Source organism: Microbacterium sp. LS_15, from assembly GCF_041954735.1.
Classification (GTDB): domain Bacteria; phylum Actinomycetota; class Actinomycetes; order Actinomycetales; family Microbacteriaceae; genus Microbacterium.
Map to the genome: position 1 here is coordinate 1 of NZ_JAVAYD010000006.1, position 56,446 is coordinate 56,446.

At 70.1% G+C, this 56,446-nt stretch carries 53 protein-coding genes and 1 pseudogene (1 of these 54 cut by a window edge); 28 read left to right on the forward strand and 26 right to left on the reverse strand.

The genetic code is table 11. The features are described 5' to 3' along the window. Positions 1–134 precede the first annotated feature (134 nt). The 7 genes from RAC69_RS09295 to RAC69_RS09325 are packed head-to-tail and all read left to right on the forward strand — an operon-like array spanning position 135 to position 6,381. Positions 135–1,100, forward strand: coding sequence for an AAA family ATPase (locus RAC69_RS09295; protein ID WP_341936182.1), 966 nt, complete (start codon positions 135–137; stop codon positions 1,098–1,100). Positions 1,101–1,107: 7 nt separating this feature from the next. Further along, positions 1,108–1,995 carry a DUF58 domain-containing protein gene (locus tag RAC69_RS09300; protein ID WP_341936041.1) on the forward strand — a complete coding sequence of 296 codons (888 nt, stop codon included), beginning with the start codon at positions 1,108–1,110 and terminating at the stop codon, positions 1,993–1,995. After that, positions 1,982–2,473 carry a hypothetical protein gene (locus tag RAC69_RS09305; protein ID WP_341936042.1) on the forward strand — a complete coding sequence of 164 codons (492 nt, stop codon included), beginning with the start codon at positions 1,982–1,984 and terminating at the stop codon, positions 2,471–2,473. The genes RAC69_RS09300 and RAC69_RS09305 overlap by 14 nt, the downstream gene beginning before the upstream one ends. Continuing rightward, positions 2,464–3,450 (forward strand): VWA domain-containing protein, encoded by a 987-nt coding sequence (locus tag RAC69_RS09310; RefSeq protein WP_375086575.1) that lies wholly within the window; start codon positions 2,464–2,466, stop codon positions 3,448–3,450. The genes RAC69_RS09305 and RAC69_RS09310 overlap by 10 nt, the downstream gene beginning before the upstream one ends. Beyond that, entirely contained in the window at positions 3,447–4,511 is a 1,065-nt protein-coding gene (locus RAC69_RS09315; protein WP_375086576.1) for a VWA domain-containing protein, read from the forward strand. The genes RAC69_RS09310 and RAC69_RS09315 overlap by 4 nt, the downstream gene beginning before the upstream one ends. Continuing rightward, positions 4,508–5,269: a hypothetical protein gene (locus RAC69_RS09320; RefSeq protein ID WP_375086577.1), complete on the forward strand. Its 762-nt coding sequence runs from the start codon at positions 4,508–4,510 to the stop codon at positions 5,267–5,269. The genes RAC69_RS09315 and RAC69_RS09320 overlap by 4 nt, the downstream gene beginning before the upstream one ends. Further along, entirely contained in the window at positions 5,263–6,381 is a 1,119-nt protein-coding gene (locus RAC69_RS09325) for a hypothetical protein (RefSeq protein ID WP_375086578.1), read from the forward strand. The genes RAC69_RS09320 and RAC69_RS09325 overlap by 7 nt, the downstream gene beginning before the upstream one ends. Before the next feature lie 16 nt (positions 6,382–6,397). Here the strand turns inward: RAC69_RS09325 and RAC69_RS09330 are convergent, their stop codons facing one another. The 5 genes from RAC69_RS09330 to RAC69_RS09350 form a co-directional block, all read right to left on the reverse strand. Then, entirely contained in the window at positions 6,398–7,393 is a 996-nt protein-coding gene (locus tag RAC69_RS09330) for a LysR family transcriptional regulator (RefSeq protein ID WP_375086579.1), read from the reverse strand. A gap of 94 nt (positions 7,394–7,487) precedes the next feature. Continuing rightward, positions 7,488–8,456 (reverse strand): alpha/beta hydrolase, encoded by a 969-nt coding sequence (locus RAC69_RS09335; RefSeq protein WP_375086580.1) that lies wholly within the window; start codon positions 8,454–8,456, stop codon positions 7,488–7,490. Positions 8,457–8,587: 131 nt separating this feature from the next. Then, entirely contained in the window at positions 8,588–9,295 is a 708-nt protein-coding gene (locus RAC69_RS09340) for a ZIP family metal transporter (RefSeq protein WP_375086581.1), read from the reverse strand. A gap of 100 nt (positions 9,296–9,395) precedes the next feature. Further along, positions 9,396–10,178 (reverse strand): NAD(P)H-dependent oxidoreductase, encoded by a 783-nt coding sequence (locus RAC69_RS09345; RefSeq protein WP_375086582.1) that lies wholly within the window; start codon positions 10,176–10,178, stop codon positions 9,396–9,398. Between the two features lie 23 nt (positions 10,179–10,201). Next, the gene (locus tag RAC69_RS09350; RefSeq protein WP_375086583.1) at positions 10,202–11,572 is read right to left on the reverse strand and encodes an MFS transporter; all 1,371 of its coding nucleotides are present in this window, start codon (positions 11,570–11,572) and stop codon (positions 10,202–10,204) included. A 98-nt stretch (positions 11,573–11,670) separates the two neighbouring features. On the opposite strand from RAC69_RS09350, the gene RAC69_RS09355 reads away from it, so the two are divergent. The 6 genes from RAC69_RS09355 to RAC69_RS09380 all read left to right on the forward strand — a co-directional run bounded on the left by RAC69_RS09355 (position 11,671) and on the right by RAC69_RS09380 (position 19,715). Continuing rightward, on the forward strand, positions 11,671–12,042 hold the full coding sequence (locus RAC69_RS09355; protein ID WP_375086584.1) for a winged helix-turn-helix transcriptional regulator: 372 nt from the start codon (positions 11,671–11,673) through the stop codon (positions 12,040–12,042). Positions 12,043–12,110: 68 nt separating this feature from the next. Continuing rightward, entirely contained in the window at positions 12,111–13,544 is a 1,434-nt protein-coding gene (gene argG / locus RAC69_RS09360; RefSeq protein ID WP_341936056.1) for an argininosuccinate synthase, read from the forward strand. 121 nt (positions 13,545–13,665) lie between these two features. Then, on the forward strand, positions 13,666–14,289 hold the full coding sequence (locus tag RAC69_RS09365; RefSeq protein WP_375086585.1) for a TetR/AcrR family transcriptional regulator: 624 nt from the start codon (positions 13,666–13,668) through the stop codon (positions 14,287–14,289). Then, entirely contained in the window at positions 14,286–15,062 is a 777-nt protein-coding gene (locus RAC69_RS09370; RefSeq protein ID WP_375086586.1) for a hypothetical protein, read from the forward strand. Before RAC69_RS09365 ends, RAC69_RS09370 begins: the two co-directional genes overlap by 4 nt. Further along, positions 15,059–16,894, forward strand: a complete 1,836-nt coding sequence (locus RAC69_RS09375; protein WP_375086587.1) for a YhgE/Pip family protein — start codon at positions 15,059–15,061, stop codon at positions 16,892–16,894. Before RAC69_RS09370 ends, RAC69_RS09375 begins: the two co-directional genes overlap by 4 nt. 172 nt (positions 16,895–17,066) lie before the next feature. Continuing rightward, the gene (locus RAC69_RS09380; RefSeq protein WP_375086588.1) at positions 17,067–19,715 is read left to right on the forward strand and encodes a penicillin acylase family protein; all 2,649 of its coding nucleotides are present in this window, start codon (positions 17,067–17,069) and stop codon (positions 19,713–19,715) included. A gap of 9 nt (positions 19,716–19,724) precedes the next feature. Here RAC69_RS09380 and RAC69_RS09385 read toward each other — a convergent pair whose 3' ends face one another. Beyond that, positions 19,725–21,065 (reverse strand): MFS transporter, encoded by a 1,341-nt coding sequence (locus tag RAC69_RS09385; RefSeq protein ID WP_375086589.1) that lies wholly within the window; start codon positions 21,063–21,065, stop codon positions 19,725–19,727. An 81-nt stretch (positions 21,066–21,146) separates the two neighbouring features. On the opposite strand from RAC69_RS09385, the gene RAC69_RS09390 reads away from it, so the two are divergent. Then, a complete protein-coding gene (locus tag RAC69_RS09390) occupies positions 21,147–21,908 on the forward strand; it encodes an alpha/beta fold hydrolase (protein WP_375086590.1) in 762 nt (253 codons plus the stop codon). A 140-nt stretch (positions 21,909–22,048) separates the two neighbouring features. On the opposite strand, the gene mnhG is transcribed toward RAC69_RS09390, so the two are convergent. The 13 genes and pseudogenes from mnhG to RAC69_RS09455 all read right to left on the reverse strand — a co-directional run bounded on the left by mnhG (position 22,049) and on the right by RAC69_RS09455 (position 36,137). Then, on the reverse strand, positions 22,049–22,438 hold the full coding sequence (mnhG, locus tag RAC69_RS09395) for a monovalent cation/H(+) antiporter subunit G (RefSeq protein ID WP_375086591.1): 390 nt from the start codon (positions 22,436–22,438) through the stop codon (positions 22,049–22,051). Further along, positions 22,435–22,704, reverse strand: a complete 270-nt coding sequence (locus tag RAC69_RS09400; protein WP_341936064.1) for a monovalent cation/H+ antiporter complex subunit F — start codon at positions 22,702–22,704, stop codon at positions 22,435–22,437. Before RAC69_RS09400 ends, mnhG begins: the two co-directional genes overlap by 4 nt. Beyond that, complete coding sequence (locus RAC69_RS09405; RefSeq protein ID WP_375086592.1) at positions 22,701–23,279, reverse strand: Na+/H+ antiporter subunit E; 579 nt, start codon at positions 23,277–23,279, stop codon at positions 22,701–22,703. Before RAC69_RS09405 ends, RAC69_RS09400 begins: the two co-directional genes overlap by 4 nt. Then, entirely contained in the window at positions 23,276–24,829 is a 1,554-nt protein-coding gene (locus RAC69_RS09410) for a Na+/H+ antiporter subunit D (protein ID WP_341936066.1), read from the reverse strand. The genes RAC69_RS09405 and RAC69_RS09410 overlap by 4 nt, the downstream gene beginning before the upstream one ends. 260 nt (positions 24,830–25,089) lie before the next feature. Beyond that, a pseudogene (locus RAC69_RS09415) lies at positions 25,090–25,614 on the reverse strand (Na(+)/H(+) antiporter subunit C); the annotation flags it as partial. Further along, complete coding sequence (locus RAC69_RS09420) at positions 25,614–28,556, reverse strand: Na+/H+ antiporter subunit A (RefSeq protein ID WP_375086593.1); 2,943 nt, start codon at positions 28,554–28,556, stop codon at positions 25,614–25,616. The pseudogene RAC69_RS09415 and the gene RAC69_RS09420, both read right to left, overlap by 1 nt. A 72-nt stretch (positions 28,557–28,628) precedes the next feature. Further along, positions 28,629–29,369, reverse strand: coding sequence for a GntR family transcriptional regulator (locus RAC69_RS09425; RefSeq protein ID WP_375086594.1), 741 nt, complete (start codon positions 29,367–29,369; stop codon positions 28,629–28,631). Between the two features lie 5 nt (positions 29,370–29,374). After that, positions 29,375–30,430: an aldo/keto reductase gene (locus tag RAC69_RS09430; RefSeq protein ID WP_375086595.1), complete on the reverse strand. Its 1,056-nt coding sequence runs from the start codon at positions 30,428–30,430 to the stop codon at positions 29,375–29,377. Further along, entirely contained in the window at positions 30,427–31,566 is a 1,140-nt protein-coding gene (locus RAC69_RS09435) for a mandelate racemase/muconate lactonizing enzyme family protein (protein ID WP_375086596.1), read from the reverse strand. The genes RAC69_RS09430 and RAC69_RS09435 overlap by 4 nt, the downstream gene beginning before the upstream one ends. Then, positions 31,566–32,450 (reverse strand): carbohydrate ABC transporter permease, encoded by an 885-nt coding sequence (locus RAC69_RS09440; protein ID WP_375086597.1) that lies wholly within the window; start codon positions 32,448–32,450, stop codon positions 31,566–31,568. The genes RAC69_RS09435 and RAC69_RS09440 overlap by 1 nt, the downstream gene beginning before the upstream one ends. Next, a complete protein-coding gene (locus RAC69_RS09445) occupies positions 32,443–33,405 on the reverse strand; it encodes a carbohydrate ABC transporter permease (protein ID WP_375086598.1) in 963 nt (320 codons plus the stop codon). Before RAC69_RS09445 ends, RAC69_RS09440 begins: the two co-directional genes overlap by 8 nt. A 13-nt stretch (positions 33,406–33,418) precedes the next feature. After that, complete coding sequence (locus RAC69_RS09450; protein ID WP_375086599.1) at positions 33,419–34,675, reverse strand: ABC transporter substrate-binding protein; 1,257 nt, start codon at positions 34,673–34,675, stop codon at positions 33,419–33,421. 112 nt (positions 34,676–34,787) lie between these two features. Beyond that, a complete protein-coding gene (locus tag RAC69_RS09455) occupies positions 34,788–36,137 on the reverse strand; it encodes an alpha-L-fucosidase (RefSeq protein WP_375086600.1) in 1,350 nt (449 codons plus the stop codon). Positions 36,138–36,219: 82 nt separating this feature from the next. On the opposite strand from RAC69_RS09455, the gene RAC69_RS09460 reads away from it, so the two are divergent. The 3 genes from RAC69_RS09460 to RAC69_RS09470 are packed head-to-tail and all read left to right on the forward strand — an operon-like array spanning position 36,220 to position 39,446. Beyond that, positions 36,220–37,548: an alpha-L-fucosidase gene (locus tag RAC69_RS09460; RefSeq protein ID WP_375086601.1), complete on the forward strand. Its 1,329-nt coding sequence runs from the start codon at positions 36,220–36,222 to the stop codon at positions 37,546–37,548. Positions 37,549–37,565: 17 nt separating this feature from the next. Further along, positions 37,566–37,895 (forward strand): L-rhamnose mutarotase, encoded by a 330-nt coding sequence (locus tag RAC69_RS09465; RefSeq protein WP_375086602.1) that lies wholly within the window; start codon positions 37,566–37,568, stop codon positions 37,893–37,895. A gap of 45 nt (positions 37,896–37,940) precedes the next feature. Then, entirely contained in the window at positions 37,941–39,446 is a 1,506-nt protein-coding gene (locus tag RAC69_RS09470; protein ID WP_375086603.1) for a hypothetical protein, read from the forward strand. Positions 39,447–39,473: 27 nt separating this feature from the next. Here RAC69_RS09470 and RAC69_RS09475 read toward each other — a convergent pair whose 3' ends face one another. Continuing rightward, positions 39,474–40,535, reverse strand: a complete 1,062-nt coding sequence (locus tag RAC69_RS09475) for a LacI family DNA-binding transcriptional regulator (RefSeq protein WP_375086604.1) — start codon at positions 40,533–40,535, stop codon at positions 39,474–39,476. Positions 40,536–40,595: 60 nt separating this feature from the next. Between RAC69_RS09475 and RAC69_RS09480 the strand changes: the two genes are divergently transcribed. The 3 genes from RAC69_RS09480 (at position 40,596) to RAC69_RS09490 (ending at position 43,413) form a co-directional block, all read left to right on the forward strand. Then, a complete protein-coding gene (locus RAC69_RS09480; protein WP_375086605.1) occupies positions 40,596–41,831 on the forward strand; it encodes an MFS transporter in 1,236 nt (411 codons plus the stop codon). 34 nt (positions 41,832–41,865) lie between these two features. Next, positions 41,866–42,561, forward strand: coding sequence for an endonuclease NucS (nucS, locus tag RAC69_RS09485; protein ID WP_375086606.1), 696 nt, complete (start codon positions 41,866–41,868; stop codon positions 42,559–42,561). Between the two features lie 186 nt (positions 42,562–42,747). Continuing rightward, entirely contained in the window at positions 42,748–43,413 is a 666-nt protein-coding gene (locus tag RAC69_RS09490; RefSeq protein WP_375086607.1) for an HAD hydrolase-like protein, read from the forward strand. Positions 43,414–43,504: 91 nt separating this feature from the next. On the opposite strand, the gene RAC69_RS09495 is transcribed toward RAC69_RS09490, so the two are convergent. Next, positions 43,505–43,711, reverse strand: a complete 207-nt coding sequence (locus tag RAC69_RS09495; RefSeq protein WP_067356903.1) for a cold-shock protein — start codon at positions 43,709–43,711, stop codon at positions 43,505–43,507. A gap of 555 nt (positions 43,712–44,266) precedes the next feature. Between RAC69_RS09495 and RAC69_RS09500 the strand changes: the two genes are divergently transcribed. Further along, entirely contained in the window at positions 44,267–45,085 is an 819-nt protein-coding gene (locus RAC69_RS09500; protein WP_375086608.1) for a shikimate 5-dehydrogenase, read from the forward strand. Between the two features lie 6 nt (positions 45,086–45,091). Here RAC69_RS09500 and RAC69_RS09505 read toward each other — a convergent pair whose 3' ends face one another. After that, the gene (locus RAC69_RS09505; RefSeq protein ID WP_375086609.1) at positions 45,092–46,282 is read right to left on the reverse strand and encodes an MFS transporter; all 1,191 of its coding nucleotides are present in this window, start codon (positions 46,280–46,282) and stop codon (positions 45,092–45,094) included. 129 nt (positions 46,283–46,411) lie between these two features. On the opposite strand from RAC69_RS09505, the gene RAC69_RS09510 reads away from it, so the two are divergent. Both RAC69_RS09510 and RAC69_RS09515 read left to right on the forward strand, forming a co-directional pair. Beyond that, complete coding sequence (locus RAC69_RS09510; protein ID WP_375086610.1) at positions 46,412–46,861, forward strand: MarR family winged helix-turn-helix transcriptional regulator; 450 nt, start codon at positions 46,412–46,414, stop codon at positions 46,859–46,861. A 10-nt stretch (positions 46,862–46,871) separates the two neighbouring features. Further along, positions 46,872–47,567, forward strand: coding sequence for an aspartate/glutamate racemase family protein (locus RAC69_RS09515; protein WP_375086611.1), 696 nt, complete (start codon positions 46,872–46,874; stop codon positions 47,565–47,567). Positions 47,568–47,577: 10 nt separating this feature from the next. Here RAC69_RS09515 and RAC69_RS09520 read toward each other — a convergent pair whose 3' ends face one another. The 3 genes from RAC69_RS09520 to RAC69_RS09530 all read right to left on the reverse strand — a co-directional run bounded on the left by RAC69_RS09520 (position 47,578) and on the right by RAC69_RS09530 (position 49,936). Next, positions 47,578–47,706, reverse strand: coding sequence for a hypothetical protein (locus tag RAC69_RS09520; protein WP_375086612.1), 129 nt, complete (start codon positions 47,704–47,706; stop codon positions 47,578–47,580). Continuing rightward, on the reverse strand, positions 47,703–48,890 hold the full coding sequence (locus RAC69_RS09525; protein ID WP_375086613.1) for an FAD-dependent oxidoreductase: 1,188 nt from the start codon (positions 48,888–48,890) through the stop codon (positions 47,703–47,705). The genes RAC69_RS09520 and RAC69_RS09525 overlap by 4 nt, the downstream gene beginning before the upstream one ends. Before the next feature lie 98 nt (positions 48,891–48,988). After that, positions 48,989–49,936 (reverse strand): LacI family DNA-binding transcriptional regulator, encoded by a 948-nt coding sequence (locus RAC69_RS09530; RefSeq protein ID WP_375086614.1) that lies wholly within the window; start codon positions 49,934–49,936, stop codon positions 48,989–48,991. 172 nt (positions 49,937–50,108) lie between these two features. Here RAC69_RS09530 and RAC69_RS09535 point away from each other — a divergent pair, with 172 nt between their 5' ends. From RAC69_RS09535 to RAC69_RS09555, 5 genes are all read left to right on the forward strand, one after another. After that, on the forward strand, positions 50,109–51,623 hold the full coding sequence (locus RAC69_RS09535; protein WP_375086615.1) for a mannitol dehydrogenase family protein: 1,515 nt from the start codon (positions 50,109–50,111) through the stop codon (positions 51,621–51,623). Then, complete coding sequence (locus RAC69_RS09540; RefSeq protein WP_375086616.1) at positions 51,620–52,624, forward strand: L-idonate 5-dehydrogenase; 1,005 nt, start codon at positions 51,620–51,622, stop codon at positions 52,622–52,624. The genes RAC69_RS09535 and RAC69_RS09540 overlap by 4 nt, the downstream gene beginning before the upstream one ends. Positions 52,625–52,681: 57 nt before the next feature. Next, positions 52,682–54,073 (forward strand): MFS transporter, encoded by a 1,392-nt coding sequence (locus RAC69_RS09545; protein ID WP_375086617.1) that lies wholly within the window; start codon positions 52,682–52,684, stop codon positions 54,071–54,073. Between the two features lie 82 nt (positions 54,074–54,155). After that, on the forward strand, positions 54,156–55,382 hold the full coding sequence (gene manD / locus RAC69_RS09550) for a D-mannonate dehydratase ManD (RefSeq protein ID WP_375086618.1): 1,227 nt from the start codon (positions 54,156–54,158) through the stop codon (positions 55,380–55,382). Between the two features lie 143 nt (positions 55,383–55,525). Then, positions 55,526–56,284, forward strand: coding sequence for a Pr6Pr family membrane protein (locus tag RAC69_RS09555; RefSeq protein ID WP_375086619.1), 759 nt, complete (start codon positions 55,526–55,528; stop codon positions 56,282–56,284). Positions 56,285–56,359: 75 nt separating this feature from the next. Here the strand turns inward: RAC69_RS09555 and arr are convergent, their stop codons facing one another. Beyond that, a protein-coding gene (arr, locus tag RAC69_RS09560) for an NAD(+)--rifampin ADP-ribosyltransferase (RefSeq protein ID WP_375086620.1) crosses the window boundary here: on the reverse strand, positions 56,360–56,446 show its 3' portion. The gene runs 324 nt beyond the window's last position; the window shows 87 of its 411 coding nt (coding positions 325–411); its start codon lies off the right edge, out of view; its stop codon occupies positions 56,360–56,362.

Sequence of the window (56,446 nt, forward strand, 5' to 3'; positions counted from 1 at the left end):
ATACGAGACAGCCCGCACCCCCTGCGCCTCCGGCTCCGCCCGCGGCCACGCGCGCCGAGGCGAGCGCTGCTCAGCCCGCTCCTCCCGCTTCGCCCTCGGCGTCGAAGCGATCCGAAGCGCCGACCGACGCCGAGCTGCGCCGCGCGAGCGCCGTGCTGAAGACCGTGTCCGACGCGTACTCGGCGAAGATGGTCGGCCAGGAGCGCCTGCGTACGAGTCTGCTCATCTCGCTCATCGCCGGAGGGCACATCCTGCTCGAGAGCGTGCCGGGTCTCGCGAAGACCACCGCCGCGAGCACCCTGGCCGACACCGTGAAGGCGCAGTTCAAGCGCATCCAGTGCACGCCCGACCTGCTGCCCAGCGACATCACCGGCAATCAGATCTATGACGCCGCGACCGGCTCGTTCCGCACCGTGCTCGGTCCGGTGCACGCGAACTTCGTGCTGCTCGACGAGATCAACCGTTCGAGCGCGAAGACCCAGAGCGCGATGCTCGAGGCGATGCAGGAGCACCAGACGACGATCGGCGGCGAGATCCACCCGCTGCCGAAGCCGTTCCTCGTCATCGCGACGCAGAACCCCATCGAGCAGGAGGGCACCTACGAGCTGCCCGAGGCGCAGATGGACCGCTTCCTGCTCAAGGAGATCGTCGAGTACCCGAGCCCGGCCGACGAGTTCGAGATCCTCGGGCGCATCGACTCCGGCGTGCTCGATCCCGAGCGCCACGTGGAGAGCGCGATCACCCTCGACGACGTGCACATGCTGCAGGACGTCGCCTCGCGCATCTACGTCGACCCGGCGATCCGCAACTACATCGTGTCGATCGCCTACGTCACGCGGAACCCCGCGCCGTACATCGGCGAAGAGCGCGCCCGCTACATCAAGTACGGAGCCAGCCCGCGCGCGAGCATCGCGTTCCTGCAGGCGGCGCGCGCGCTGGCCCTGATCAACGGTCGCGGTCACGTGCTGCCGGAGGACATCCGCTCGCTGCGTCACCTCGTGCTGCGCCACCGTGTGCTGCTGACGTTCGAGGCCGACGCCGAGGGCATCCGCAGCGAGGAGATCATCGACCAGATCTTCGGCGCCGTCCCCACTCCCTGACGCCCCCATGCCCAGCCTGATCACGCAGGTGAAGAGCAAGCTCTTCATCCACTCGTCGCGCAAGTCGCTGCACGCGCTCGACGGCGCGTACGCGTCGCTGCTGCACGGGCGCAGCCTCGACTTCGAAGACCTGCGCAAGTACGAGTACGGCGATCAGGTGCGCGACATCGACTGGCGCGCGACGGCCCGGCTGGGTACCCCGCTCGTGAAGCGCCACCGCGCGCAGCGCATGCACACGGTGATGTTCGTGGTCGACACCGGACGGTCGATGGCGGCGCTCGCCCGCGACGAGCGCTCGAAGAAGGACCTGGCGATCCTCGCGACGGGTGTGCTCGGCATCCTCGCACTGCGCCACGGCGACGACTTCACCCTCGTCTCCGGCGACGCCGACGGCGTGCGCCGACGGGCGCCGGGACGCAGCGAGGGCGCTCTCGAGCACGCGCTGCGCACGGTCGATCGCGCGATCGACGACAGCACGGCTCCCAGCGATCGCGACGCCCTCCTGTCGTACGTCACGCGCACGATCTCGCGGCGCATGATCGTCGTCGTCATCACCGACGAGGCGCCGGTCACCACCGAGACGGAGCGGATGCTGCGCCGGCTGCGGGTGCAGCACGACGTCCTGTGGCTGACCCTGCGCGACGCCGAACCGGTGCTCGACCACACCACGGGAACCGTCCGCAGCGACGTCGACAGCATGTGGGAGGTGCCCGACTTCGTGCAGGGCGACCTCGACATCGTGCGCGAGCTCACCGCGCAGACCGAGGCGGATGCTGTGCGGCTCGCCGAGATCCTCAAGCGCATGGAGATCAGTCACGGAGTGCTCGCCGATCAGGACGACGCCGTCTCGCAGCTGCTGCAGCTGCTGAACCGGAGGTCGCATGCCCGGCTCTGACGAGCTCTACCCTCCCGCGCAGTACGGCTGGGGATGGATGCTGCTCGCGATCGGCATCCTGCTGCTGCTCATCGCCGGCGCCTGGCTGGTGATCGTCCTGACGCGTCCGCGGCGCGACCTGACGCTCGTCCGTGACGGGCAGGGCGCCACACTGCAGACGGTCGACGTGCTGTCGCAGCTGCGGGTCGAGTACCTGGACGCGATCCAGCACATCGAGGACGACTACCGGGCGCGCACCCTCTCCGCACGCAACGCGAACTTCGAGCTCAGCCGGGTCGTCCGCACCTTCGTGAACGAGTACAGCGGACTGGAGGCGCCGGTGCTCGCGCTCGACGACCTCGTGGCGCGCGGCGTGCACCCGGCCCTCATCGACGCGATGGGCCGCCACTACTACCCCAGCATCTTCCGCCAGGGTCCCGCGATCGATCCGCTCGCGGGTGCCGAGGCCGCCAGGACGGTGGTGCGCACATGGCACTAGCCAACGGGTGGGTGATCCTCGCCGTCGTGGGCGCCGCGATCGTCGCGATCGTGATCGGGGTTCTCCTCGGTCTGCGCGGGGGCGCGAAGACCGACGCGCACGAGCGCGCGAGGGTCGCGCGCGCCGAGCGCCTGCGTGCCCTGCCGACGTTCCGTCAGGCGTTGAACCGACGCGTGCTGGCGCTCTCCGGCATCCTGCTGCTGGGGGTCATCTCCGTCGTCTCGGCGGGTGTCGTCGCCGCGCGGCCGATGTCGTCCCAGACGATCCAACCCGTGAACACGAGCCGCGACATCATGCTGTGCCTCGACGTGTCTGGGTCGATGAGCGAGGTCGATGTCGAGGTGCTCAGCGTCTTCGAGGAGCTGCTCGAGGACTTCGAGGGCGAGCGCATCGGGCTCACGATCTTCAACAGCTCCCCGGTGCAGATCTTCCCCCTCACCGACGACTACCCGTTCATCCGCGAGCACCTGCAGAGCATCCGCGAGAGCTTCGACTACCTCGACGAGGTGCCGGAGCACTGGGTGGGCACGCTCAACGGCAACGGCGCCTCGCTCATCGGCGACGGCCTCGCCGCCTGTGCGATGGCCTTCGACCACCCCGACGACGAACGGTCCCGCTCGATCATCTTCGCCACCGACAACGAGATCAACGGCGCCTCGATCGTCACTCTCGACGAGGCGTCCGCGTATGCGAAGTCCGTGGGCGTGCGGGTGTTCGCGCTCAACCCGGTGGAGGGGAAGGACGCCGACGTCAGCGCCGAGCTCACCCGCGCCGCCGAGGCGACCGGCGGACAGGCCTACGGCCTGCGCGACACCACCACCGTGTCGGACATCGTGGCGCAGGTGCAGGAGCAGGAGGCAACCGAGCTGAAGGGTCAGGCTCAGGTCGTCTGGACCGACACCCCGAACCTCTGGATCGTGGTGCTGCTCGTCTCGATGCTGTCGTTCATCGTCGTGCTCTGGAGGGTGAAGCTGTGATCCTCCAGCCCGTCCTCAACGTCTTCCTCCTCCTGCTGCTGTTCGCTCCGGTGGCGGCGATCGGGGTGCTCGCACTCGTCAAGGCCCCCGGCCGCGACCGCGGGCTGTGGGTCATGCGCCTCGTCATGCTCGTGGCCCTCTTCACGATGCTCCTGCGCCCCGGCATCCCCGGAGGGGCGACGCAGACCCTCGCGACCGACACCGACATCGTGCTCGTCGTCGACACGACCGCGAGCATCGTCGCCGAGGACTGGGGCGACGGCCAGCCCCGACTCGACGGGGTGCGCGCCGACGTGCAGTCGATCGTCGACGAGTACCCCGGAGCCCGGTTCGCGCTCATCACTTTCGACGCCTCGGCCGACCTGCGCCTGCCGCTGACCACGGACACCACCGCGCTGATCTCGTCGCTCGACGTGCTGCGCCCCGAGGTGACGAGCCAGTCGCGCGGCAGCTCTATCGGCATCGCGAACCAGCTGCTGGCCGACACGCTCGCGAACGCCGCCGAATCGCAGCCCGACCGCTCGCGCATGGTCTTCTACTTCGGCGACGGCGAGCAGACGGCGACCTCGACGCCCGAGCCTTTCGACGCCAGCGCGCAGTACACGGATGGCGGGGCCGTGCTCGGCTACGGCACCGCCGAGGGCGGGCCCATGCGCCTCACCACCGGCGGCGTCGACGGGGCGAGCGGCGAGTACATCCAGTACGAAGGCGCGAACGCCCTGTCGACCCTCGACGAGCAGAACCTCCAGACGATCGCCGGCCAGCTGGGCATCCCCTACCAGCACCGCACGGAGGATGCCGGGATCGCCCTGCCCGAGGCGCCGTCGACCACGACGAACTACTCCGAGTCGGGCGAGGTCGGCAACGTGATCGAGCTGTACTGGATCGCCGCTCTCGTCATCGCCGCCCTGCTCGCCGTCGAGCTCGCCCGGGCCAGCATGCTCGTCGCCCGCCTCCGCCACCTCCGCGCCCCGAGCGCCGGGTCGTCGAGCGAGCGGAGCCCCCGCGGGTCGTCGAGCGAGCGGAGCGAGACGACACGCACCGACGGAGGTGACGCATGACGGCCGTGACCGCACCTGACGACGTCCGTGCCGACGCGGCATCCGCTCTTCTCGCGTCGAACCGGCGTCGCCGCCGCATCCGCAGGTGGATCGCGATCTGCTCGCTGCCGCTGACGCTCGTCGCGCTGCTCTTCGTCGGCAAGCTGCTGAGCATGTACGCGTTCGCGCACCAGTCGATCAGCGCGTACGTGGCCGACGACTACGCCGGCTCGGAGGCGTCGGCTCACGGCCAGGAGTTCCTGAACTGGTTCGAGCCGTACAAGGCGCCCTTCAACGTGGGAACGGCGCTGGCCGGTGCCGAGCAGCTGCCCGAGGCGCGCGCGAAGCTCGAGGAGGCACTCGACCTCGCGACCGGACTCGAGGTGTGCGGTGTGCGCATCAACCTCGCGATCGTGATCGAGCGGATGGGCGATGCCGCCCGCGCCGACGGCGACGGGGCGGGCGCCGCGCAGCTGTACGCCGAGGCGCTGACGGTCACGACCGAGATGCCCGCCGAATGCGACAGCGAGGAGGCGCAGCAGCAGTCGTCCGATCCGAACCGCGACATGCAGCAGAGCAAGGACGACCTCGAGGACCGGCTCAAGCAGAAGCAGCAGGAACAGCAGCCCGAGGAGCAGGAGCAGCCGCAGGAGGAGGAGCCGCAGCCCTCCGAGGACAAGCTCGAGGAGCTCAAGGACAAGCTCGAACAGGGCACTCAGGAGCGGGATCAGCAGCAGGGCGACGACGGCGGCGGCTCGGGGACGGACAAGCCATGGTGATGGACTATAAGAAGCAGCGCGCCCGCTACGTCGCCGGCACCGAGGGTGCGCCGCCCGTGCCCCCACCCGGCGGCTACCGCAACGCGCGGCGTCCCTCGTCGTCGACGGTCGTGCAGCAGCCGGCCGTCCCCGGTGCTCTCGCGACGGCGGCCGCCGAGCCGGAGGCGAAGAAGCCCGCGAACGCCCTCGGCTGGATCGCGCTGATCACCGGCATCCTGTTCGCGGTGATCCTGCTCGTCACGCTCGCGGCCGGCGGCACGGACGTGCTCTACGGAGTCACGATGCTCGCCCTGCAGCTCGTCGTCGTCGCGGTCATCGTCGGCGCCCTGTTCACCGGCCGGGGCCGCACGCTCGGAGCTGTCGCCCTCGCGATCACCCTCGTGGTCAACGTCGCCACCGTCGGCGGGCTCGGAGCGCTGCAGACCTCGGCGTCGGGCAGCTACGACGGCATGAAATCCGACGAGCAGAAGCACGAGGAGGCCTACCCGGGCATCAAGGGCACCGACTCGCAGGACGTACTGGCGCAGCAGTCGTTGGAACAGGTGCAGGCCGAGGCGGAGACCCTGTTCGCCGACATCCGCTCGCGGCTCACGGCCGAGTACGGGTTCGAATGGGTGCAGGTCGGCGATGAGGACTTCCGCCCCGAGCGCAACGGCTACGGCGGCGAATCGATGCTCGTCGAGTACACGTCGGCGAGCTGGGCGACGACACAGCCCGTGCACGACTATTCGCTCAAGCTCGATGTGATGTCGACGATCGACGACGTCATCGCCGAGCACGGCATGTCGTACCTGTACTCGTTCAACGGGGAGTCGTCAGGCCTCGACCCCACGATGATCGCGAAGCTGTACGGCAGTGACGATCCGCGCGAACAGCACACGTGGGAGTACTACGCCGAGAACTACCCCGACCCGATCCGGTTCTACGCGAACATCTACGACCTCTCCAACGACCCGACCGGCGACTTCCGCACGGCGCGGGAGGCGCAGAACGCCCGCACCGGCGAACCGCTCGAAGGACTCCAGCTGACCGTGCTCGCGAGCGCGCTGCTCAGCGACGCCGACCGCGCCGAGTTCGAGAAGAAGCTGCAGGAGTACCCCGGCTTCGAGTGACCCCGCGGCCCGACGGTCAGTCGGCGAGTGTGTGCAGCATCCGCGCCAGCGCGTACCGCGTATGGCCGCGCGGGGTGCGGAGGTCGTATCCGAGGACATCGATCAACGACGCGAGTCTTTCCTGGATGCTGGAGTGGTGCCGCCCGAGCCGGGCGGCGGCGCCCCGGACGCTGCGCTCCTCGGCGAGCGCGTCGAGGAGTTCGAGGGTGCGCGCGTCGAGGCCCCGCAGCGCCGCCGCATCCGGGTGAAAGGCAGCCGCGTCGGCGGCGTGAGCGACGATCAACGCGGCACCCAGGTCGGCCGCGTGCACTGCGGGCTCCGCGTCGGAGGAGAGCCGCACGGCGATGAGCGCCGCCGCCCATGATTCAGGGAGATCGACGCCCGACACCGCCGTCCCCACACCGAGGCGCGAGGCGGAATCGTTCGCCCACGCCGCCAGCGGATCCGACGCCGCGTCGAGAAGCGTCGCACGCGTGAGACCGTGCCGGGTCGCGACCACGGACGACGGATGCCGAGCGAGCGGTGCGGGATCGGGCGGCGACGCCACGACCCGCAGCGCGGCATCCGTCATCCGGAGTCGCAGCAGTGCGGCCGCCCTCTCATCGACGCTCGCATACGAGCTGATCGCGAGTTCGACGGCGCTCTCGGCGCCGACCGACCGGCGAGCGCGGACGATGCCCAGCGCGAGGGCGAGCCGCTCGAGGATCATCGCGTCGTTGGTGTGGGGGTCGCCGTCGCGCTCGATCCAGGCGACAGCATCCTGTCCGCTCTCCCGGCGCATCCACGACTCGTCGGGATCCCGCGGATCGATGCGCTCGCCGCCCGCGGCGACGCGCACGATCTGCGCACCGTCGCGCAGTCCGACCGTCGCGCCGCTCAGCACGGCCGCCCCGCGGAGCATGCTCTCGACGCCGACCGACCGGGCGACCAGCGCGTCGAAGTACGCCACGACCTTGAGGCTCTCGCTCGCGTCGGGGTCGAGGGCGGTCAGCCGCCCCAGCAGATCTTGCATATCGGCTCCATCGCCCGGGGTTCCAGATTAGGACCTCGGCCATACGCGGACCGAAAGGAGCGGCCTCCGACCCGCACCGAGCGGCGCAGCTGCCTCAGCCGAGGAGCCGCGTGACCCAGTCGTCGCGGGCGGCGAGCATCGCCTGCGCGACGGCGGAGTGCGGCGCGAACATGTCGAAGCCGTGGAAGCCGCCGGCCCACACGTGCAGCTCGGCCTGCACTCCCGACGCCCAGAGCGTCGTCGCGTACGCCACATCCTCATCGCGGAACACCTCTGCACTGCCGCAGTCGATGAACGCGGGCGGCAGACCAGAGAGATCCGTGGCCCGTGCGGGGGCGGCGTAGATCGACACGTCGTCGGTGCCCCTGCGGTCTCCGAGCAGCGCCGTCCATCCGGTGATGTTCGACCCGCGATCCCACACGCCGATGCCGTCGATCTGGCGGGTGGAGACGCTCTCGTCGCGGTCGTCGAGCATCGGGTAGATGAGCAGCTGGCCGACGAGCGCCGGTCCTCGCCGATCGCGGGCGAGCAGAGCCGTGCCCGCGGCGAGCCCTCCTCCCGCGCTCCCGCCGCCGATGAGCAGGCGGCTCGTGTCGATGCCGAGCTCGTCGGCGTGCTCTGCGGTCCACTGCAGCGCGGCGTAGCAGTCCTCGACCGGGTACGGATCGGGGAACTCGGGCGCCAGCCGGTACTCCACCGTCACGATCACTCCGTTGAAGCGCTCGGCCCAGTCGAGGAAGCCGACGACTCCCAGCCACCTGTTGCCGATGATCATGCCGCCGCCGTGCGTATGGAAGAAGCCCGGTCCTGTCCCCGTGCGTCCGTCCTTCTCGATCACCGTCACGACGATGTCGTCGCCGTCGTGGCCCGGGATGGTCTCGTCGCGCCACACGAAGCCGCGCTCGGCGAGCACCTGCCTGATCTCGTCGTCGTTCCCCACGGGGGACTGCCGCATCAGCGGGATCATCTCCGCCGTGAGCGTGGGCGGCAGCTGGTCGGCGACGAGCGCGAGCGCGGCCTCCAGCTCGGGGTCGAAGGGCGGTCGGGCGAGTGTGTCGGTCATCGGAACTCCTTTGTCCTCTGTGTCCATGGTCGCGTCGTGGCGGCCTTCGGCTCAGCATCCCCCCGCCCCTTCCGCCCCGGAACCCGCCGGGTGCGGCCGATCGAGGGCGCGCGGACCGCCGGATGGCGGGGTCAGGACGAGAGCGCGAGTCCCGCGGCGAGCGCGAAGCCGAGCACGGTCGCGAGCCCGGTGGACTCCTTGGCCTTCGACTGCGCCTCGGGGACCATCGAGTCGACGAGCATGACCAGGAGCGCTCCCGCGGCGAAACCCCCGGCCGCGGAGCGGAAGGTCTCGTCGGTGACGCTCGCCAGCGCGAAGCCTGCCACGGTGGCCGCGGCGCAGACGACGGCGACACCACCCCACAGAGCGAGGACGCGCGATCGCTTCATGCCGCCCTCGAGCAGATCGGCGGCCGAGCCGATCGACTCCGGCAGGTTCGAGACGAGGATGGCGACGACGAGCGCGACGCTCACCGGTTCGCCCGACGCCAGACCGATGCCGAGCACGAGCTGCTCGGGGACGCCGTCGAGCAGCGCCCCCACGGCGAGCTGCCCGCCTCCCGCTCCGTCCTTCTTCTTCGCTGCCCGCGCGTCGAGGATGCGATCGGCGATGTAGTAGCTGAGCGCCCCGAGAGCGACGCCGATGACCAGCGGGATGGGACCAGCGATGTCGAGCCCCTCCTCCCAGAGCTCGAACGCGATCGACGCCATCAGTGCCCCGGCGCCGAAGCCCAGCACGATGCCCAGCCACCGGGGCGGCCACGCGCGCAGCAGCGCGAGCACCGCGCCGACGAACAACGGGGATGCCGCGACCACGCCCCACAGCACTGCCTGACCCATGCCGACCACTCTCCCACCGCGGGGACCGGCACGTGCAGGGGGTTGAGCGCGATCCGTGGTCGGGAGTATGTCCCGATCTCGGCGACAGCGACCGCGGAACTCAGCGGATGCGGTGGATGTCGAGGTCTGTGCGCCCAGGCAGGAGGTCGGCGCGCAGTGCCCGCGTGCCCCGGTAGTCGCCGTCCTTCAGCCGTCGGAACGGACGGCTCGGCGCCTCGTCGGCGACGCGGTCCAGACGCGCGAGCAGCCGCGCTGTCTCGCGGTCGACGTCACTCGCCTCGAGTCCGTCGGCGTCGTGCACCACGTGCAGGTCGAGTGGCTCGATGCCGGTGTACCAGAGCGTGCCGTGCGTGAGCGGGAACAGCAGCTGGTCGATGTCGCCGCTGATGCCGCGACTGCCGATCGAGCGGTCGTCCTCGCCCGCGGTGACGATCACGAGCGCCCGCCGTCCCGTCAGCAGCCCGTCGCCGTAGCGGAGCGGCAGACCGGTCTCCGGGTCGTTCGGACCGTACGCGAAACCGTTCGTGAGCACCCGGTCGAACCACCCCTTGAGGATCGCCGGCGGCCCGTACCACCAGAGCGGGAACTGCAGCACGACGAGGTCAGCCGCTCCGAGCTTGCGCTGCTCCTCGATCACGTCGTCGGGCAGGCGGCCCTCGGCGAACGCCTCGCCCATGAGGTCGACGACGTTGCCCGGCCGCCCGAGCGGGTCGCCGAAGTCGCGCGCCGCGAGCACGGGGTCGAACCCCTGCCGGTACAGGTCGCTGGTGACGACGTCGTAGTCGCGGGAGAGCGCGTCGACTCCCTCACGGAAGAGGCGCGCGTTGAAGGAGTCCGGCTGCGGGTGGGCGTGGATCCAGTGGGCGACGGGGCGCGACGACATGGTGTCCTCTCGTGGGGTCGGTGTCAGTGGGCGTCGGCGGCGGTGCTCGCGGCTGTTCCCCGCCACAGCGGCAGCACGGCGGCTGCCACGACGGCGACGGCCGCCACGACGAGCGCGACGGCGAATCCGCCGCCGCCGACGATGGTCGCGATCGTGCCGAGCACGGCGATTCCGAGTCCGCCGCCGAGGGAGAAGCTCACCTCCTGGATCGCTCCGACCTGGCCGGCGTCGTCCTCGGTCGTCACGTCGAACAGGGTCGTGGCGGCCAGGGTCGCGGCGACGCCGAACCCGGCGCCGACGAGCACGAGCGGGATCGCCACGACATCGGGGTCGAACGCCAGCCACGCGAGCCCGGCGCCCTGCACGACGAGCGCGAGCACGGTCAGCGTCGGCGAGGTCAGCCACCGCAGGAACAGCGGAGCGACGACACCGCCCACGGCGATCGCGACCGCCTGCGGGAGGATCGCGATCCCCGCCTCGGCAGCCGTATGAGCGCGCAGATCCTGCAGGTGCAGGCTGACGAGCAGCACGGATGCCGCAGCCACACCGCTGCTCGCCACGATGCGCACGATCGCGGGACTGAACCCCGGGACGGAGAACAGCCGCATGTCGATGAGCGGTTCGCGGAGCGCGCGCTGGCGCCGGATGAAGTACACGAGGGTCGCGATGGCGACGACGGCGGCGACGGCAGCGGCGATCGGCGCCGCGAGCGCCTCGTGCAGGGCGAACACGAGCGCGCCGAGCGCGACGATCGACGACAGGATGCTGAGCACGTCCCACGACGCGGGCCGGGAACTGCGCGAATCGGGAATCAGCCAGATCGCGAGGATGCCGGCGACCACGGCGAGGGGCACGCTGCCGAGCAGCAGCCACCGCCATCCCGGGCCCTCGGTGACGATGCCGCCGAGCACGGGCCCGAGCGCGCTGCCGGTGCCGAAGGTCGCCGTCCAGAGCCCGTACGCCAGCACGCGCTGACGCGCCTGGTAGTGCGCGCCGATGGTCGCGACGACACCCGCGACGACGAATGCCTCCGCGACGCCGAGCAGCGCGCGCACGACGATCAGCAGCAGTCCGTCCTGCGCGAGCCCGCCCACGAGGTTGAGCGCCGCGAAGCCGACGAGGCCGAGCAGCACGATGCGCTTACGGCCGAAGGTGTCGCCGATGCGCGAGGCGAGGATGAGCGTCGCCGCGAGCGAGAGCGCATAGACGTCGACCAGCCACAGCGCTCCGCTGTCGGACAGCGTCAGGTCGCCGCGGATCGCGGGCAGCGCGGTCGACACGCTGCTGATCGCGAGGGCGCCGATCAGGATGCCGAGGAGCAGCGGCACCATGGCCAACCACGGGTGCCTGGCAGGGCGCACAGGAGCGGAGACGACGGGGACGGGGAAGGTCACCACCCGAGTCTGGCGGAGGGGTACGATTCCGACAAGTACGGTCATCCAGGTCACATACTGACGTTTCGGATACCATGGCGGCGACGGAAGGCGGACCGATGAGGGAGAAGACCGAACGCATCGTGCGCGAGTGGGGCGACGCCTGCGACGCCGAGATCTCGATCGCCGTGCTCGGCGGAGCGTGGAAGCCCAGCATCCTCAGCCTGCTCGGCGAGCACGAGGTGCTCCGTTTCGGCGAGCTGAGCCGCCTGCTCGACGAGCCGACCGCCCGTGTGCTCACGCGCCAGCTGCGCGAGCTCGAAGACGACGGCCTCGTCACCCGCGAGGTGTACCGGCAGGTTCCGCCGAAGGTCGAGTACCGGCTGAGCGACCTCGGCCGCGGATCGATGCCCCTCGTCGACGCGCTCACCGCCTGGGGCGGGCAGTATGCCGCGAGGCAGCGGGCCGCGCTGGCCACGGCATCCTCCTGACCCCACGGGGACGCTCCTGTGACGGGCGGCGCGAGAACAGGCGACACGCCGCCGATAGACTGGAAGGCATGTCCAAGGTCCTCCAGTCACTGCCCGTCGGCGAGCGCGTCGGCATCGCCTTCTCCGGAGGACTCGACACCTCCGTCGCCGTCGCCTGGATGCGCGACAAGGGTGCCGTGCCGTACACCTACACCGGCGATCTGGGTCAGTACGACGAGGACGACATCGAGTCGATCCCCGGCCGTGCGCTCGAGTACGGCGCCGAGGCCTCGCGCCTGATCGACTGCAAGACCGCCCTGGTCGAGGAGGGCTTCGTCGCCCTCTCGTGCGGTGCGTTCCACATCCGCTCCGGCGGCAAGACGTACTTCAACACCACCCCCCTCGGTCGCGCGGTCACCGGCACGCTGCTGGTGCGCGCCATGAAGGAGGACGGCGTCGACATCTGGGGCGACGGCTCCACCTACAAGGGCAACGACATCGAGCGGTTCTACCGCTACGGCCTGCTCGCCAACCCGCGCCTGCGCATCTACAAGCCGTGGCTCGACGCCGACTTCGTCACCGAGCTCGGCGGCCGCAAGGAGATGAGCGACTGGCTCGTCGCCCACGACTTCCCCTACCGCGACTCCGCCGAGAAGGCGTACTCGACCGACGCGAACATCTGGGGTGCGACGCACGAGGCGAAGACCCTCGAGCACCTCGACGTGTCACTCGAGACCGTCGACCCGATCATGGGCGTGAAGTTCTGGGACCCGTCGGTCGCCATCGACGCCGAAGACGTCACGGTCACGTTCGAGGGCGGTCGCCCCGTCGCGATCAACGGCATCGAGTTCACCGACCCGGTGGCCCTGGTGCAGGAGGCGAACACGATCGGCGGACGCCACGGCCTCGGCATGAGCGACCAGATCGAGAACCGCATCATCGAGGCGAAGTCGCGCGGCATCTACGAGGCCCCCGCGATGGCGCTGCTCTTCATCGCGTACGAGCGCCTCGTCAACGGCATCCTCAACGAGGACACGCTCGCCACCTACCACGAGCAGGGTCGCCGCCTCGGCCGCCTCATGTACGAGGGCCGATGGCTGGAGCCGCAGTCGCTCATGCTGCGCGAGTCGATCCAGCGCTGGGTCGGATCGACGATCTCGGGCTCGGTGACGATCCGTCTGCGCCGCGGCGACGACTGGACGATCCTCGACACCGTCTCGCCGAACCTGTCGTACGGCCCCGAGAAGCTGTCGATGGAGCGCGTCGGCGACGCCGCCTTCGGCCCTGTCGACCGCATCGGACAGCTCACGATGCGCAACCTCGACATCGCCGACTCGCGCGCCCGCCTCGAGCAGTACGCGGGCCTCGGCCTGGTCGGCGGCGCCACGGGCGAGCTCGTCGGACGCGTCACCGCCGGCGAGTCCGCCGAGATCACCGGAGCGGTCGAAGACGTCGACGAGAAGTTCGCGGATGCCGTGGACACGGCCTCCGAGGGTGCCGCGTTCGACTCCGGCACCGACTGACGGTTCCGTCGACGAGGGGCGGATGCTGCGGCATCCGCCCCTCGTCTGCGTCTGCAGCCGTTCGCTGTGAGTTCTCCGAGTTATGTTGCACAGCGGTGTGCAACATAACTACCATGGAGGCATGACCACCCGTGCACCGCGCCGCGACTCGGTCGAGAACCGCGCCGGCATCCTCGACGCCGCCCGCGCGACCCTTGCGAACGACCCCCGTGCGTCGATCGACGTCATCGCCCGCAGCGCCGGCCTCTCGCGCCGCACCCTTTACGGTCACTTCGACGACCGTGACGCCCTGATCCGCGAGCTCATCTCGACCGGCGCACAGCGCTTCAACGCGATCGCCGAGTCGGTGACCGACAGCGACCCGCGCCTCGCCCTCGCCCGGCTCGCGGCCCGCCTCTGGCGCGAGGCCTCGCACGTGCAGTTCGCCGCCGCTCTCGCCCTCGACGAGGCCCACGTCGAGCACACCGCCGAGGCGCTCGCCCCGCTGCGTCGCACGGTCGCCGCCCTCGTGCAGCGCGGGCAGGACGAAGGCAGCTTCCGCACCGACATCGCCGCCCCGACGCTCGCACGCCTCATCGAAGAGGTCGCCCGCACCGTCGTCTCACGCACCGACGCGAACAGCAGCGGGGCCGCGAACCTGGCCGTGCGCGCGCTTCTGAGCATCGCGGGACTCTCCTGGCGCGAAGCCGACGATCTTCTCGGCACGCACCCCGACATCATCGAGGCCGAGGAGGCCGACGCATGAGGATCACCCTGCACGAGGTCAGCAAGGGCCGCGGCGGCCAGGCGCTGCCGACGACCAGCCTCGAGTTCCACACCGGCGCCGTACGGTTCGCCCTCGCCGAGACCGAGCAGCGTCCCGCCGTGCTCGGCCTCATCGCCAGCGGCCGCATGCGCCCCGAGACAGGACGCGTGACCATCGACGGAGCGACGGACAACCGGATGCTGCGCCGCACCGTCGCACTCGTCGACGCCCCCGACGTCAGCGACCCCCACCCCGACATCGCCCTCGCCGGCGTCGTCGGCGAAGAGCTGATGTTCGCCGGACTCGGCGCCACACCGCTGCACGCCCGCCGCTGGCTGAACCAGCTCGGATACGGCGAGCTCGCGTCCGTGCCGATCGGCAACGTCGACCCGGCGGCGCGCGTCCGCATCCTGTGCGAACTGGCGGTGCTGCGCGACGGCACGCAGGCGATCGTGCTCGTGGCCCCCGACCGCCACGGCGGCAGCCCCGACGGCTGGTGGCGCATCGCCATGGAGTTCGCCGACCGCGGGTACGCCATGCTCGTGATCGTCGGCGGATCGGCGGCCGTCGCCCTGGAGCGGATGCAGGAGTTCGACGCCGTCAACGCCTCCGGCCCCATCGCGCCGCTGACGCTCGACACGCATGCCGAGGAACCCGACGGGTCGGTGAGCGAGGACGGCGAAGCCGACCGAGACGAAACGCGCCACGACCCGCACGACGCCGAGCTCACGGCATCCGACACCGAGACCGAAGACGAGGAGGGCGCGCGATGAAGGTCCCCGCCATGATCGCCGCCGAACTGCGGCGGCTCACCGCCAGCAAGATGGGCATCATCGCGCTGGTCGCGCTCGTGTGCGTGCCGATCCTCTACGGCGGCCTGTACCTCTGGGCGAACCAGGATCCCTACGCGAAGTTCCCCGAGGTCCCTGTGGCCCTCGTGGTCGACGACAAGGGCGCGCCGGCTCCCACGAGCGACGCGACGGCGACGGCATCCGACACCGTCAACTACGGCGAGGATGTCGCGGACAACCTCATCGACGGCAATGCCTTCGACTGGCAGCGGATGACGGAGGACGAGGCCGCCGAGGCGCTGCGCACCGGGTCCGTCGATTTCACGGTCACGATCCCCGCCGACTTCTCAGCCGCGCTCACCTCGGCCGCCGGAGACGAGCCGCACCAGGCGCGCATCGATCTCGAGACGAACGACGCGAACAACTACCTCGCGTCCTCGATGGGCACTCAGGCTGTGGAGAAGATCCGCAGCTCCGTGGCCGAGATGGTGGGCAGCGAGGCCGCGGAGCGTCTGCTCACGGGCCTCAGCGAGGTGCGCGACAACCTGGTGACGGCGGTCGACGGCGCGACGCAGCTCGCCGACGGGGCGACGACCGCGGCATCCGGCAGCGCCACCCTCGCCGACGGCACCTCGCAGCTCGCGTCGGGCACCGCCCAGCTCGCCTCCGGCGCGAGCACCCTCGCGGCCGGAGCGCAGCAGGTGAGCGACGGCAACCGCCAGCTCGCGGATGTGGCCGACCGGGCCGGGTCCGTCGTGCAGCAGGCCACGAACGCTCTGCCGCAGGTGCGCAGCGACATCGCGACGCTGCTCGCCGACCAAGGCCTCGCACAGGACGAGATCGACCAGGTCCTCGCGACCCTCGACCCGCTCGCGACGCGACTGCAGGAGGGCAACACCACCGTGCAGACCGCCGTCGGCAAGGTCGATCAGCTCGCCGACGGCGCCGCAGCAGTGGCGTCTGGCGCGTCGCAGCTCGCGAGCGGCGCGAGCACGGCCGCATCGGGGGCAGCGGCGGTGAACGACGGCGCCGTCCAATTGCGCGACGGCCTGTCCACCCTCTCCGAGGGCGCCGCCCAGCTGCGCGACGGTCTCGCCGACGGTGTCGCGCGCATCCCGGCATCCACTCCCGAGCTGCGCGAGAAGCAGGCCGACACGATCGCCGACCCCGTGAAGGTGTCGAGCGACAAGGTCGCGTCGGCCGAAGACTACGGCGCGGGTCTCGCGCCCTTCTTCGCCGCGCTGTCGGGCTGGATCGGCATCTACGCGCTGTTCCTCATCGTCAAGCCGATCTCGCGTCGCGCGGTCACGGCCCTGCACTCGCCGATCCGGGTGACGCTGGCCGGCTGGCTCACCCCGGCGACGCTGGGCGCCGTGCAGATGCTCGGCCTCATGGGCATCCTCGCGATCACCCTCGGCTTCACGTTCGACAACCCGATCGGCACTCTCGGGGTGCTGATGGCGGCGTCGGCGACGTTCGCCGCGATCATCCTCGCGCTGAACGTGTGGCTCGGATCCGTCGGCCAGTTCATGGGCCTCGTGCTCATGGTCCTGCAGCTCGTGACGGCCGGCGGCACCTTCCCGTGGCAGACGCTGCCCGCACCGCTGGCCGCTCTGCATCACGTCCTCCCCCTGGGGTACGTCGTCGACGCGATGCGCCAGCTCATGTACGGCGGCGATCTCTCCCGCGCCGGGTGGGATCTCGCGGTGCTCGGCATGTGGCTGGTCGGTGCGCTCGCTCTCGCGGCGATCGGCGTGACGAGGATGACGCACCGCCGGACGCTGCGCGACCTGCAGCCGAGCCTGATCGGCTGACAGCGGAGTCGTTTTCGCATCGCTTGACGTGCAACCGCGACCGCCGTGAAGTTGCCAGTCAGGCGATTCGAAAGCATCCAGTGCGGCTAGGATTCGAGAATGCGTCCCTGGGACGCGCTCTGGGGCTCTCTGGGACTGAGTCCCGTGGAGCCACCCGAGAGAGTTTTCGATGATGACAACTGATCTGGCTGCTGTCGTGGAGCCCGCGCGCCGCCCGTGGGGAGTGCGGCTGGGCAGGATCGCGTTCCTCGTGGTCGCGGCGATCCTGGTGATCGCCGTGGCCGCCGCATTCTTCGTGACCTGGACCATCCAGCGGTCCTTCCCGCAGACCGAGGGCGAGCTGCGCCTCGACGGACTGCAGGCCGAGGTGACGGTGCAGCGCGATGCGAGCGGCGTGCCGACGATCACGGCCGATTCCCCGCACGACCTCTTCTACGCGCAGGGCTTCGTGCACGCGCAGGATCGCTTCTTCGAGATGGACTTCCGCCGCCACGTCACGGCCGGGCGCGTCGCCGAGATGTTCGGCGAACCGCAGGCGGGTACCGACGCGTTCCTGCGCACCCTCGGATGGCGCAAGGTCGCGGAGGAGGAGGTCGCGCAGATGGACGACGTCACGCGCGGCTACTACGAGTCGTACGCCGACGGCGTCAACGCGTACCTCTCCTCCCGCTCGGGGTCGGAGCTCTCGCTGGAGTATGCCGTCCTCGGCATACAGAACCCCGATTACGCCCCCGAGCCGTGGGAGCCCGCCGACTCCGTCGCATGGTTGAAGGCGATGGCCTGGGATCTGCGGGGCAACATCGAGGACGAGACCGAGCGGGCCCTGCTCACCGCCCGGCTCGCCGACGGCGGTGAGGATGCTGCGCAGCTCGGCGCCACGCTCGACCAGCTCTACCCGCCCTACCCGTTCGACGAGAACCCCGTGATCGTCCCGACGATCTCCACGGTCCCCGCCCTCGACACCGACGCCGAGCCCGCGGCGTTCTCGACCGCGCCCTCCGACCCCGAGCTGCAGCAGGCCGTCACGACGGTCGACTGGACCGAGGCATCCGACGTCATCGAAGCGGCGAGCCTGCTCGTCGGAGACGTGGGAGAGGGCATCGGCTCGAACTCCTGGGTGGTCTCCGGCGACCTCACCGAGAGCGGGATGCCGTTGCTCGCCAACGACCCCCACCTCGGCGCCTCGCTGCCCTCGGTCTGGTACCAGGTGCAGCTGCGGTGCGCGTCGGTCTCGGACGAGTGCCCGTTCGACGTCGGCGGATTCTCGTTCTCGGGACTCCCCGGCATCGTGATCGGCCACAACCAGCACGTGGCCTGGGGCTTCACCAACCTGACGACCGACGTCACGGACCTGTACGTCGAACGCATCGAGGGCGACCAGTACTGGCGCGACGGCGCTCTCGTGCCCCTCGAGGAGCGCACCGAGACGATCCGCGTCGCAGGCGGCGACGACATCGAGCTCACCATCCGCTCGACGGGACACGGCCCCCTCATCTCCGGACTCGTCGACGACTTCACCTCCCTCGCCGACGACCCGGGCCCGGGTCTCGTGGCGGGCGGGGCGACGGCATCCGCTCCGGGCGGTGAAGACGCCGAGTACGCCGTGAGCCTCCGCTGGACGGCGCTCGACCCCGGAACCACCGGTACGGCGATCTTCGCCCTGTCGACGGCGCAGGACTTCGACGACTTCCGCGTCGCGGCATCCCTGTTCGACGTCCCGGCGCAGAACCTGATCTACGCCGACACAGAGGGGAACATCGGCTACCAGACGCCCGGCCGCCTCCCGATCCGCGGCGCGGGCGACGGATGGATGCCGCAGCCGGGGTGGGACAGCGCGTACGACTGGACGGGCTTCATCCCGTTCGAGGAACTCCCCGTCTCGTACAACCCCGCCTCGGGGTACATCGTGACAGCGAACAACGCGATCGTCGCCGACGACTACCGCTACTTCCTCTCGCGCGACTGGGACTACGGCTACCGCGCGGCCCGCATCGCGTACCTCATCGAACGCCGCGCGGCGGCCGGACCGCTGACCGCCCAGGACATGCGCGACATCCAGATGGACAGCGAGATGTGGATCGGCAAGCGCCTCGCCAGCGCGCTCGACGACATCGAGGTGGACGGTGCGGGCACGGAGGATGCCGTCGACCTGCTCCGCGACTGGGACGCGCAGAACGAGGCGGACTCGGCAGCCGCCGCTTACGCGAACGTGCTCTGGTCGAACCTCGTGCAGAACCTCTTCGTCGAGCGCGACGAACCGCTGCCCGCCGACGGTCAGGGTCGGCTCTTCACCGTCGTCGGCGCGCTGCTGGACGACCCGGACGACCCGCTGTGGACCAACCCCGCGATCGACGTCGACGGGCGGGACGAGATGCTTGCACTGTCGGCCGAGGAGGCCTACGCCGAGCTGTCGGGCCTGCAGGGCACCGACCTGACGGCCTGGAACTGGGGAACGCTGCACGCCATCACGCTCACGAGCGACACCCTCGGCTCGTCGGGCATCGCTCCGGTCGAGGCGCTCTTCAACCGCGGCCCCCATGCCGTGAGCGGCGGGGCGTCGGTCGTGAACGCCACGGGTTGGGAGCTGGGCGAGTCGTACGCCACCACGACGGTGCCGTCGATGCGCATGGTCGTCGACCTCTCGGACTTCGATGCATCGACGTGGATCCACCTCACGGGCGCATCAGGCCATGCGTTCGACGAGCACTACACCGACCAGACCGCCGACTGGGCCGCGGGAGTGCAGCGCCCCTGGGCCTTCTCGCCCAAGGCGGTGGACGCTGCGGCGCAGCGCACGCTCGTCCTGAGCCCTGCGGGGTGAGCGGCCCGGTCAGGCGGATGCCGCGGCGCGGCGCGCGATGACCCAGATACCGACCGCGGCGGCGAGGAAGATCGCGGCGAGCATCGCCCATCCCACCGGACCGTACGTGATGGCCGTCGCGTTGACGACGATCGGCGAGGCGAGCGCTCCGAGCGAGAACCCCATGCCGAACACGCCCTGATACGCCCCGGCTCGCACGGGGTCGGCGAGCTCGAAGCTCAGGCCCCACGCGCCGGCCTGCGACAGGATCTCGGCGAACGTGTGCGCCACCATCGCGACCACGAGCACGACGATCGCGACCCATGCGGGCAACCCGGCGGCGAGGGCGTAGACCAGGCAGGCCGCCACCATCAGCCACCCGGCGACCATCGTCACGCGGCCGGCGACCCGCACGTCGTGGGTGCCGCGCGAGGCACGCACCTGGAACAGCACCACGAGCGCGGTGTTGACGACGAGCAGCACCGACACGACGACCTCCGGCGCCTCGGTGTAGCCGGTGATCCACAGCGGGATGCCGAACTCCGCGACGCCGAACTGCATGCCGAACACGGCCGACAGCACGGTCAGCAGCAGGTAGCGCGGGTCGCGCCAGGGCGAGCGGCGGTTCCAGTCGCGGCGCGACGCGGCCGCGGCATCCGTGTCGATGGAGCCTGTCTCCGTGCGCACGTCGTGGATCGCGGTGCGGCTCGGTGCATCGACCGCCGAGGTGAGCCGCAGCAGCGGCAGCGATCCGAGCGCGCAGAGCAGACCGCCGCTCGCGATGACGATGCGATAGGCCTCGGGGGTGCCGAGCGCGAGGGCGATCGCGCCGAGCCCCGATCCCGCGGCGATCGACAGATTGGTGACCGTGCGGAGCACCGCCCGCGCATGCACGCGGCGCTCGGGCGCGAAGCCGCGCGCGATGATCGCCGATCGTGCGGAGTGTCCCATCGAGTCGAGGAAGCCGCTCGCGCTGGCGAGCACGAGCGCCGACACGACGTCGCCCGCGAAGGCGTAGGCGGCGAGCAGCAGCCCGCCCAGCGCCTCGAAGACGAAAGCGAGTCGGCGCGCACTCCACCGATCGGCCATCCACCCGCCGAGGAGCGAGCCGAGAACCCCGCAGCCGCTCGACACCGCGAGAACGACCGCTGCCTGGGCTGCGGAGAGGCCGATGATCTGCGTGAAGAAAAGCACCGTGACCGCGAAGAACACCCCTCGACCGATGCGCGAGACGGCCGTGGCGGCGACGAGCGCCCGCAGCACCGGATCGCTCAGACTCGACGCGAGACGCGCGAAGAAGCGGTCGGGCTTCGCTGCGGGTCCGGCCTCCGGCACTGTCGTCGTCTCGGGGTCGGGGTCGCGCGAAGTCACCCTCCATCCTCACACGACGCTCGGACACCGCCCTGCACACCCGGTTTCGCCGAGCGGCGACCACTCGATTACCGTTGTCGGGTGGCATCCAGTTATCTCGCACCGAAGGGCACGCCCGTCACGCTGCTCGAGTTCGAGCACGGCGGCGCGACGCTGATCGCCGAGACGTTCGGCGAGGCGGGCCCGACCTTCCTGCTGCTGCACGGCATCGGCATGGGCCGCAGCGTCTATCTCGATGTGGTGCAGCGTCTGCGCGGGCGTGTCATCGCCCTCGACCTGCCGGGGTTCGGCGAGGCCCCCGAGCCCGATCGCACGCTCACCATGGAACGCCACGCCGACCTCGTCGCCGCGTACCTCCGCCATGTCGGCGAGGCCCCCGTCGTGGTGATCGGCCATTCGATGGGCAGCCAGATCGCGGCGGAGCTCGCCGCTCGGCATCCCGACCTCGTCGAGGGCGTCGTGCTCGCCGGTCCGACCGTGAACAAGGCCGCCCGCAACATCGCCGCGCAGGCCCGATATCTGCTCACCGACCTCGTCGGAGAGCGCCCGCTCGTGATCTGGCGCGGCGCGCGCGAGTACCTCCGCGGCGGGCCCCACCTGTTCCGGAAGATGCGGGCCACGATCGTGCATGAACCTGAGAAGGCGTTCGCCCGCATCGACTGTCCCGTGCTCGTGCTGCGCGGAGAGAGCGATCCGCTCGCTCCCCTGAGCTGGTGCCGCGAGATCATCGACGAGATCCCCGGCGCCGACCTGCAGGTCATCCCCGACCACGGGCACGGCACGCTCATCAGCGACTCCGAACCGGCGGCCGAGCTCATTCAGGGGTTCGCCGACCGCCTCTGAGGCGCGCATCGTCGGCGGCCCTCGTCACCTTTTGCGGCCTTTGTCACCTTTTGCGGCCTTTGTCACCTTTTGCGGCCCCTGCCCGCCGACGAGGCCGCAGAACCTGACCCAGGCCGCAGAAGTCGTCAGGCAGGGCGACGTCAGCCCGCGGCGGGCGGCGTCTGCTTCGACTCGGCCAGTTCGTCGACGACGAGGCTCCGCTCGTCGGTGGTGCCGTTGCGGTACGCCTGGCGGCCGACCATGTGCGCCGACAGCGGGGCGGTCGCGAACTGCATGAGCACGATCGGCGCGACGAGCAGCAGACCGACGAGGATGCCGCCGACGGTGCCCATCGACACGGCGATCGAGAGGCAGATGAGCACCAGGCCCAGAACCTGCGGCTTGGTCGCCGCGTGCAGACGCGACGGCACGTCGCGGAACCGCAGCAGGCCGACCGCCGCCGAGAGGCACAGGATCGCGCCGAGCAGGATCAGCACGAGCACCGTCGTGTCGATGACGGCGTCGGGGAGGCGGAGTTCGAACACGTTCACGGCGTCGTGTTGTCCCTTCTCGCGACGAACCGCGCGACCGCGATCGAGCCGAAGACCCCGATCGCCGCGATGATCAGCATGACGGGGATGGTGCGGGTGTGCCCGTTGATGGCCATCTCCGCGCCGAGCACGCACATGACCTCGGTGAGGAGCACGTCCGACGCGACGGCACGGTCGAGGATCGACGGGCCGCGCACGATCCGCACGATGGTGAGGATCGCCGCGACGCCGAACACGACCATGACGACCAGGAGCAGGATGTTCATCGCGCACCGCCCTTCGCCGCGCGCTCGTCGGCCTTGAGGGCACGGTACTGCGACGGCGCCCCGAGCGCACGCACGATGCGGCGCTCCCACCGCAGCACGCCCTCGCGCTGCTTCTCGACATCGTCGTGCGACCGCACGCCGATGACGTGCAGGTAGAGGATCTGCCTGTCGCGGTCCGCCTCGACGATCAGCGATCCGGGGATTAGCGACGACACCACCGAGACGTGGGTCATCATCAGGTCGTCGGCGTACTTCAGCGGCACGGCGATGATCGCCGCTCCCGGCTGACGGCGGAAGTCGAACACCTGCATCGTGACCGCGAGTCCGCCGCGGATCATCGCGAACAGGAACTGCACGACGAACAGGGCGCCGTACCAGAGGTTGATCCGCCCGGACAGCTCGACCGTCGGCAGCCGGAAGACGCGGGTGACGAACACGGCGACGACGAGCCCGGAGAGGAACGCCAGCACCGTGAACTGGCTCCACAACAGCATCCAGAGCACGACGAGCCACGCGAGGAACGGCAGCTGCACGCCGATGTCGCGCCAGATGTGACGGCCGGTCTCCTTGCTCATCCCTCCACCTCGTCTTCCAGCTGCACGAGGTTGACCGGCTCGAGGAGCCCGGCGCCGATGCGGTCGCAGAGCGCGTAGAGGGGCCCGGCGAAGACGGTCAGCGCGACCGTGACGCCGACCATGCCGGCGGTCGCGACGGTCATGATCTTCGGGATGCGGCGGCGCTCCTGCTGCTCGTCGGCGGCGGGTGCGTTGCCCAGGTACGAGATGCGTCCCTCGGTCTCGGTGGAGTCCTCCTCCTCGCGCCAGAAGGCGAGGTTCCACGCGCGCATGAGGGCGTACAGGGTGAGGAGCGAGGTCACGATGCCGCCCACGATGAGGACGATCATGAGCGGGGTCCCGACCGAGGCGGCCGCCTCGAACAGCGCGAACTTGCCGATGAACCCGGAGAAGGGCGGGAGTCCGCCGAGGTTGATGGCCGGGATGAAGTAGAGCACGGCGATCACCGGCGCGACCTTGAGCAGGCCTTTCACGCGCAGGATCGACGTGCTCCCCGCGCGACGCTCGATGAGGCCCACCGCGAGGAACAGCGTCGTCTGCACGACGATGTGGTGGACGATGTAATACACCGTCGCCCCGATCGCCGCGGGCGTCGCGATCGCGAGACCGAAGATCATGTAGCCGACGTGGCTCACGAGCGTGAACGAGAGGATCCGTTTGAGCTCGGCCTGCGCCACCGCGCCGAGGACGCCGACGATCATGGTCGCCAGAGCGATGATGAGCAGCAGCGTGTCGATGCTGTTGTCGGCGAAGAGCTGGGTCTCGGTGCGGATCAGCGCGTAGACGCCGACCTTGGTGAGCAGGCCCGCGAAGACCGCGGTGACGGGCGCAGGTGCCGTCGGGTACGAGTCCGGCAGCCAGAACGACACCGGGAAGATGGCCGCCTTGATGCCGAACGCCACGACGAGCATGAGGTGCAGCACCAGCTGCGTCTCCTGCGGCAGCTCGGTCATCCGCTCGGCGATCTGCGCCATGTTCACCGTGCCGAGCGCGCCGTAGATCATCGCGATCGACGCGAGGAACAGGATCGACGACACGAGCGAGACGACGATGTACACGGCACCCGTGCGGATGCGCGACTCGGTGCTGCCCAGGGTGATGAGCACGTACGACGCGACGAGCAGGATCTCGAAGCCGACGTAGAGGTTGAACAGGTCGCCCGCGATGAAGGCGTTGAAGATGCCGGCCGCGAGGATCAGGTACGAGGGGTTGAAGATCGAGATCGGCGTCTCGTCCGTCCCGTCGGCGGCGCCCTGACCGATCGAGAAGAGGAGGACCGCGAGCAGCACGATGCTCGAGATGAGCACGAGCAGGGCGGCGAGCCGGTCGACGTACAGCACGATGCCGAACGGGACCGGCCAACCGCCCACCGAGACGGCGAGCGGGGTCCCCGCGTCCACCACCACGAGAAGGACGGCGGCGATCACCGAGACGATGGCGAGCGTCGCGACCGTGACGAACACCTGCAGACGCGCGTTGCGGCCGAACACGAGCGTGACCGCGGCGCCCAGCAGCGGCAGGGCGACGAGCAGGGGGACGAGTGCGCTCATCGGCGGTCCTCCCCGTCTTCTCGGTGCTCGGGTGCGTTGTCGTCGGAAGCGGTGTCGGATGCCGTGTCGCGCGCCGCATCCGCGGCATCCGTCTCGTGGGCGTCGGACGCGTGGGTGTCGGCGTCGGTGCGGAAGTCCGACGAGCCGTCGGCATCGTCGGGGGGCGCGGATTCATCGGTCATGACGGATGCCGCGGCATCCGCATCGTCTGCTGCGTCTGCGTCTGCGTCTGCGTCCTGAGCGTCGGCGCGGCCGTCGGCATCGCGGTCCTCCGGCGACCACGAGCTCGGCCGGTCGACCGGGGCGTCGTCATGGATCGCCGCGTTGTCGCGCATGTGCAGCACGGTGATCGGCGAGGTCTGCACACCGACGAAGTCGGTGGTCGCGTCGTCGTCGTCGGTCTCGGACTCGTCGTCCATGAGGTCTTCGTCGGCGTCCGTGCGCTCGCGGAGCGCGATGTCGGCCTCGTCGTCCTCGACCGTGTCTGCCTGCCCGAGCTGCCACGAGCGGTAGATGAGGGCGAGCAGGAACGCCGAGACGGCGAACGTGATGACGATCGCGGTGAGGGTGAGCGCCTGCGGGAGCGGGTCGCTCACATCGCCGTCGGCGTCGTAGAACGGCGCACGTCCGGGGACGCCCATGACGATCAGGAGCAGCAGGTTGGTGGCGTTGCCCAGCAGCAGGAAGCCGATGAGCACGCGGGTGAGGCTGCGCTCGAGCATCGCGTACACGCCGCACGCGAAGAGCACGGCCATGATGGCGATGAGGGTGACGGAGACGTCCATCAGATCGTCACCCCCCGCTCGCGCAGCTCCTGCGTCTGCCGGTCGACCTCGGCACCGAGGCTGCGCAGCACGTCGAGCACGAGTCCGATGACGACGAGGTACACGCCCACGTCGAAGATCGTCGACGTGACGAACTCCATGTGGCCGATGCCGGGGATCTCCCACTCCCAGAACGTGCTGGTGAGCGGCGCCTGGCCGAAGAAGAGGGGAACGACGGCCGCGCCGACCGCGAGGATGAGACCGGCGCCGAGCAGGCGCCCGGCATCCGTCGGGGCGGCCGCGCCGAGCTCCCAGCGCCCGCCGGCGATGTAGCGCATGACGAGGGCCATGCCGGCGACGAGGCCGCCGGCGAAGCCGCCGCCCGGCAGATTGTGCCCCGCGAACAGCAGGAAGATCGACACAACGATGATCGTGTGGAACAGGATGCGGACGACCACTTCGAGGAGGATCGACCTGTTCTCCGGCTTCATCTTCTGCCCGCCGACGAGCCAGGCCCGGGGGCTGCTCTCGTTCTCGGAGGTCTGGAAGCGGATGCCGTCGGTCGTCTCGACCAGCGGCCGGCTGAGCGTGCGGCGGCGCTTGGCCTTGGGGAGCGTCTTGGTCGAGGCGAGCATGTCGGCCCGGTGCGTGACGAACACGAGGGAGGCGACGCCGGTCGCGGCGAGCACGAGCACCGAGAGCTCGCCCATCGTGTCCCAGCCGCGGAGGTCGACGAGAGCGACGTTGACGACGTTCTTGCCGTGCCCGATCTCGTACGCGAGCTTCGGGAACATCTCGGAGATGGGCTCGGCGACCCGCGACTGCGTCGCCACGATCGCGACCCAGGCCATGGTGAGACCGGCGCCGATCGCGAGGAGCGCCCGCGGGATGCGACCGACCGAGGCGTTGTGCTCGCCGAGACGCGCGGGCAGCCGGCGCAGCACGAGAGCGAACGTCACGAGCGTGACGGTCTCGACGAGGATCTGCGTGAGCGCGAGGTCGGGGGCGCCGCTCGTCGCGAAGAGCACGACCATACCGAGCCCGGTGACCGACACGAGCACGACGCCCGTGTAGCGCTTGCGCGCCCGCACCGCGATCACACCGGCGACGGCCATGAGCGGGGCGACGACGATCTGCACGGGCGTGTGCCAGGCGGAGAGCTGGAACCGGTCGACGTCGCTCGCGAGCAGCGCGGTGATCTCGGCGGCCACGAACACCACGAAGATCGTGCCGACGTACACCGGCAGCGACCCGCGCTGGGTGAGGGTCGTGCTGAGCACGGACAGACGGTCGACGCCGCGCACCACGAGGTAGTACGCGTCGGCCGCGGTGAACGGCAGCAGACGGGACCTGCGATCCCAGCCGGAGCGCACCGTGAGGAGGAAGAGCGCCGCGCCGAGCAGCACCGTGAGGATCGAGATGCCGAGCGCCGGCTCCAGCCCGTGCCAGAGCGCGAGGTGCCCCGGCCCCTCGACCGCGTCGCCGGCGTGGTCGAGACCGGGGGTCGCGGTGAGCGCGTACCCCTGGAGGGCCTTGTCGAGCGCCGGGGCGCCGATGCCCGCGGCCAGGGTGACCCCGGCGAGGATGATCGGCGCCGACAGGAAGCCGACCGGCGGGTCGGGCCAGGAGGTGTCGGGGATGCGGTCGCCCATCGCGTCGCGCTTGCTCCAGAACGCCCCCCACAGGAAGCGCATGCCGTATGCCGCCGTCAGCATGGAACCGAGGCTCACGCCGATCACGGCGACGAGACCCCAGGGGGACCCGCCGATCGCGTCGTCGAGCAGGGCCGTGAGCGTCGACTCCTTCGCGACGAATCCGATGGTCGGGGCGATGCCTGCCATCGAGGCGACCGAGATGAAGGCCGCGGTCGCCATGACCGGCGCCTGGCGGCCCACACCGCTGAGCTCGGTGATGTCACGGGTCGAGAGCTGCCGGTCGATGACGCCGACGATGAGGAACAGCGCCGACTTGAACAGCGCGTGACCGATGACCAGGGCGAGGCCCGCGAGTGCGCTGGCCTGCGTGCCGTAGCCCACGACGACGGCGAAGAAACCGAGCTGGCTCACGGTGCCGAAGGCGAGGATGCGCTTGAGGTCGGTCTCGCGCAGCGCCTGGAACCCCCCGAGCAGCATGGTGACGATGCCGAGGGAGATGATGATCGGTCGCCACGGACCGCTGAACGCGAAGATCGGCGCGAACCGCGAGACCAGGTAGATGCCGGCCTTCACCATGGCGGCCGCGTGCAGGTAGGCGCTCACGGGAGTCGGTGCCGCCATCGCACCGGGCAGCCAGAAGTGGAACGGGAAGATCGCCGACTTGCTGATCGCGCCGACGAGGAGCATCACGATCGCGGCATCCACCATTGGACCCGTCGGCGCGAGCTCGAGGATCTCGCGGATGCTGCCGGTGCCCGCGTCGACGACGAGGAGCACGACGCCGATGAACATCACGAGCCCGCCGAGCGTCGTGACGAGCAGCGCCTGCAGCGCTGCACGGCGGCTGGCCGCACGGCGGCGATAGTGGCCGATGAGCAGATACGACAGGATGCTCGTGACTTCCCAGAACATGACGAGCATCACGAGGTCGTCGGTGAGCACGAGGCCGTACATGGCGCCGGCGAAGGCGAGCAGCACCGCCGAGAACTGTCCGATGCCCGCGGAGTCGTCGTGGAAGTACCACCGGCAGTACAGGAGCACGAGGGCGCCGACGCCGGTGACGATGAGGGTCAGCACCCAGCCCAGCACGTCCATGTGCATGGAGAGGTCGAGCCCGAGCTGCGGGATCCACGGCACCGACACGAACGGTGCCGGACCGTCGAGCACCTGCGGGGTGAGCACGAGCGCATGGACGAATGCCGCTGCGGGAATGAGTGCGGCGACCGCGAAGGCCTGAGCCCCCAGCCAGCGCACCAGAACGGGCATCAGAAGCGACCCGAGGAGGAACACAGCGAGGAGCATCAGCATAAGCGGCTCCTCAAAGCTCGTCGGCCGAGATCGGCGCAGGCGGGCGGGTGTCGCTGACCAGTTTACCTGGCGTTAGGAACCCGTAAGGCCGCGAGCGTCGGATTGCCCCGTCTCGGCGTTCCGGGCGAGTGCGGGGCCGAGCCGTTCGTAGGACTGCGCGATGTGCGCGCGCATCGCCTCCGCCGCGGCATCCGGGTCCCGTCGACGCAGCGCGTCCAGGATGCTCTCGTGCTCGCTGACGGTGTCATCCTCGAAGTCGTGGCGGAAGTCCAGCCGGTAGAGGTGCATGTGCGAGCGCAGTCTCACGATGGCCTCGGCCAGCAGCGGGCTGTCGGCGTTCTCGGCGATGAGGTGGTGGAAATGCAGGTCCCCGTCGATGAACCGGCGGTAGTTGCGGAACCGCTCGTCCTCGTCCGGGTCGGATGCCGCGCGCATCTGCGCCACCGATTCCGCCAGTTCGGCCTCGGTCTCGTCGTCGATCCGCCCGGAGGCGCGTCGCGCGGCCTCCGGCTCGAGGAGCTCGCGCATGTCGTAGAGGTCTCGCAGCCCTCGGGCGTCGAGCAACGGCGCGGCGACATAGCCCTTGAGGGCGCGCTTCGCGACGAGCCCCTCGGCTTCGAGACGGGTGAGGGCCTCTCGCACGGGGGTGGGCGACACGTCGAGGTCGCGGGCGACGGCGTCGATGTTGACGCGGGCACCGGGGTCGATGACGCGGTCCATCAGCAGCCCGAGCACGGCGTCGTAGACGTCGTCGACGAGGGCGCGCCGCGCGGGGAGCGGTCGCGGTCCGCGGGCCTCGTCGTCGCTGAACATGAGTCTCATCGTACGGGCTGCCCTTCGCGCTCAGACCGGGGGCGCGCGGATGCCGACACGGCACCCGACGGGAGGGAGTGGCTGATCAGGCCGAGTTCCCGCAGCTCCTCCCAGAGCTCAGGGGCGACCGGTCGGCTCCGCAGACCGCTGTTGCGCGAGATCTGCGCGGCGCTGGCACCCCCGAGCACGACCGCCGCCACCGCCGGATGGGTGAGCGGGTACTGCACGGCGAGCTCGGGCAGGGTCCGTCCGTGGCGGGCGGCGACACGGGCGATGGCCCTGGCCCGCTCGACGACCTCCTCCCCCGCCGGTCCGTAGTCGAACATGGTGCCGGGAGCCGGGTCGTCGGTCGCGAGGATGCCGGAGTTGAACACCGCCGCGGCGAGCACGCTCACACCACGCTCCTCCGCGGCGGGCAGCAGGTCGTCGGCGGCGGACTGGTCGAGCAGCGTCCAGCGTCCGGCGATCATCATCACGTCGGCATCCGTCTCGCGCACGAAACGGGCGGGCATCGCGCTCTGGTTCATCCCCGCTCCGAACGAGGCGATCACCCCCTGATCGCGCAGCTCTGCGAGCGCCGGGAACGCGCCGTCGAGCGCTTCCCGCTCGAACTCGTCGGGGTCGTGGACGAGCACGATGTCGATGCGGTCGAGTCCGAGCCGCGTCAGCGAGTCCTCGATCGAGCGCAGCACGCCGTCCCGCGAGTAGTCGCGCACGCGCCGGTGGTCGGCCGGCACGTCGAAGAGGTTGTCCCGGTCGGTGCGTCCGGCGGCATCCTGCGGAACGAGCAGCCGCCCGACCTTCGTCGAGACGACGAGCTCGTCTCGCGACAGGGCCTGCAGGCCCTCGCCCAGCCGGCGCTCGGCGAGGCCGAGGCCGTAGTGCGGGGCGACGTCGAAGTACCGCACGCCGCCGACCCACGCCGCGGGGACGATCTGCGGCCACTCGTCGTCATCGAGCGCGCGGTAGAGGTTGCCGAGCGCGGCGGCGCCATAGGCGATCGGCGGCGCCGTGAGTCCGCCACGTCCGATGGCGACGCGTGGGCAGTCGAGCATGCTCATGCGACGATCAGCCGGTCCACCGCGCTGTCGTCCCACGCGATGCCGAGGCCGGGCGCCGTGGGCGCCCAGCCCCTGCCGTTCTCGATGCGCAGCTCGTCCGTCGTCACGGCGCGCAGCTGTGGGATGTGCTCGAGGTACAGAGCGTTGGGGATCGCGCAGACGAGCGAGACGTGCAGCTCCATCAGGAAGTGCGGCGCCACGTTCGCGTTGAAGGACTCCGCGAGATGCGCGATCTTGAGCCACGGCGTGATGCCGCCGACGCGCGCGACGTCCGCCTGCACGATCGACGCGCCGCCTCGCTGCAAGTGCTCGCGGAAGTGGCCGAGCGAGTACATGCTCTCGCCGACGGCGATCGGCACAGACGTCGAGCGCGCGAGCAGGCGGTGGCCCTCCACGTCCTCCGCGGGGAGCGGCTCCTCGAACCAGAACACATCGACCTGCTCGAACAGGCGCGCGCGGCGCACGGCCTCCGACACCGAGAACGACTGGTTCGCGTCGACCATGATGTCGAGGTCGGGGCCGACGGCATCCCGCACCGCGCGCAGGCGGTCGAGATCCTGGTGGCCGCGCGGCATGCCGACCTTGATCTTGACCCCGCCCATGCCGCGCTCCTTCGCCGCGACCGCGTGGTGGACGAGTTCGTCGGTGCGGTAGTGCAGCCAGCCGCCCTCCGTGTCGTACAGGGGCACCGAGGGCGAGGCGCCGCCGGCCGCGACCCAGAGGGGCAGCCCTGCGCGCGTCGTCTTCGCATCCCATACCGCGGTGTCGATCGCGGCGAGCGCGAGCGCCGTGATCGGGCCGACCGTCGTGGCCCTCGTGATGCCGAACAGCGCCAGCCACACGGCCTCCGGGCGCTCGGCCTCGAGTCCGATCAGTGCGGGCAGCAGCGTCTCGCGCAGCAGACTCAGGACCGCGCCGCCGCCCGTGCCGATCGTGTAGCTGTAGCCGACGCCCTCCGCGCCGTCCGCCGTGCGCAGGCGCACGATGATCGTCTCCTGCTTCACGAAGGTCTGCAGCGCGTCGGTGCGCTCCGTCTCGACGGGGATGTCGCACAGCAGCGCCTCGGCGCGCACGATGCGGCTGCCCGCCGTGGCATCCGCTCGCACGTCCATGCGTGTGTCGTCCGTGGTGGTCATCAGCGTCCTCCGAGTCCGCCCAGGGTGACCCCCTTGATCAGCTGACGCTGCAGAAGCAGCACCAGGATCAGCGAGGGGATGACGGCCAGGGTCGACGCCGCCATGAGCAGAGCCCACTGCGTGCCGAACTGGCCGGTGAACATGCCCAGCCCCAGGGGGACCGTCGCCATGTCCTGCGTGTTGATGATGATGAGCGGCCACAGGTACGAGTTCCAGTAGCCGATGAATGAGAAGACCGCCAGCACGCTGAGGGGAGCCGTGAGCTGCGGCAGCAGGACGGACCACAGGGTGCGCAGCCGCGAGGCGCCGTCGATCAGCGCGGCCTCCTCGTACTCGAGCGGGATGGTGAGGAAGAACTGCCGCATCAGGAACGTGCCGAACGCCGTGAACGCGAACGGGATGATCAACGCCGCGTAGGTGTCGTTGAGCCCCCAGCCGTTGATCAGGATGAACAGCGGGACGACCAGCACCTCCTGCGGCAGCACGAGCGTGAGCACGAACAGCAGGAACAGCTTGTCGCGGAAGCGGAAGCGGAGACGTGAGAACGCGTAGGCCGAGAGCACGGCGACCACGACCGACAGCGCGGCTCCGAGGATCGCGACGAACAGGCCGTTGAGGATGAAGCGGCCGAACGGCACCACGGTCCAGGCCTCGACGAAGTTGGCCCAGCGGATCTCGGATCCGAAGATCTGCGGCGTCTCGGTGAAGACCTCGTTCTCGGGTTTCAGCGCCGTGAGGAACATCCAGATGAACGGGAACGCGAAGATCAGCGCCACCACGGCGATCGCCGCGGTGTTCAGCCACTCCTTCAGGGTGGTCCTGCGCTGCTGCGCACGGCGCGGGAGCACGAGCAGGGCGGTGGCGGAGAGGTCGCGGTCACTCATAGTTCACCCATTTGCGCTGGCCGACGAACTGCAGTGCCGTGATGAGCATCACCACGACGAAGAGGATCCACGCGAGAGCGGATGCGTAGCCGAGCCGATCGAAGACGAAGCCGTTGCGGTACAGGTACAGCACGAACGTGTTGGTGCTCTCGCCCGGACCTCCCTGCGTGAGGAACAGCGGCTGCACGAACACCTGGAAGGCGCCGATCATCGTCATCGTCGAGCAGAAGAACAGCGAGGGGGACAGCAGCGGAAGGATGATGAACCGCAGTCGCTGCCACGCGGTCGTGCCGTCGATGCGGGACGCCTCGAGGAGCTCCTTCGGGATGGCGCTGAGGCCCGCCGAGAGCACGATCACGTTGTAGCCGAACGACTGCCACACCGACATCGCGATGACCGACGGGAGCGCCCACGCCGAGTCGGAGAGCCAGTTGGGGCCGTCGATCCCGACCGTCGCGAGCATCGAGTTCACGAGCCCGTCCTGCGAGAGCAGCAGACGCCACACCAGCGCGTTCGCGACCATCGGGGTGATCACCGGCAGGAAGAAGACCACCCGCCACGCACCCGCCGCCTTCATGCGGGTGTTGAGCCAGAGCGAGATCGTGAGCGCGACGAACAGGTTGAGCGCCGTGTAGACCACCGCGAAGATCACGGTGTTGCCCAGCACGGTGTAGAACGTCGGGTCGCGGAACAGCTTCACGTAGTTCTCGACGCCGATGAAGTCGGGGCTCCCGAACAGCTTCCAGTCGAAGAGGCTGATGAACGCCGAGCCGAACAGCGGTGTGAGGATGAATAGGACGAACCCGATCATCCCCGGCGCAAGGAACGCGACGGCGACCCATGCCTGGCCGCGCCGACGCGGCATCCGCTGGGCCTTCGGGGTGGGGACGCCGATCGGCGCCCCCACCCCTCCGTGCATCGCGGAGGAGGCCGAGGCCTCCCTCCGCTCGCTCATGACGGCCATGCGCTCAGCCCGCCACCGAGTTCTGGATGGTGTCCATGATCTCCTCGGCCGTCAGCTCGCCGCGGTAGCCCTGCACGCCGTACTGCGTCATGAGGGTCTCCACCTGGTTCCAGGTGGGCGTCGTGCGCTGCGGCGTCGCGTCGGACAGCAGCGCCTCGACCACGTCGGCCGCGCCCTCGGTCTTGCCCTCGGCCCAGGCGGGCAGCGCCTCGATGCGGGCGGGGACGATTCCTCGCGCCTCGGCCTGCTTCTCCTGCACCGACAGCGAGGTGAGCGCCTCGATCGCGGCGAACGCCTCCTCCGGACGCTCGCAGTTCGCAGCGATGCCGAAGCCCGACCCTGCGGTCATCGCCGCGGCGCTCCCGCTCGTCGAGGGCACGATGGTGACCCCCAGCGTGAAGTCGGCGGCGTCGGCGAAGCTGCCGTACATCCACGGACCCTCGATGAGCATGGGCACGGCTCCGGACGTGAACGCCTGCTGCGAGACCTCGGAGCCGTCGGCCGCCTCCGGGGCCTTCGCGACCTGGTCGACAGCGACGAGGTCGAAGAAGCTCTGGATCTGCTCGACGAACTCCGGATCGGTCAGGTCCAGCTCGCCGTCCTCGGTCACGGCCGGCACGCCGTCGGCGAGCGACCAGGCGTTCGGGATGAAGATCCCCGGTGCGATCGCCAGGCCCTTCCTGTCGCCGTCGGTGAGGGCCTTGGCGTCGGCGACGAACTGCTCTCGCGTGTACTCGGTGCCGGGGGGCTCCAGCCCCGCGGCCTGGAACGCCTCGACGTTGTAGAAGAGCACGATCGGCTCCGCGTCGTAGGGGATCGCCCGGATCGTGCCGTCGACGGTCATGCCCGCCAGCATCGACGCGTCGATCTCGTCGGTGTCGAACCCGGCCTCCTCGATGAGGTCGTCGAGCGGCATCAGCAGGTCGCCGAGCTCCTGAGCCCTGGCGGCCTGCGTCGTCAGCAGACAGGGCGGGTTGCCGCCGCTGAGTCGCGTCTTCACCTTGGTCCAGTAGTCCGAGAAGCTCGGGCCCTCGACCGAGATGTCGAGATCGGGGTCCTCGGCCTTCGCCCCCGAGATGAAGTCGGCCCACTGCGCCTGGTCGCCCTCGCTGGCGGCCCAGGTGTAGAGCACGAGCGGGCCGCCGGCGTCGCCGCCGCCTCCGCCCGAGCTACTCGCGCACCCCGCGAGGGTGATCGCGGCGAGTCCGGCGACGCCGGAGACGATCAGGCGCCTGGTACGGCGCGAGGGGACTGCATTCATACTGTCTGCCTCCTTCAGTGGATGCATCATCGATGCGTGGGTGAGGGGTACCGCTCGGATGCGTCCGGCCTCGATCGGGGTGGAAGGGATCCGGACGCGGTCACGTCTGTGGTCAGGTCGTGGAGAAGTCGATGGCGACGACGTCGATCAGCGCGCCGCTGGGCTTCGGGGCGACGATGCGCAGCTCGCCCAGGTCGTCTCCGGCGGTCGAGGCCTCATGCACCTCGAAGCTCGCGTCGTGCTGCAGATCGAGCCCGTCGGCTAGGCGGTGCACGCGGGTGATCCGCCGCACCGGGAGTCCGCGCACGATGATCTCCTCGACCGGCAGCGCCGTGAGGTGCAGATAGAGGCGCCCGTCGCGTGCGGTCGTCGGTCCGTGGAAGTCGATGCCCTCGGTGGGGTCGACGCCGATCACGGACTCGGCGTGCGACGGCATCCAGTCGGCGAACTCCTGCAGCCGTTCCCGCTCGACCTCGGGGAGCGTGCCGTCGGGGCCTGGGCCGACGTTGAGCAGGAGGTTCCCGCCGCGCGCCACGACGTCGATGAGCGTCACGAGCAGCGAGCGCGCGGACTTCTCGTTGTCGGGTCCTCGCCGGTAGGCCCAGTGGTCGCCGATCGTGAGGCACAGCTCCCACGGTCCCGTCGGGGCGGTGAGGGGGAAGCCCTGCTCCGGGGTGCGGTAATCGCCCTGCCCTGGCAGCCGGTCGTTGATCACGACATCCGGCTGCAGCTCTTTGATGAGGCGCCGCAGCGCGGGGGCCGTCCATTCGACGGCCGAGCGCTCCCAGTCGCCGTCGAACCAGAGCAGGTCGATCGTGCCGTAGTTGCTCAGCAGCTCGCGCAGCTGCGCGCGGACGTACGCCAGGTAGCGGTCCCATTCCTCGGGGCTCGACCGGCGGTGGCGGTCGGTCGCGTCCGGTGTGTCCGCGAACTCGGGGAGTCCGGCGGCCGGCCAGTGCTCGAGCTTGTACGGCAGGTCCTCGTCGCGGAAGGCCGGGTAATCGGGGTGGTTCCAGTCGGGGAGGCTGTAGTAGATCCCGACGCGGAGGCCCTCCGCGCGCACCGCGTCCACGAACTCGCGGGTGATGTCGCGGTGGAAGGGTCCGTGCTCGACGCCGAAGTCCGACTGCTCGGTGAAGAACATGTTGTAGCCCGCGTGGTGCCGCGCGGTGAAGACGACGTAGGTGGCGCCCGCCTCACGCGCCCGGCGGGCGAGGTCCGCGGCGTCCCACTCGGTCGGGTCGAACGTCGGCGCGGTCGCCTGATACTCGGCGACCGTGACGCGGTCCTCCACGGCATCCCGGCCGGGGATGATGGAGCGTCCGACGAGCGGCCAAGAGATCTCGATGCCCTGCTGGGACGCCTGATCCCAGTGCACGAAGAGCCCGAGGCCCGCTCCACTGAACCACTCGCCGCCGGGGATGCGGTCGGTCGGTCGTCGGAAGACTGCGGCGTCTGTCATGACTCTCCTCGTCGAGATCACAATTTCCTATAGGATACTTGATAGGCAATATATCCCACATCGGAGTGAAGGAGAAGCGCCGATGGCCATGTTCGACGAGGACGCCGTCCGACCCGCCGAGTACCGCCGGTTCGAGCGACCACTGCCGGAGTGGTTTCGCGGTGCCGGCCTCGGCATCTTCGTGCACTGGGGGCCGTATTCGGTACCGGCCTGGGCCGAGCCGACGGGCGAGCTCGGTGCCGTGTCACGCGAGGAGTGGTACACCCACAACCCGTACGCGGAGTGGTACGCCAACACCATCCGCATCGAGGGATCGCCGGCGCGTGCGCATCACGAGGCCGCGCACGGAGGCGCCCCGTACGACGACTTCCTCGACCAGTGGCGCGCCGAGGACTTCGACCCGGACGAGGTGCTCGCCGTCGTCGCCGCGACCGGCGCGCGCTACTTCATCCCCACGACCAAGCACCACGACGGCGTCACACTGTGGGACGCACCGGGCACGGAGGGCCGCAACACCGTGGCACGCGGACCCCGTCGCGACCTGATCGGCGCCTTCGCCGACGCCACTCGACGAGCCGGCCTGCGCTTCGGCGTCTACTACTCGGGCGGCCTCGACTGGCACTTCTCCGACCTGCCGCCCATCGACCACGACGGCGCCCCGGCCCCGGACGACCTCCCCTATGCGGAATACGCCCACGACCATCTCGTCGACCTGGTCGAGCGGTACCGTCCCGACATCCTGTGGGGCGACATCCGCTGGCCGGATGCCGGCATCGCCCCCGGCCCGAAGAGTCTCGCGCACGCGTTCGACGTCTTCTACGACGCGGCCCAGGACGGAGTGGTCAACGACCGCTGGGGGGAGTCGCACTGGGACTTCCGCACGAGCGAGTACGTGCACGGCACGGCCGTCGAGGTGGGCGAGGCATGGGAGAACACCCGCGGCATCGGCCTCTCCTTCGGCCACAACCGCAACGAGGCGTCCGAGCACCTGCTGTCGGCGGACGATGCCGTGCGGCTGCTCGTCGACGTCGTGTCGCGCGGCGGGAACCTGCTGCTGAACATCGGCCTCGACGCGGCGGGGCGCATCCCCGACCTCCAGCGACAGACTCTCGACGGCATCGCGGCTTGGACCGCGCGCCACGGCCACGCCGTCTTCAACGCCCGGCCGGTCGACCGGTTCGCCCCCTCCGACGGGCCCTGGCTGCGCTGGACCCGCTCGGGCGACGCCGTGCACGCCGTCGTCGACGCGCGGGGACCGATCCGCCTTCCCGACCCTGCCGGGCTGCTCGACGAGAAGACCGCGCAGATCACCGGCACGCCGGTCTCCGCGACCAGGGTCGGGGATGCCATCCTGGTCGAGACGACGGAGGCCGAGGGCCCCGTCGCGATCTCCTTCCGGGTCCGCACCTGACGAAAGGCCACCACAGCATGCGCATCGCCCTGCACTCCGAGATCCGCGACGGCGCGGTCGACGACTACCGCACGAACCACGAGCGGATCCCCGACGACCTCGCCGCGACGTTCGCGCGCATCGGCATCCACGACTGGACGATCTGGCGCTCCGGGCATCGCCTGTTCCACCTCGTCGAGTGCGACGATTGGGATGCCGCGGTCGCGGCTCTCGCCGAGGACCCCGCCGACCACGCGTGGCAGGCCGACATCGGCCGCTTCGTCGAGCTGTTCCGCGATGCCGACGGCGCCGAGGGCACCGCACCCCTCGAGCAGGTGTGGGACTTCGCAGCGCAGCGCGACGCCTGACCGGGCCGCCGCGGCCCCCGGACGATCGCGTGGCAGAGTAGGCCCGTGACGCGGACGTGGGTGCGGGAACTGACGGGATGGATGCTGGCCGCTGCCGTCGCGCTGGTCACCGCGGCCGTCGTGGCGTCGTCTCCCCGCGCCGAGCTGCTCTTCCGCGACGGTGACTCGCTCATCGTCGCTCTCCTGTCCCGGTCGGTCCTCAGCGGCGAGACGCTGGACTGGGCGATGTCGAGTGTGCTCTTCCTCCCCGAGACGGCCCTGTTCTCGGGTCTCCGCGTGCTGCTTCCGCTCGGGGTCGACGGCCTGTTCGCGGTGAGCGCGGTCGTCGGCATCCTCGCTCTGTATGGAGCGATCCGCCTCGTGGCCGGTCGCGCCGACGAGGGCCGCGCTCCCGTGGGCTGGTCCGTCGTCGCGGTCGCCGTGGTCGGCCTGCTGGCGACGACCGAGACGTCGGCGTCGCGTGACGCGCTCGAGCTCGCGTCCCTGCAGCTCACGACCACGTACTACTCGGCCACCGTCGTGGCCGTGGTGCTGTCGATCGGCCTCGCCCGCCGGGTGCTCGACGGCAGCCGGCGCGTCGTCCCGCTCGGACTGTCGCTCGGCGCAGTTGCTGCCCTCTCGACCCTGACGAACCCGCTGTACGCCGCGTGGTTCACGGCGCCGTTCGCCCTGCTGTCCCTCACGTTCGTGGTGCGTCGGGCGCTGCGCGTGCTCGCCCTTGGCCTCCTCTCCGCCGCGGTGACCGGTACCGGGCTGGGGCTCCTCCTGCGCATTCCGTTCGCGGCATGGATCGCGAACACCGGCGCCGGATACGCGCAGCCGTCGCTGTGGAGGGAGTCGATCGGGTACTACGGCGACCTCGCGGCGCAGCGTCTCGAGTCGCCGCTCGGCGTTCTCGCTCTGCTCGTCGGGGTCGCGCTGCTGGCGGTCGGCGTGCTCCGCAGCATCCGGGCCGACGGACCCTCCTCGCGGATGGTCGCCCTCGCGTCGTGGGTCTTCCCGCTCGCGGTCGTCGTCGGCGCGATCGCTCTCGGCACTCACGCCGGCCGGTATCTCCAGCCGATCGTCTTCCTGCCGGCGCTCGCGCTCGTGGCGTCTCCGCGCACCCTCCGACTCCCGACCGCGGTGCGCCGAACGGTCGCCGTCGTGGCCGCGGTGGTCGCGCTCGTCCTCGGGGCCGTGAGCGTCCCGCGGCTGGCGACCGCCGCGTCCGAGGCCTCGGGCGACCCCGACCTGGCGTGCGTCACCGACTGGGTCGACGCGTCGGGTCGCACGGGTGCCGGGCAGTTCTGGACCGCCCGGCTGCCGAAGCTGCACCTCGACGACCCGGCTCGGCTCGTGCAGGTCGACCACCGCCTGAACGGCTACGCCTGGCTCGTGAACCGCGAGGACTTCGGAGTGGGCGAGGTCACCTTCCTGCTCGAGGACGCGCAGTCGGTGCCGTGGGAGCTGCCGACGTCGGCGGTGCCGGACGAGGTCGTGGACTGCGGTCGCTGGTCGATCCTCGACTTCGCCTCGACGCCTCTTCCGCTCGGCCCCGCGCACTCCTGAGCCTCGGCAGAATGGCGCGTCCGGCGCTCAGCGGCGCGGCGCGGCTGTCGTGGTCCCCGCTCGGAAGCGGCACGTCAGGTGCAGCGACACCCCGGGCTCGCTCCGCAGCATGCGCGCGACCTGTTCGCCTGCGGCGCGGCCCTTCTCGACCGCGGGCTGCACGCTCGTCGTCAGCACGAGGTCGCCGAGTCCGTCGGCGTCGATCCCGTCGAAGCCCGCGACCGACAGGTCCTCGGGTACCCGGAGCCCGAGCTCCGCGGCCGCACGGATGACCCCGACGGCCAGCAGGTCGCTCTGCGCCAGAATCGCTGTCGGCCGAGAGTCCGCGTCCTCCAACAGCATCCGCCCGACCAGCAGTCCCTCGTCGATGAGGCTGCCGGAGGCCGAGATGGCCGGGGCGTCGGGGAAGATCTCCCGCATACCGGCGAGGCGGTCGACCGTGACGTCGACGGTGGCCGCGGCGACGCGCTCCGCCGTGACGGTCCCGCGCACGCGGTCCCGGTCGAGCGGCAGGGTGACGAGGGCCACGTCGCGATGCCCGAGCTCGAAGAGGTGCCGTGCGACGTCGGCCGCGGCTGCCTGGTTGTCGAGGGTGACGCGCGGGATGCCGTCGCCCGCGTCACCCTCGATCACGACGACCGGGAGACCCCGCCCGCGGACCACGTCGAGCGAGGCGCGCGTGCGCCCAGAGCACCCGATGAGCACGACGGCGTCGACCGGTGCGCTCGCGAGGGGAGACCCGTCATCGCCCGGCTCGTCGCGCATGAGCAGGATGCCGGCGCTCAGCTCGGCGAGGCCGTCGGTGAGGCCGTCCATCATCGCCGTCGTGACGGGGTCGAGGAACGCCGCGCGCAGGTGCCCTTCGAGCACGACCGCGACGATGCCGCTCCGTCCTCGGCGCAGGGAGGCGGCTCGCGGATCCGGTCCGGCGTAGCCGAGCTCCGCCGCCGCGGCGAGGACCCTCTCCCTGGTCGCCGGGGCGACGTTGGCCTTGCCGCTGAAGACGACGGATGCCGTGGAGGTCGCGACCCCCGCCTCGCGCGCGACATCCGCGATGGTCGCGCGACGCGGAGTTTCGGGACTGGTCATACTCCGAGGATAACCCGCCGCGGGTAGGCGGGATCGAATCGATTCGATAGGCTGTCCCCCATGCAGCACGTCCTCTCCCGGCCGCAGTACGTCCGATGGCGGGCCGCGGTCTTCGCGATCTTCTTCATCAGCGGACTCTCGGTCGCCACCTGGGCCTCCCGGGTGCCCGACATCAAGGTCGCTCTCGAGATCGACAAAGCGCAGGTGGGCATGCTGCTGCTGGGCGCGGGCATCGCCTCGATCGTCGGCATCTCATCGGGTCCCGCTGTCATGGCGCGCACCGGCGCCCGACACGGGATGCTGATCGCGATCGCCACATTCGCCTCCGGCGTCACGCTGATCGGCGTCGGCACGAACGTATTCGGCTCCTATCCGATCGTGCTCCTCGGGCTCGCGCTGTTCGGCCTCGGCAACGGCAGCATCGACGTGATGATGAACGTCGAGGCGACGGCGATCGAGCAGTACGCGAAGAAGACGATCCTTCCGCTGTTCCATGCCTTCTTCAGCTTCGGCACCGTGGTCGGCGCTGGAGCGGGCGCCCTTGCGGCGCAGCTGCGCATCGATGTGTTCGGCCACACCCTCACCACGGCGGTCCTCATCGCGGCGATCGGCCTCGCGAGCATCCTCAATGTCCCGGCCCGCGCGGAGGCGCTCGACCCCACGGAGAACGCCGTCGGGAAGCCCCGATGGCGGGAGCGGGTGCACGTGGCCCTCGCCGCCTGGCGCGAACCGCGCACGTACGCGATCGGCGTCGTGATGCTGGGGATGTCGTTCGCGGAGGGCGGCGCGAACGACTGGCTCGCGCTCGGCGTCGCGGAGGACCACGGCGGCGGCACGGCGCTCGGCGCGGCGGCCCTCGCGACCTTCTCCGTCGCGATGACCGCCGTCCGGATCTTCGGCGGCCCGCTCGTCGACCGCTTCGGTCGCGTCATCGTGCTGCGCATCCTCGCGCTCACCGCCGCCTCCGGCATCCTGCTCTTCATCCTCGCCCCTTCACTGCCGCTCGTGTTCCTCGGCGCCGCGCTGTGGGGCGTCGGCGCCTCGCTCGGGTTCCCGCTGGGCATGTCGGCCGCGGCCGACGATCCGGCCAAGGCCGCGGCGCGCGTGAGCGCGGCGGCGACCATCGGCTACATCTCGTTCCTGGGCGGCCCTCCCGTGCTCGGATTCATCAGCGAGCACATCGGACTCCTCAACACGCTGTTCATCCTCGCGGGACTCGCCGTGCTCTCCGGCCTCTTCTCGGGAGCCGCCCGCCCGCTGCGCGAAGACGAGAAGACGCCCGTCGCGACGCACTGACATCGACCACCCTCGATGCGGTTAGGCTCGTCGGGTGCGTCTCGTCATCGCCCGCTGCTCCGTCGACTACACCGGGCGGCTCAATGCCCATCTCCCTCTCGCCACACGTCTGCTCGTGCACAAGGGAGACGGCAGTCTGCTCGTGCACTCGGACGGCGGCAGCTACAAGCCCCTGAACTGGATGAGCCCTCCCTGCTCGCTCTCCACCGAGGTTCCGGGCGAAGAGGAGTCCAGCGCCGGCGTCACCCAGGTCTGGCGCGTCACCCACAAGAAGACCGGCGACGCCCTGCGCGTGCAGATCTACGAGGTCATCCACGACTCGAACCACGATCTCGGCATCGACCCAGGCCTGCAGAAGGACGGCGTCGAGGCCGACCTGCAGCGTCTGCTGGCCGAGCAGGTGGATCGGATCGCCGACGGCGCGACGCTCGTGCGCCGCGAGTACCCCACCGCGATCGGCCCGGTCGACCTCTTGGTGCGGGATGCCGAGGGTGTCGCCATCGCCGTGGAGGTCAAGCGCCGCGGTGACATCGACGGCGTCGAGCAGCTGACGCGCTACCTCGACCTGCTCCGCCGGGACCCTCACCTGTCACCCGTGCAGGGAGTGTTCGCCGCACAGGAGATCAAGCCGCAGGCGCGTGTGCTCGCCGAAGACCGCGGCATCCGCTGCCTCGTCCTCGACTACGACGACATGAAGGGCATCGAGTCCGGCATCCCCCGGCTCTTCTGACGTCAGCGCGAGGTGACGATCCGCGGTCGGGGCCCTTCGAGTCGGGCGACCGCGACCTTCACCTCGTGAGCTCATGCTCCGCGCCGGTGGGGAACCGCCCGCAGGCACACACGAACGCGACGATCACCGTGGATGGGCCCAGCCGGACGGATTCTGTGCAGGACGACTGCCCATAGGCTGGAAGGCATGCCTCTCTCCCCCTACTCCTGCGTGCTGTGGGACGTCGACGGCACCATCGTCGACGCCTCCGTCGGCATCCTCCGTCGACTGAACGTGGCGCTCACGCACTTCGGCCGCCCCGCGCCCACGCGCGAGGAGCTGATCCACTGGATCGGCCCGCCCATGTTCGACTCGTTCCAGGCCCAGGCGGGGATGACGCCCGAGCAGGCGACCGAGGCCGTATCCTTCTACCGGGCGCTCGGCAAGGCCGACGGCTACACGACCGACATCGCCACCTACGCGGGTGTCCCGGAGATCCTCCGCGACGTGCATGCCGCAGGCATCCCGCAGGCGACCGCCAGTTCGAAACCCGAGATGCAGGTCGACGCCATCGTCGACTTCCTCGAACTGCGCCCGTACTTCCTGACGACGGTCGGCGCCACGCCTGACGAGGCCACCCTCGCGACCAAGACCGATATCGTGGCCGAAGCCCTGCGCCGATTGGCCACGCTCGGCGTCGACATCTCACGGCCGGTGCTCATCGGCGACCGCCATCACGACGTCGACGGGGGCGCGGCGAACGACGTGCCCGTGATCTTCGTCGACTGGGGCTTCAGCGATCCCCACGAGGGCGACGACGCTGCGTTCCGCGTCTCCACGGCCGACGATCTGCGCGCTCTGCTGCTCGGCTGAGGCCGTGCAGGACCGGTGAAAGCACAGAACTCCCCGCCGGATGCCGCGCTCGTTGCGGCACCCGGTCAGGGAGTTCTGTAGGTCGCCCGCCTCAGAGAGGACGGATGTTCTCGGCCTGCAGGCCCTTGGGGCCCTGCGCGACGTCGAACTCGACTCGCTGGTTTTCCTCCAGCGAGCGGTAGCCGGAAGACTGGATGGCGGAGTAGTGCGCGAAAACGTCAGCGCCGCCGTCGTCGGGGGAGATGAAGCCGAAGCCCTTCTCCGAGTTGAACCACTTGACCGTGCCCTGGGTGCTCATTTACTGCCTGTTCTGCTGGGAAAAGAAGCCGACGCAGGATGCACCGACGTGGTCCACGCTAGTGGAGCACCGCCAGAGCGGAAGTCCCGGTGTCAGCCCGTAACCCAAATGTTGCATGAGCGACCTCTCGCCGTCACAACACCGTGGCGGCCGTCGAGCGCCATCGGCCCGAAAAATGGTGTGGCCCTCACCGCGGGGGGAGCGATGAGGGCCGAAGACGACCGGAGGGTGCGTCAGATACAACCCTAACCCCTCCGAGGGGGTTTTGTCCCCCAAATGGGGGACAAAAGACGAAAATCGTGGAAAGCCACAACGAGAGCGGCCCCCTCGAGCGGCCCATTGGGGACTGAGCGACTCGAGGGGGCCCAATCGCATGCACGGATCGCCTCTGCCTCTGGGGAAGGCAGCCCGTCATCTGGGGTAGACGGAGCGATCAATCCCCTGTGCATGCACCTTCACCATAAACGAGGAAACACGATCGCGCCATGGGGCTGCCGCCGTGTCGCGGGAGCGTTCCCGCGAGAGCCCCGACCGGCCCTTGGGTAGCCTGATCCGGTGACCATGCTGAACAAGGACATGACCCTCTGCATCTCGCTGTCGGCGCGGCCGAGCAACAACGGCACCCGCTTCCACAACTTCCTCTACGAGGAGCTCGGGCTCAACTGGATCTACAAGGCGTTCGCCCCGACCGACCTCGGCCAGGCGATCGCGGGGGTGCGAGGTCTCGGCATCCGGGGCTGCGCGGTGTCGATGCCCTACAAGGAGGACGTGATCGCGCTCGTGGATCGCATGGACGCCTCCGCGTCGGCCATCGACTCGGTGAACACGATCGTCAACGACGACGGCGTGCTGACGGCCCACAACACCGACTACAGCGCGATCGCGCAGCTCATCGAGCGCGGCGGCCTCGACCGTGCATCGTCGGTGCTGCTGCGCGGATCCGGAGGGATGGCGAAGGCCACCGCCGCCGCGTTCCGCGATGCCGGCTTCACCGAGGTGACCATCGCGGCCCGCAACGAGGAGCGGGGTCGCGGCCTCGCCGACCTCTACGGCTTCGCCTGGACCCCGGACGCCGCCGGCGTCACCGCCGAGGTCATCGTGAACATCACCCCGATCGGCATGGCCGGCGGCGCCGAAGCGCAGTCCCTGGCCTTCGACGCGGAGCAGATCGCCGCAGCTTCCGTGGTGTTCGACGTCGTGGCCCTCCCCGCCGAGACGCCGCTGATCCGGGCGGCTCGTGCGGCGGGGAAGACCGTCATCACGGGCGCCGAGGTCGCGACGCTTCAGGCGCTCGAGCAGTTCGTGCTCTACACCGGCATCCGTCCGACGAGCGAGCAGGTACGCGCGGCCGAGGAGTTCATGCGCGCGCAGTGACGCGGGTCAGGCGACGACGGTTCGCAGCGCGCCCGTCGCCGCCGAGGCGGGGCGCCGCCGGGCGAGAACGCTCGCGACGACCATCACCACGAGAGCGGATGCCGTGATCGCGGCGCCGATCCAGATGGGCGAGGTGTAGCCGAGACCGGCGGAGATGCCGAGTCCGCCCGCCCAGGCTCCGAGCGCGTTGCCGATGTTGAACGCGCCGATGTTCGCACCCGAGGCGAGCGTCGGAGCGCCGCCCGCGTACTGCATGACGCGGCTCTGCAGTCCGGGCACCGTGCCGAAACCGAACACCCCCATCACCACGAGCAGACCGATCGTCGCAGGCTGCGACCACGCCAGCATCCCGAAGAGCACGAGGATCACGGCGAGCGCCGCGATGAACCAGAGCAGCGTGCGGTCGATCGCCCGGTCCGCGAGGCGGCCGCCCACCCAGTTCCCGACCACGAGCCCGGCCCCGAAAAGAACCAGCAGCCACGGCACGGCCGACGCCGCGAATCCCGTGACGCCGGTGAGCGTGTACGCGATGTAGGTGAAGGCGCCGAACATGCCTCCGAAGGCGAGGGCGGTCACGACGAGCGAGAGCCAGACCTGGCCGGAGGCGAACGCGCTGAGCTCGTTCCGCAGGCTCACGGGTGCGTCCGAGGAGCGCGGCGCCGAGACGAGCAGAGCGATGCCGAGGAACGCGACCACGCCGATCGCGGAGATCGCCCAGAACGTCGCGCGCCATCCGAACTGCTGGCCGATGAACGTGCCGAACGGTACCCCGAGTACGTTGGCCGCGGTGAGACCCGTGAACATGATCGCGATCGCGCCGGCCTTCTTCGCCGGGGCGACGAGGCTCGACGCGACGACGGAGCCGATGCCAAAGAACGCACCGTGGCAGAGAGCGGCGACGATGCGGCCGATCATGGCCGTGGAGTAGTCGGGCGCGATCGCGGTCAGGGCGTTGCCCGCGATGAAGAGTACGACGAGGCCGAGCAGTACGGCCTTGCGCGGCAGACGCGTGGTCGCGGCGGTGAGCCCGAGCGCCCCGACCACGACGCTCAGCGCATAGCCCGAGATGAGCCAGCCCGCCGTGGCCTCGGTGACCCCGAAGTCGACGGCCACCTCCGGCAGCAAGCCCATGATGACGAACTCGGTGAGTCCGATTCCGAATGCGCCGATGGCGAGTGCGATGAGTCCGAGTGGCATGGGTCTGCTCCGTGGTCCTCTGCTAAAGTAGTTGCAGACGCGGGATATTGCGTCCGACGAGCAATCATTGCATACGCAACTAGTCGGCGCAAGCAACTACCTGCGTCGGCAACGACTCAGGAGGTCATCATGGGCATCTCGGACGACGCCGTCGAGATCCGCGCGCGCGGCTGGCGCACGCTCGCCGCGCTCCACGGGCTGATCGACGCCGAGCTCGAACGGGCGCTCGGCGAGGCCGTCGGGCTCTCGGTCGTGGAGTACACCGTGCTCGACGCGCTCAGCCGCCAGGACGGCTGGCACATGCGGATGCAGCAGCTCGCCCGCGCGACGGCCCTGAGCCCCAGCGCCACGACACGTCTCGTCACACGGCTCGAAGACCGCGGCCTGCTCACGCGCATCCTCTGCGCCGACGACCGTCGCGGCATCTACACCGAGCTCACGTCCGCCGGACAGGCGCTCTACGAGAAGGCGCATCCGATCCATGACGACGCCCTCGAACGCACCCTGGGCGACGCGGTGACGCAGCCAGAACTCGCCCCGGTCGTGCATGCGCTGCAGAGCGCCGCGGTCGGCGTCTGAGGGGAAGCGAATGCAGACGATCGGCGTTCTCGGCGGCATGAGCTGGGAGTCCTCGCTGGAGTGGTATCGGCTCGCGAACGAGCGGGTGCGCGAGCGCCTGGGCGGCCATCACTCCGCGAGGATCGTGCTCGACTCGGTCGACTTCGCCGAGATCGAGGCGATGCAGGCGAGAGGCGACTGGGACGCCGCGGGCGATCTCCTCGCCGACCGGGCTCGCGCCCTCGAGAGCGCCGGCGCGGAGCTGCTCGTGCTCTGCACCAACACCATGCACCTCGTCGCGGAGCGGATCGAGGACGCCGTCGGCATCCCGTTCCTGCACATCGCCGACGTCGCGGCCGAGGCGGTGACCCGTGCGGGCCTGTCGACGGTCGGCTTGCTCGGAACGGCCTTCACGATGGAGCAGCCGTTCTATCGCGAGCGGCTCGCGGCGCACGGCATCCGCACCCTCGTCCCCGACGCCGACGACCGTCGCGCGGTGCACGCGATCATCTACGACGAGCTCGTGCAGGGCGAGATCCGCGAGGAATCGCGACAGCGGTACCGCGAGGTCGTCGGCCGTCTCGTGGCGGAGGGCGCCGAGGGCATCATCCTCGGGTGCACCGAGATCGAGCTGCTGGTGTCCGCCGACGACTCTCCCGTGCCCGTGTTCCCCACCACCGCCCTGCACGTCGAGGTCGCGGTCGATCGGGCCCTCGGCGACATCTGACCTGAGTCGGTCACTCGCCGACGTAGAGCAGCTCCCCGGATCCCTCTCCCTCCCTGGCTTCGAGGTGCGCGGTGATCACCGCCTGCGCATCGGACTCCTGCGGTGTGCCGACATTCGACGGTGTGCGCTGCTCGGTCATGCTCTCCCCCTGAGGATCAGATTCCAGTACACCCACGGCAGGACCCATCTGTCCATGAGATAGGTGAAGCGGCGTTCGCGATAGAGCGTCCGCCACCTCGGTATCGAGGGCTGCAACCGCCCGAGTCGATCGAATTCCGCGAACACCGCGGTGCGAGCGGTGACCGTGAAGGGCGTCTCGCTGTACCCGTCGTAGCTCCGCCTCCTGTGGGGTCGCGTGAGCGCATCGGCGATCACCTTCGCCTGCTTGCGGATGGCACCGCCGGAGCGGACGGGCGTCACCGAGGCCACGTCGCCCAGCGCCCAGATGTCCTCCCACCGTCGATGCCGGAGCGTCTCGCGATCGACGTCGACGAATCCGTCGTTCCCCTGCAGGCCGCTCTCCGCGATCCATGCGGCAGCCGCCTGCGGGGGCGCCGCGTGCAGCACGTCGTACCCGATCGTGGTCTTCTGCCCGCCGACGACGACATCCAGCTCTGACGCGTGCGACCGCACGTCGACGACCTCCGCGTCGTAGATCGTCTCGACGCCGTAAGCGTCGAGACTGCGATGCAGCTCCGATGCGACCTCTCCGATGGAGAAGGGCGCCGACTCGGGAGTGACGAAGACCACACGGATTCGGTCGAGCACCCCGCGCCGCCGCCATCGGTCGCAGGCGAGGTACAGGGGCTTCTGCGCGACTCCGGCGCAGGACGCCGGTTCCGCCGCCTGGGTGAAGACGACCGTGCCCGAGTCGAGCTCCCGGAGCGCGCGCGAGGCCGCATCCGCCAGATCGAGGGTGTAGTTCGACACCACGGCTGCGCCGGTCGACGCCTCCTGCAGCCCGGGGATCGCGTCCCACCGCTGCTCGATGCCCGCAGCGATGATCAGCTGACCGTAGGCGATGCGCCGGCCGGACGACAGTTCTACGGACTTCTCGCCCGGGCGCACCGACACGACGCGTTCCGGAACCCAGACGACCCCGCGGGGCGTGACATCCGCCTGCGGGCGGACGACCTCGCGTCTGTCGGCGACACCGCCCGCGATATGGGATTGCAGCGGTGCGTAGACGTGCTCCCGACGCGGCTCGATGATCGTCACATCGGCGACGCCCCGCCGACGCAGGCGTGCAGCGATCGAGACGCCCGCGTTGCCCCCGCCGATGACGACGACCGGACCGAGTGAGGGCGACGCGGATCTCTTCATGATCCCGAGCATCCTGCAGGGAACGGATCTGCGCCAGGCTCTTGCATCTCGGGCGCACATCCTCTTCCGGCGGCAGTGCGAGCCCGAGATGGAATACGTCAGTGGGTCGGCGGGGCGGCCGTCGACGCCCGGACGATGAGCTGCGACGCGAGCGGGGCGAGGTCGCCGACCGGACCCCCGGCGAGGATCTGCAGCAGCAGATCGACGGCGACGGTGCCGCTGCGATCGATCGGCATCCGGACCGTGGTGAGGGCGGGCGTCACGGCACCGGCCAGATCGATGTCGTCGATGCCGACGATGCTGACGTCGGTCGGGCAGCGGCGGCCGAGCTCCAGCATCCCCGCCTCCAGGCCCAATGCGACGAGGTCGTTGTAGGCGACGACGGCCGTGGCTCCGCTCGCGGCCGCGGGGGCCGCCGCCGCGCGACCACCCTGGATGGACGCTGCCTGGTGGCTGAGGAGGGTGAGGCGGATGCCGTGGCGCTCGCACGCACGGGCGACGGTGTCGGCGCGGCGCACGTCGGCCCAGGATCCGCGGGGGCCCGACGCGTAGGCGATATGGGTGTGCCCGAGGGCGGCGAGGTGCTCGATCGCCTGCGCGGGGCCGTGCTCGGCATCCATCACGATGCAGGGCGCGCCGTCGATCTGCCGGTTGACCACGACGTAGGGGGTGTCGCCGACCAGCGCGAGCACGTCCTCGTCGGGCAGACGCGGCGAGCAGAGCAGCATCCCGTCGAGCTTGCGGGCCTGCTCGATCTGCTCGCGTTCCCGGCGCAGGTCCTCGTCGGCGTCGAACACGACGATGCGGTGCCTGCCGTGCCAGGCCTGACCCTGGATCGCCTTGAGCAGGGTGCCGTAGACGGGGTTCGCGACGTCGGGCAGGATCACGCCGAACGTGCGCGTGGCGGTGACCGCCGACTGCGGAGTGGCGTAGCCGAGCTCGGTGGCCGCTTCGAGCACGCGGCCGAGGGTTCCGGGGGCGAGTCTGTCCGGCTCTCCGAACGCGCGCGACGCCGTCGCGATGGACACGCCCGCATGGCGTGCCACGTCCGTCAATGTCGCTGCCACGAGCACCCTCCGTCTTTCGTGCAATCCTACGATCCCACCCGCGCATGTAAACCTGCTTGACAAGTTTGTACAACTCATACACACTCGTTTACATGACGATCACCGCCGATCACCCGCAGTGGTGCGCGGCCCACAGCGAAGGAGCCAGCGCGTGAACGACCTCGCATCGGCCCTGAGCCGCACTGCTCGCATCTCGACCACCGCGCCGGCAGCCCCCGCCCGCGCCGGGATCCTGCACCTCGGACTCGGAAGCTTCCACCGCGCGCACCAAGCGGTCTACACCGCCGCGGCCCTGCAGGCTGAGGGCGGCGACTGGGGGATCGTGGGCGTCGCCTCGCGCTCCCGCGGCATCGTCGACGCGCTGCACGCACAGGACATGCTGTACTCCGTCGCCACGATCTCGCCCGACACGACATCGCTCTCGATCCCCGGCGCGCACACCGACGCGTTCGTCGGCGGCGAGCAGCCCGAGCGCGTCGTCGCGCAGATCGCCGACCCCGGCATCCGCATCGTCACCCTCACGGTGACCGAGAACGGGTACAGCTACTCGGCCGCCACCCAGCGCCTCGACCTCGACGACGAGACCGTCCGGGCCGATCTCCGCGGAGGCGCTCCGCGGTCGACCATCGGACAGCTGGCGCGGGGCCTGCAGGCCAGGGCGGCCACCGGTGGCGCGCCGATCTCCATCCTGAGCTGCGACAACCTCGCGGCCAACGGCAAGCACACCGAGAAACTCGTGCGCGAGTTCCTCCAGGAGCTCCCCGACCCCGAGGGCGCGGAGGCGCTGGCCTTCCTCGACCGGGCCGTCACCTTCCCGTCGAGCATGGTCGACCGCATCGTCCCGGCGACCACCGGCGAGCTGCGCACGCGCGTGAGCACACTGCTCGGCGCGCGCGACGACATCCCGGTGCCGGCCGAGCCGTTCTCGATGTGGGCGATCGAGGACTCCTTCGCCGGCGGCCGACCGGCATGGCAGGCAGGCGGCGCCGTCTTCACCGACGAGGTCGCCCGCTACGAGCAGATGAAGGTGCGCCTGCTCAACGGCACGCATTCGCTCATCGCCTACCTCGGAGCGCTGAGCGGCGTCGCCACGATCCCCGCCGCGATCGGCCTCGACGGCATCGAGCACGCGGCGCGCGCCGTGCTCCGCGACGAGTACGAGCCGTCGATCGAGGTGCCGTCGGGCGTCGACATCCGCGCCTACGAGACCGAGCTCTTCGAGCGCTGGGCGAACACCGCACTCGGCCACCGCACGAGCCAGGTCGGAACCGACGGATCGGTCAAGCTGCGCCAACGCATCCCCGAGCCGGCGCTCCTGTCGCTGTCGCGCGGCGAGATGCCGCACCTCATCGCACTCACCGTCGCCGGCTACCTGTCGTGCATCGCCCCGCTGCCCGGATTCGACCCGGGTCTGCACGCCGCCGCGATGACGGATGCCGCGCGCGAGCGCCTCGCCTCCCTCGCCGCCACCGCGCGGGACGGCCGCGAGCTCGCCCGCCGCGTGATCGCCGAGCTGCATCTGTTCGGAGCCGAGCTCGGAGAGCAGGATGCTTTCATCGAGCGCGTGGGCGACCTCACCGACACCATCCGGCGCCAGGGCGTCGACGCCGCCATCGCGGACGCCGGCGACGCCTCGCGCACCCCCACGAAGGAGATGCAGCCATGAAGGCTCTCGCCATCCACGGCAAGGAAGACATCCGCTGGGAGGACCGGGAGGTCCCGACCCCCGGCGACGGCGAGGTGCGCCTCCGCGTGAACTACGTCGGCATCTGCGGATCCGACCTGCACTACTACTTCCATGGCGCGAACGGCGAGTACACGATTCGCGAGCCCCTGACGCCCGGGCACGAGCTCTCCGGCGTCGTCGACCTCGACCCGTCCGGCCGTCTCGCCCCCGGCACCCCCGTGACCGTGCACCCGGCCCGGTACGGCGCCTCCGTCCCGGGGCTCGAGGACCGCCCGCACCTCCGCGCGGGAGGCGACTACCTGGGCAGCGCGGCAGCAGACCCGCACCGGCAGGGCGGGGCATCCGAGCTGCTGATCGTCGAGGACCACATGGTCCGCGTCCTCCCCCAGGGCCTGCCGTTGGAGCGCGCCGCCCTCGCGGAGCCGCTGGCCGTCGCGATCCACGCGGTGAGCCTCGCCGACGGCATCCGGGGCAAGCGCGTGCTCGTGATCGGTTCCGGACCCATCGGCCTGCTCGTGGTCGCCGCCGCCGTGCACGCCGGCGCCTCGACCGTCGGCGCGAGCGACGTGCGCGAGGAGCCCCTCGCGCGAGCGCAGGCCCTCGGCGCCACCGAGGTCGCCCTCGTCGGCCGCGACACGATCGACGACGAGTCCTATGACGTCGTGTTCGAGTGCTCGGGAGTCGGCGTCGCTCTGACGCAGGCCGTGCGCGCGGCTCGCCGCGCCGGCACCGTCGTGCAGGTCGGCATGCTCGCGAACACCGAGATCGGTGTGAACCTCGCCCCGATGCTCGCCAAGGAGCTGACGATCCGCGGCGCCTTCCGCTTCTCCTCCGAGATCGACGACGCGGTCGCACTGCTGGCCGAGTCCGACGCCCTCGACTCCGTCATCTCCCACGTCCTCCCGGCATCCGACGCCGTCCAGGCCTTCGAGCTCGCCCGCGACTCGTCGGCCTCGGCCAAGGTCCTACTGGCCCTGTAGTCACCCCTCGCGCTACCCGCGCACACCACCCGTTCCTGGTCCGAAGGAGTACCTCCCATGTCAGAACAGCAGACGACGGCGACAGCCGTCGACCCCGCCGAGAAGAGGTCCGTCAAGGACCTCGTGCGCGCCGCCATCTCCGGCTGGCTCGGCACGGCACTCGAGTTCATGGACTACCAGCTCTACTCGCTGGCAGCCGCGCTCGTCTTCGCCGACCTCTTCTTCTCCTCCGAAAACCCCGCCGTGGCCGTCGTCGCCGCGATGGCCACCTACGGCGTCGGCTACGTCGCCCGCCCGGTCGGCGCGTTCTTCTTCGCCCGCATGGGCGACAAGACCGGCCGCACGAAGGTCCTGTTCTACACGATCCTCCTGATGGGCCTCGCGACGACACTGATCGGCGTACTGCCGACCTACTCGCAGGTGGGCGTGCTCGCTCCGATCCTGCTCGTGGTGCTGCGCATCGCCCAGGGCTTCGGCGCCGGCGCGGAGATCTCCGGCGCGGGCGTCATGCTCGCGGAGTACGCGCCGGCCAAGCGCCGCGGCATCATCGCCTCGCTCGTCGCGCTGGGCACGAACTGCGGAACCCTGCTCGCCTCCGGCATCTGGGCCATCCTCCTCGTCGTGTACAGCGAGAACGAGGTCATCGAGTGGGCGTGGCGCATCCCGTTCCTCGCCAGCGCCGTCATCATGCTGTTCGCGATCTGGGTGCGCTTCAACCTCAAGGAGACCCCGGTCTTCGAGGAGCGCGACGACGTCATCGACGGCAAGGCCCTGTCGCGCGAGGAGACGATCCAGCTCGCCACCGAGACCAACGACATCCGCACGCTCGAGGCGATGCAGCGCAAGCCCATCAAGGCGTTCGTCATTGCGCTGCTGCTGCGCTTCGGCCAGGCGGGTAACTCGGGCATGATCCAGACGTACCTCATCAGCTACATCACCGTCGTGCTGCTGCTCGACAAGAGCATCGGCGTCAACGCGGTCATCGTGTCGTCGCTCGTGGCGTTCATCACGGTGCCCCTCTCGGGCTGGCTCGGCGACCGCTTCGGCCGCAAGCGCATGTACATGGTGTGGGCCGTCATCGCCCTGATCGTGATCGTGCCGACCATGCTCATGATCAGCAGCAAGGACACGCTGCAGGTGTTCGTCGGCTACGTCGTGCTCCACAACCTCGCCGTCATGAGCTTCGCCTCGCTCGAGAACCTCACGCTCCCCGAGATCTTCGGCGCCCGCAACCGGTACACGTACACGGCCATGGCCCGCGAGATCGCCGCGATCGTCGCGACCGGCGCCGGCCCCGTCATCGCCGCGGCCTGGGTGTCGGCCGTCACCGGCTCGTTCATCCCGATCATCATCATGCTCGCGTTCTTCACGCTCTGCGCGCTCGTGGCGTCGATCATCATGCCCGAGGTGGCCGGTCGCGACCTGACCGACCCGCGCGACGCGGTCTGACCGGACCCGATCCCCACGACCGGGGCGCGGCCGACCCGAGCGGCCGCGCCCCACCACCCTTTTCGACACGCAGGAGAAGACCATGGCCATCGAGCTCGTCGACGTCATCATCACCAGCCCAGGGCGCAACTTCGTCACGCTCAAGATCACGACCTCCGACGGCGTCGTCGGCTGGGGCGACGCGACCCTCAACGGCCGAGAGCTCGCCGTGGCCTCCTACCTCTCCGACCACGTCGCGTCGACGCTCATCGGCCGCGACGAGGACCGCATCGAGGACACCTGGCAGTATCTCTACCGCGGACCGTACTGGCGCCGGGGCCCCGTGACGATGGCCGCGATCGCCGCCGTCGACATGGCGCTGTGGGACATCAAGGCCAAGAAGGCCGGGATGCCGTTGTACCAGCTGCTCGGCGGTGCGAGCCGCGAGGGCGTCCGCGTCTACGCGCACGCCTCCGGCACCGACTACGAGGCGCTCAAGAACGCCATCGCGGGGTACGAGGAGCTCGGCTACACCGCGGTCCGCGTGCAGACGGGCGTTCCCGGTCTCGGCCAGATCTACGGCGTCTCCAACGCCGGCCCCGGCGTGCGCTACGACTACGAGCCCGCCAAGCGCTCGGGCGACCGCCCCAGCGAGGAGACCTGGGACACGCGCAACTATCTCAACCACATGCCGGGCATCTTCTCGCGCATCCGCGAGGACTTCGGCTCCGACCTGCGCATCCTGCACGACGGCCACCACCGCATGTCGCCGATCGAGGCCGCGCGCTTCGCGAAGGACATCGAGCCGTACGACCTGTTCTGGCTCGAGGACTGCACGCCCGGTGAGGACCAGACGGCACTGCGTCTCGTGCGCCAGCACTCCACGACGCCGCTCGCGATCGGCGAGGTCTTCAACTCGGTCTTCGACTACCAGACCCTCATCACCGAGCGGCTCATCGACTACGTCCGCTCGGCGGTCACGCACACCGGCGGCATCACGGCCATGAAGAAGCTGCTCGACTTCGCCGCGATCTACGGCATCAAGTCCGGCATCCACGGCCCGACCGACATCTCGCCCGTCGGCATGGCGGCGGCCCTGCACCTCGATCTCGCGATCCACAACTTCGGCATCCAGGAGTACATGCCGCACAACGAGCAGACGCTCGAGGTCTTCCAGACGTCGTTCACGTTCGACAAAGGCTTCCTGCACCCCGGCGAGACGCCCGGTCTGGGCGTCGATCTCGACGAGGAGGCCGCAGCCGGCCACGAGTACGCCAAGGCCTACCTGCCGGTGAACCGCCTGCTCGACGGGACCGTGCACGACTGGTGAGCCTCCGCGCCGCACGTTCTGCCTGCGGCCATGAGCGTCTTCTGCGGCCACCGCGCGTGCCCGTGGCCGCAGAAGATGACGATGGCCGCGGGATCGACGCGGCGGCGGAGCAGACGACCCGCGAAGGCGCGTAGCCTCGAAGCATGTCGAAAGCCGTGACGAGTCCCCCCGCGGCATCCGACCTCCCGACCGTCGAGCCGGTGCCGTCGCTCGTCGCCCGCGCCGCGGTCACCGTGCGGCCATTGGCGCTCGCGTACCGCCTCATCGCGCTCGTGGTGATCGGGACCGGGATCGCCCGCAACGCGGGCATCGTCGACGGCGCCCTCGACCTCACGACCGTGCTCTACTACACGATGGTCAGCAACCTCATCTGCCTGGGATGGATGCTGCTGCTCGTCGTCCGCACGATCGCCGACCTGCGCCGCGAGGGCGCGCGAGGTACATCGACGCCCAGCGCCCGCGGGAGCGGTGCGGTCATGATGGCGATCACGGTCACGATGCTCATCTACCTGGTGGTGCTCGTGCCGACCCGGTTCGCCGCGGGAGATGCCGACGTCTTCTCCCTCACCGACAACCTCATCCACATCGTCACGCCGGTGCTGCTGATCCTCGACTGGCTGCTGTTCGTGCCGAAGGGCGCGTTCCGCTGGATCGACCCCGTGCTCTGGGTGCTGATCCCCTACGCCTACCTCGCGTGGGCGTTCGTCTACGGCGCTCTCGGTGGAGAGTTCGTACCGGGCCAGCGCTACCCGTACCCGTTCATGGACGTCGACGCGCTGGGCATCCCCGGCGTCACGCAGTGGATCATCGCGTTGTCGGTCGCCCTCATCGCCGTGGGCTTTGTGTTCGTCGTGCTCGACCGTGCACTCTCTGCTCTCGCCCGCCGCGCCGCGGTCCGTTGAGCGAGCGGCGCCCTCCCCGGCGCGGCGAGCGAGCGGAGCGAGAGGAAACGCGCCACCCGCCGCGGAACGCCGTCCTCAGTTGATGATCTCGGCCCGTGGGTCGGAGTGCAGGGCGGAGAGCTTCTCGCGCCAGTCGGCGAGCGCTTCCGGTGTGAGACGGGT

Coding starts and splice junctions, on each gene's coding strand:
- RAC69_RS09505 (WP_375086609.1), bottom strand. CDS start 46,282: ATGCCACTCGGACTCATCGCACTCGCCATCGGCGCATTCGGAATCGGA.
- RAC69_RS09300 (WP_341936041.1), top strand. CDS start 1,108: ATGCCCAGCCTGATCACGCAGGTGAAGAGCAAGCTCTTCATCCACTCG.
- RAC69_RS09380 (WP_375086588.1), top strand. CDS start 17,067: ATGACAACTGATCTGGCTGCTGTCGTGGAGCCCGCGCGCCGCCCGTGG.
- RAC69_RS09435 (WP_375086596.1), bottom strand. CDS start 31,566: ATGACCACCACGGACGACACACGCATGGACGTGCGAGCGGATGCCACG.
- RAC69_RS09450 (WP_375086599.1), bottom strand. CDS start 34,675: ATGAATGCAGTCCCCTCGCGCCGTACCAGGCGCCTGATCGTCTCCGGC.
- RAC69_RS09520 (WP_375086612.1), bottom strand. CDS start 47,706: ATGACCGAGCAGCGCACACCGTCGAATGTCGGCACACCGCAGGAGTCC.
- RAC69_RS09370 (WP_375086586.1), top strand. CDS start 14,286: ATGAGGATCACCCTGCACGAGGTCAGCAAGGGCCGCGGCGGCCAGGCG.
- RAC69_RS09430 (WP_375086595.1), bottom strand. CDS start 30,430: ATGAGCATGCTCGACTGCCCACGCGTCGCCATCGGACGTGGCGGACTC.
- RAC69_RS09400 (WP_341936064.1), bottom strand. CDS start 22,704: ATGAACATCCTGCTCCTGGTCGTCATGGTCGTGTTCGGCGTCGCGGCG.
- RAC69_RS09445 (WP_375086598.1), bottom strand. CDS start 33,405: ATGAGCGAGCGGAGGGAGGCCTCGGCCTCCTCCGCGATGCACGGAGGG.
- RAC69_RS09355 (WP_375086584.1), top strand. CDS start 11,671: ATGAGGGAGAAGACCGAACGCATCGTGCGCGAGTGGGGCGACGCCTGC.
- RAC69_RS09525 (WP_375086613.1), bottom strand. CDS start 48,890: ATGAAGAGATCCGCGTCGCCCTCACTCGGTCCGGTCGTCGTCATCGGC.
- RAC69_RS09310 (WP_375086575.1), top strand. CDS start 2,464: ATGGCACTAGCCAACGGGTGGGTGATCCTCGCCGTCGTGGGCGCCGCG.
- RAC69_RS09320 (WP_375086577.1), top strand. CDS start 4,508: ATGACGGCCGTGACCGCACCTGACGACGTCCGTGCCGACGCGGCATCC.
- RAC69_RS09440 (WP_375086597.1), bottom strand. CDS start 32,450: ATGAGTGACCGCGACCTCTCCGCCACCGCCCTGCTCGTGCTCCCGCGC.
- RAC69_RS09480 (WP_375086605.1), top strand. CDS start 40,596: ATGCAGCACGTCCTCTCCCGGCCGCAGTACGTCCGATGGCGGGCCGCG.
- RAC69_RS09410 (WP_341936066.1), bottom strand. CDS start 24,829: ATGAGCGCACTCGTCCCCCTGCTCGTCGCCCTGCCGCTGCTGGGCGCC.
- RAC69_RS09305 (WP_341936042.1), top strand. CDS start 1,982: ATGCCCGGCTCTGACGAGCTCTACCCTCCCGCGCAGTACGGCTGGGGA.
- RAC69_RS09515 (WP_375086611.1), top strand. CDS start 46,872: ATGCAGACGATCGGCGTTCTCGGCGGCATGAGCTGGGAGTCCTCGCTG.
- manD (WP_375086618.1), top strand. CDS start 54,156: ATGGCCATCGAGCTCGTCGACGTCATCATCACCAGCCCAGGGCGCAAC.
- RAC69_RS09545 (WP_375086617.1), top strand. CDS start 52,682: ATGTCAGAACAGCAGACGACGGCGACAGCCGTCGACCCCGCCGAGAAG.
- RAC69_RS09420 (WP_375086593.1), bottom strand. CDS start 28,556: ATGCTGATGCTCCTCGCTGTGTTCCTCCTCGGGTCGCTTCTGATGCCC.
- RAC69_RS09345 (WP_375086582.1), bottom strand. CDS start 10,178: ATGTCGTCGCGCCCCGTCGCCCACTGGATCCACGCCCACCCGCAGCCG.
- RAC69_RS09455 (WP_375086600.1), bottom strand. CDS start 36,137: ATGACAGACGCCGCAGTCTTCCGACGACCGACCGACCGCATCCCCGGC.
- RAC69_RS09490 (WP_375086607.1), top strand. CDS start 42,748: ATGCCTCTCTCCCCCTACTCCTGCGTGCTGTGGGACGTCGACGGCACC.
- RAC69_RS09365 (WP_375086585.1), top strand. CDS start 13,666: ATGACCACCCGTGCACCGCGCCGCGACTCGGTCGAGAACCGCGCCGGC.
- RAC69_RS09375 (WP_375086587.1), top strand. CDS start 15,059: ATGAAGGTCCCCGCCATGATCGCCGCCGAACTGCGGCGGCTCACCGCC.
- RAC69_RS09340 (WP_375086581.1), bottom strand. CDS start 9,295: ATGGGTCAGGCAGTGCTGTGGGGCGTGGTCGCGGCATCCCCGTTGTTC.
- RAC69_RS09330 (WP_375086579.1), bottom strand. CDS start 7,393: ATGCAAGATCTGCTGGGGCGGCTGACCGCCCTCGACCCCGACGCGAGC.
- argG (WP_341936056.1), top strand. CDS start 12,111: ATGTCCAAGGTCCTCCAGTCACTGCCCGTCGGCGAGCGCGTCGGCATC.
- RAC69_RS09425 (WP_375086594.1), bottom strand. CDS start 29,369: ATGTTCAGCGACGACGAGGCCCGCGGACCGCGACCGCTCCCCGCGCGG.
- RAC69_RS09495 (WP_067356903.1), bottom strand. CDS start 43,711: ATGAGCACCCAGGGCACGGTCAAGTGGTTCAACTCGGAGAAGGGCTTC.
- RAC69_RS09540 (WP_375086616.1), top strand. CDS start 51,620: ATGAAGGCTCTCGCCATCCACGGCAAGGAAGACATCCGCTGGGAGGAC.
- RAC69_RS09325 (WP_375086578.1), top strand. CDS start 5,263: ATGGTGATGGACTATAAGAAGCAGCGCGCCCGCTACGTCGCCGGCACC.
- RAC69_RS09555 (WP_375086619.1), top strand. CDS start 55,526: ATGTCGAAAGCCGTGACGAGTCCCCCCGCGGCATCCGACCTCCCGACC.
- RAC69_RS09465 (WP_375086602.1), top strand. CDS start 37,566: ATGCGCATCGCCCTGCACTCCGAGATCCGCGACGGCGCGGTCGACGAC.
- RAC69_RS09335 (WP_375086580.1), bottom strand. CDS start 8,456: ATGACCGACACACTCGCCCGACCGCCCTTCGACCCCGAGCTGGAGGCC.
- RAC69_RS09510 (WP_375086610.1), top strand. CDS start 46,412: ATGGGCATCTCGGACGACGCCGTCGAGATCCGCGCGCGCGGCTGGCGC.
- RAC69_RS09405 (WP_375086592.1), bottom strand. CDS start 23,279: ATGAGCAAGGAGACCGGCCGTCACATCTGGCGCGACATCGGCGTGCAG.
- RAC69_RS09475 (WP_375086604.1), bottom strand. CDS start 40,535: ATGACCAGTCCCGAAACTCCGCGTCGCGCGACCATCGCGGATGTCGCG.
- RAC69_RS09460 (WP_375086601.1), top strand. CDS start 36,220: ATGGCCATGTTCGACGAGGACGCCGTCCGACCCGCCGAGTACCGCCGG.